The organism is Veillonella sp. VA137 (assembly GCF_003992015.1).
In the GTDB taxonomy this organism is placed as follows: Bacteria; Bacillota; Negativicutes; order Veillonellales; family Veillonellaceae; genus F0422.
Genome location: NZ_RQVK01000008.1, coordinates 1 through 57,671, shown reverse-complemented (window position 1 = coordinate 57,671; position 57,671 = coordinate 1). Strand labels below are relative to the sequence as shown.

At 39.8% G+C, this 57,671-nt stretch carries 53 protein-coding genes, 4 tRNA genes and 1 other RNA gene (1 of these 58 running past the window's edge); 3 read left to right on the top strand and 55 right to left on the bottom strand.

Annotation, left to right across the window (positions count from 1 at the left end; translation table 11 throughout):
• The 3 genes from EO116_RS05325 to EO116_RS05315 form a co-directional block, all read right to left on the bottom strand.
• A protein-coding gene (locus EO116_RS05325; RefSeq protein ID WP_127160955.1) for a hypothetical protein crosses the window boundary here: on the bottom strand, positions 1 to 463 show its 5' portion. 77 nt of this gene lie to the left of the window's left edge; the window shows 463 of its 540 coding nt (coding positions 1-463); the start codon lies at positions 461 to 463; its stop codon lies beyond the left edge, outside the window.
• A gap of 84 nt (positions 464 to 547) precedes the next feature.
• The gene (locus EO116_RS05320; RefSeq protein ID WP_127160954.1) at positions 548 to 1,129 is read right to left on the bottom strand and encodes a xanthine phosphoribosyltransferase; all 582 of its coding nucleotides are present in this window, start codon (positions 1,127 to 1,129) and stop codon (positions 548 to 550) included.
• Between the two features lie 11 nt (positions 1,130 to 1,140).
• Positions 1,141 to 2,031, bottom strand: coding sequence for a LysR family transcriptional regulator (locus EO116_RS05315; protein ID WP_127160953.1), 891 nt, complete (start codon positions 2,029 to 2,031; stop codon positions 1,141 to 1,143).
• Between the two features lie 236 nt (positions 2,032 to 2,267).
• On the opposite strand from EO116_RS05315, the gene EO116_RS05310 reads away from it, so the two are divergent.
• Positions 2,268 to 3,500 carry an FprA family A-type flavoprotein gene (locus EO116_RS05310; RefSeq protein WP_127160952.1) on the top strand — a complete coding sequence of 411 codons (1,233 nt, stop codon included), beginning with the start codon at positions 2,268 to 2,270 and terminating at the stop codon, positions 3,498 to 3,500.
• Positions 3,501 to 3,797: 297 nt separating this feature from the next.
• On the opposite strand, the gene EO116_RS05305 is transcribed toward EO116_RS05310, so the two are convergent.
• The 45 genes from EO116_RS05305 to EO116_RS05085 all read right to left on the bottom strand — a co-directional run bounded on the left by EO116_RS05305 (position 3,798) and on the right by EO116_RS05085 (position 41,623).
• Complete coding sequence (locus tag EO116_RS05305) at positions 3,798 to 4,298, bottom strand: hypothetical protein (protein ID WP_127160951.1); 501 nt, start codon at positions 4,296 to 4,298, stop codon at positions 3,798 to 3,800.
• Positions 4,299 to 4,318: 20 nt separating this feature from the next.
• The gene (gene floA, locus EO116_RS05300) at positions 4,319 to 5,326 is read right to left on the bottom strand and encodes a flotillin-like protein FloA (RefSeq protein ID WP_127160950.1); all 1,008 of its coding nucleotides are present in this window, start codon (positions 5,324 to 5,326) and stop codon (positions 4,319 to 4,321) included.
• A gap of 8 nt (positions 5,327 to 5,334) precedes the next feature.
• Positions 5,335 to 5,667, bottom strand: a complete 333-nt coding sequence (locus EO116_RS05295; RefSeq protein WP_164726077.1) for an NfeD family protein — start codon at positions 5,665 to 5,667, stop codon at positions 5,335 to 5,337.
• Positions 5,668 to 6,011: 344 nt separating this feature from the next.
• The gene (locus tag EO116_RS05290) at positions 6,012 to 6,572 is read right to left on the bottom strand and encodes a Fe-S-containing hydro-lyase (RefSeq protein WP_009353067.1); all 561 of its coding nucleotides are present in this window, start codon (positions 6,570 to 6,572) and stop codon (positions 6,012 to 6,014) included.
• A 14-nt stretch (positions 6,573 to 6,586) separates the two neighbouring features.
• A complete protein-coding gene (locus tag EO116_RS05285; protein WP_127160948.1) occupies positions 6,587 to 7,429 on the bottom strand; it encodes a fumarate hydratase in 843 nt (280 codons plus the stop codon).
• A 464-nt stretch (positions 7,430 to 7,893) separates the two neighbouring features.
• A complete protein-coding gene (locus tag EO116_RS05280; RefSeq protein ID WP_127160947.1) occupies positions 7,894 to 8,271 on the bottom strand; it encodes a hydrogenase expression/formation C-terminal domain-containing protein in 378 nt (125 codons plus the stop codon).
• 45 nt (positions 8,272 to 8,316) lie between these two features.
• On the bottom strand, positions 8,317 to 8,826 hold the full coding sequence (locus tag EO116_RS05275; RefSeq protein WP_127160946.1) for a HyaD/HybD family hydrogenase maturation endopeptidase: 510 nt from the start codon (positions 8,824 to 8,826) through the stop codon (positions 8,317 to 8,319).
• Positions 8,807 to 9,523, bottom strand: a complete 717-nt coding sequence (gene cybH / locus EO116_RS05270; RefSeq protein WP_127160945.1) for a Ni/Fe-hydrogenase, b-type cytochrome subunit — start codon at positions 9,521 to 9,523, stop codon at positions 8,807 to 8,809. The genes EO116_RS05275 and cybH overlap by 20 nt, the downstream gene beginning before the upstream one ends.
• A gap of 15 nt (positions 9,524 to 9,538) precedes the next feature.
• A complete protein-coding gene (locus EO116_RS05265; RefSeq protein WP_127160944.1) occupies positions 9,539 to 11,440 on the bottom strand; it encodes a nickel-dependent hydrogenase large subunit in 1,902 nt (633 codons plus the stop codon).
• Positions 11,440 to 12,582, bottom strand: coding sequence for a hydrogenase small subunit (locus EO116_RS05260; protein ID WP_009353079.1), 1,143 nt, complete (start codon positions 12,580 to 12,582; stop codon positions 11,440 to 11,442). Before EO116_RS05260 ends, EO116_RS05265 begins: the two co-directional genes overlap by 1 nt.
• Before the next feature lie 132 nt (positions 12,583 to 12,714).
• Positions 12,715 to 13,032, bottom strand: a complete 318-nt coding sequence (locus EO116_RS05255) for a co-chaperone YbbN (RefSeq protein WP_127160943.1) — start codon at positions 13,030 to 13,032, stop codon at positions 12,715 to 12,717.
• A 43-nt stretch (positions 13,033 to 13,075) separates the two neighbouring features.
• An RNA gene (rnpB, locus tag EO116_RS05250) (RNase P RNA component class A) lies at positions 13,076 to 13,428 on the bottom strand.
• A gap of 66 nt (positions 13,429 to 13,494) precedes the next feature.
• Positions 13,495 to 14,604: a Nif3-like dinuclear metal center hexameric protein gene (locus tag EO116_RS05245; protein WP_127160942.1), complete on the bottom strand. Its 1,110-nt coding sequence runs from the start codon at positions 14,602 to 14,604 to the stop codon at positions 13,495 to 13,497.
• Positions 14,605 to 14,693: 89 nt separating this feature from the next.
• Positions 14,694 to 15,377, bottom strand: coding sequence for a class I SAM-dependent methyltransferase (locus EO116_RS05240; RefSeq protein WP_127160941.1), 684 nt, complete (start codon positions 15,375 to 15,377; stop codon positions 14,694 to 14,696).
• A 133-nt stretch (positions 15,378 to 15,510) separates the two neighbouring features.
• A tRNA-Ile gene (locus tag EO116_RS05235) sits at positions 15,511 to 15,585 on the bottom strand.
• Between the two features lie 5 nt (positions 15,586 to 15,590).
• Positions 15,591 to 15,676 (bottom strand) — tRNA-Leu (locus EO116_RS05230).
• Between the two features lie 14 nt (positions 15,677 to 15,690).
• A tRNA-Phe gene (locus EO116_RS05225) sits at positions 15,691 to 15,766 on the bottom strand.
• A gap of 6 nt (positions 15,767 to 15,772) precedes the next feature.
• Positions 15,773 to 15,848, bottom strand: a tRNA-Asp gene (locus EO116_RS05220).
• Between the two features lie 94 nt (positions 15,849 to 15,942).
• Positions 15,943 to 16,731, bottom strand: a complete 789-nt coding sequence (locus tag EO116_RS05215; protein ID WP_127160940.1) for a carbon-nitrogen family hydrolase — start codon at positions 16,729 to 16,731, stop codon at positions 15,943 to 15,945.
• A gap of 8 nt (positions 16,732 to 16,739) precedes the next feature.
• Positions 16,740 to 17,366, bottom strand: coding sequence for a serine O-acetyltransferase EpsC (gene epsC / locus EO116_RS05210; RefSeq protein WP_127160939.1), 627 nt, complete (start codon positions 17,364 to 17,366; stop codon positions 16,740 to 16,742).
• Between the two features lie 62 nt (positions 17,367 to 17,428).
• Positions 17,429 to 18,343: a PLP-dependent cysteine synthase family protein gene (locus EO116_RS05205; RefSeq protein WP_127160938.1), complete on the bottom strand. Its 915-nt coding sequence runs from the start codon at positions 18,341 to 18,343 to the stop codon at positions 17,429 to 17,431.
• Positions 18,344 to 18,447: 104 nt separating this feature from the next.
• Positions 18,448 to 19,434, bottom strand: coding sequence for a molybdopterin-binding protein (locus EO116_RS05200; protein ID WP_127160983.1), 987 nt, complete (start codon positions 19,432 to 19,434; stop codon positions 18,448 to 18,450).
• Positions 19,435 to 19,438: 4 nt separating this feature from the next.
• Positions 19,439 to 19,819 carry a CrcB family protein gene (locus EO116_RS05195; protein ID WP_127160937.1) on the bottom strand — a complete coding sequence of 127 codons (381 nt, stop codon included), beginning with the start codon at positions 19,817 to 19,819 and terminating at the stop codon, positions 19,439 to 19,441.
• 426 nt (positions 19,820 to 20,245) lie between these two features.
• Positions 20,246 to 21,661: an aspartate ammonia-lyase gene (locus EO116_RS05190; protein ID WP_127160936.1), complete on the bottom strand. Its 1,416-nt coding sequence runs from the start codon at positions 21,659 to 21,661 to the stop codon at positions 20,246 to 20,248.
• Positions 21,662 to 22,103: 442 nt separating this feature from the next.
• Positions 22,104 to 22,334 carry a 30S ribosomal protein S18 gene (rpsR, locus tag EO116_RS05185; RefSeq protein WP_009353119.1) on the bottom strand — a complete coding sequence of 77 codons (231 nt, stop codon included), beginning with the start codon at positions 22,332 to 22,334 and terminating at the stop codon, positions 22,104 to 22,106.
• Between the two features lie 38 nt (positions 22,335 to 22,372).
• A complete protein-coding gene (locus tag EO116_RS05180; RefSeq protein ID WP_127160935.1) occupies positions 22,373 to 22,783 on the bottom strand; it encodes a single-stranded DNA-binding protein in 411 nt (136 codons plus the stop codon).
• A 21-nt stretch (positions 22,784 to 22,804) separates the two neighbouring features.
• Positions 22,805 to 23,089, bottom strand: a complete 285-nt coding sequence (gene rpsF / locus EO116_RS05175) for a 30S ribosomal protein S6 (RefSeq protein ID WP_126938917.1) — start codon at positions 23,087 to 23,089, stop codon at positions 22,805 to 22,807.
• A gap of 183 nt (positions 23,090 to 23,272) precedes the next feature.
• A complete protein-coding gene (locus EO116_RS05170) occupies positions 23,273 to 25,105 on the bottom strand; it encodes a carbon starvation protein A (protein WP_127160934.1) in 1,833 nt (610 codons plus the stop codon).
• Positions 25,106 to 25,370: 265 nt separating this feature from the next.
• Positions 25,371 to 26,381, bottom strand: coding sequence for a tRNA dihydrouridine synthase DusB (gene dusB, locus EO116_RS05165; protein ID WP_127160933.1), 1,011 nt, complete (start codon positions 26,379 to 26,381; stop codon positions 25,371 to 25,373).
• Entirely contained in the window at positions 26,365 to 27,132 is a 768-nt protein-coding gene (locus EO116_RS05160) for a type III pantothenate kinase (protein WP_127160932.1), read from the bottom strand. Before EO116_RS05160 ends, dusB begins: the two co-directional genes overlap by 17 nt.
• Before the next feature lies 1 nt (position 27,133).
• Complete coding sequence (locus tag EO116_RS05155) at positions 27,134 to 28,117, bottom strand: biotin--[acetyl-CoA-carboxylase] ligase (RefSeq protein WP_127160931.1); 984 nt, start codon at positions 28,115 to 28,117, stop codon at positions 27,134 to 27,136.
• Between the two features lie 216 nt (positions 28,118 to 28,333).
• Positions 28,334 to 30,259: an ATP-dependent zinc metalloprotease FtsH gene (gene ftsH, locus EO116_RS05150; RefSeq protein ID WP_164726076.1), complete on the bottom strand. Its 1,926-nt coding sequence runs from the start codon at positions 30,257 to 30,259 to the stop codon at positions 28,334 to 28,336.
• A 57-nt stretch (positions 30,260 to 30,316) separates the two neighbouring features.
• On the bottom strand, positions 30,317 to 30,853 hold the full coding sequence (gene hpt, locus EO116_RS05145) for a hypoxanthine phosphoribosyltransferase (RefSeq protein WP_127160929.1): 537 nt from the start codon (positions 30,851 to 30,853) through the stop codon (positions 30,317 to 30,319).
• A 22-nt stretch (positions 30,854 to 30,875) separates the two neighbouring features.
• The gene (gene tilS, locus EO116_RS05140) at positions 30,876 to 32,174 is read right to left on the bottom strand and encodes a tRNA lysidine(34) synthetase TilS (RefSeq protein ID WP_127160928.1); all 1,299 of its coding nucleotides are present in this window, start codon (positions 32,172 to 32,174) and stop codon (positions 30,876 to 30,878) included.
• Positions 32,161 to 33,042 (bottom strand): phosphatase, encoded by an 882-nt coding sequence (locus EO116_RS05135; RefSeq protein ID WP_127160982.1) that lies wholly within the window; start codon positions 33,040 to 33,042, stop codon positions 32,161 to 32,163. Before EO116_RS05135 ends, tilS begins: the two co-directional genes overlap by 14 nt.
• A gap of 124 nt (positions 33,043 to 33,166) precedes the next feature.
• Positions 33,167 to 33,466: a septum formation initiator family protein gene (locus EO116_RS05130; protein WP_240629138.1), complete on the bottom strand. Its 300-nt coding sequence runs from the start codon at positions 33,464 to 33,466 to the stop codon at positions 33,167 to 33,169.
• Between the two features lie 304 nt (positions 33,467 to 33,770).
• Positions 33,771 to 35,177 carry a pyruvate carboxylase subunit B gene (locus EO116_RS05125; protein WP_127068273.1) on the bottom strand — a complete coding sequence of 469 codons (1,407 nt, stop codon included), beginning with the start codon at positions 35,175 to 35,177 and terminating at the stop codon, positions 33,771 to 33,773.
• 255 nt (positions 35,178 to 35,432) lie between these two features.
• Positions 35,433 to 35,753, bottom strand: a complete 321-nt coding sequence (locus EO116_RS05120; RefSeq protein ID WP_127160926.1) for a hypothetical protein — start codon at positions 35,751 to 35,753, stop codon at positions 35,433 to 35,435.
• Between the two features lie 119 nt (positions 35,754 to 35,872).
• The gene (locus EO116_RS05115) at positions 35,873 to 36,775 is read right to left on the bottom strand and encodes a hypothetical protein (protein ID WP_127147553.1); all 903 of its coding nucleotides are present in this window, start codon (positions 36,773 to 36,775) and stop codon (positions 35,873 to 35,875) included.
• A gap of 8 nt (positions 36,776 to 36,783) precedes the next feature.
• Positions 36,784 to 37,728, bottom strand: a complete 945-nt coding sequence (locus EO116_RS05110; RefSeq protein WP_127160925.1) for a phosphodiester glycosidase family protein — start codon at positions 37,726 to 37,728, stop codon at positions 36,784 to 36,786.
• Positions 37,729 to 37,817: 89 nt separating this feature from the next.
• A complete protein-coding gene (folK, locus tag EO116_RS05105; RefSeq protein WP_127160924.1) occupies positions 37,818 to 38,297 on the bottom strand; it encodes a 2-amino-4-hydroxy-6-hydroxymethyldihydropteridine diphosphokinase in 480 nt (159 codons plus the stop codon).
• Positions 38,297 to 38,659: a dihydroneopterin aldolase gene (gene folB, locus EO116_RS05100; protein ID WP_127160923.1), complete on the bottom strand. Its 363-nt coding sequence runs from the start codon at positions 38,657 to 38,659 to the stop codon at positions 38,297 to 38,299. The genes folK and folB overlap by 1 nt, the downstream gene beginning before the upstream one ends.
• Complete coding sequence (folP, locus tag EO116_RS05095) at positions 38,659 to 39,498, bottom strand: dihydropteroate synthase (RefSeq protein WP_127160922.1); 840 nt, start codon at positions 39,496 to 39,498, stop codon at positions 38,659 to 38,661. The genes folB and folP overlap by 1 nt, the downstream gene beginning before the upstream one ends.
• The gene (gene folE / locus EO116_RS05090) at positions 39,491 to 40,057 is read right to left on the bottom strand and encodes a GTP cyclohydrolase I (protein WP_127160921.1); all 567 of its coding nucleotides are present in this window, start codon (positions 40,055 to 40,057) and stop codon (positions 39,491 to 39,493) included. Before folE ends, folP begins: the two co-directional genes overlap by 8 nt.
• 9 nt (positions 40,058 to 40,066) lie before the next feature.
• Positions 40,067 to 41,623, bottom strand: a complete 1,557-nt coding sequence (locus tag EO116_RS05085) for an ABC-F family ATP-binding cassette domain-containing protein (RefSeq protein ID WP_126937030.1) — start codon at positions 41,621 to 41,623, stop codon at positions 40,067 to 40,069.
• Positions 41,624 to 41,936: 313 nt separating this feature from the next.
• On the opposite strand from EO116_RS05085, the gene EO116_RS05080 reads away from it, so the two are divergent.
• Together EO116_RS05080 and EO116_RS05075 are read left to right on the top strand one after the other, a co-directional pair.
• Entirely contained in the window at positions 41,937 to 42,779 is an 843-nt protein-coding gene (locus EO116_RS05080; protein WP_127160920.1) for a pyridoxamine kinase, read from the top strand.
• A 9-nt stretch (positions 42,780 to 42,788) separates the two neighbouring features.
• Positions 42,789 to 43,385 carry an ECF transporter S component gene (locus tag EO116_RS05075; protein ID WP_127160919.1) on the top strand — a complete coding sequence of 199 codons (597 nt, stop codon included), beginning with the start codon at positions 42,789 to 42,791 and terminating at the stop codon, positions 43,383 to 43,385.
• Positions 43,386 to 44,010: 625 nt separating this feature from the next.
• Here EO116_RS05075 and EO116_RS05070 read toward each other — a convergent pair.
• From EO116_RS05070 to EO116_RS05045, 7 genes are all read right to left on the bottom strand, one after another.
• Positions 44,011 to 44,394, bottom strand: a complete 384-nt coding sequence (locus tag EO116_RS05070; RefSeq protein WP_127160918.1) for a thioesterase family protein — start codon at positions 44,392 to 44,394, stop codon at positions 44,011 to 44,013.
• Between the two features lie 116 nt (positions 44,395 to 44,510).
• Positions 44,511 to 44,903 carry a type II toxin-antitoxin system death-on-curing family toxin gene (locus EO116_RS05065; protein WP_127160917.1) on the bottom strand — a complete coding sequence of 131 codons (393 nt, stop codon included), beginning with the start codon at positions 44,901 to 44,903 and terminating at the stop codon, positions 44,511 to 44,513.
• Positions 44,903 to 45,049 carry a hypothetical protein gene (locus EO116_RS08470; protein ID WP_164725900.1) on the bottom strand — a complete coding sequence of 49 codons (147 nt, stop codon included), beginning with the start codon at positions 45,047 to 45,049 and terminating at the stop codon, positions 44,903 to 44,905. Before EO116_RS08470 ends, EO116_RS05065 begins: the two co-directional genes overlap by 1 nt.
• 168 nt (positions 45,050 to 45,217) lie before the next feature.
• On the bottom strand, positions 45,218 to 45,610 hold the full coding sequence (locus EO116_RS05060) for a hypothetical protein (RefSeq protein WP_127160916.1): 393 nt from the start codon (positions 45,608 to 45,610) through the stop codon (positions 45,218 to 45,220).
• A gap of 453 nt (positions 45,611 to 46,063) precedes the next feature.
• On the bottom strand, positions 46,064 to 49,717 hold the full coding sequence (locus EO116_RS05055) for a YadA-like family protein (RefSeq protein ID WP_127160915.1): 3,654 nt from the start codon (positions 49,715 to 49,717) through the stop codon (positions 46,064 to 46,066).
• A complete protein-coding gene (locus EO116_RS05050) occupies positions 49,701 to 51,917 on the bottom strand; it encodes an ESPR-type extended signal peptide-containing protein (RefSeq protein WP_127160914.1) in 2,217 nt (738 codons plus the stop codon). Before EO116_RS05050 ends, EO116_RS05055 begins: the two co-directional genes overlap by 17 nt.
• Before the next feature lie 749 nt (positions 51,918 to 52,666).
• Positions 52,667 to 57,671, bottom strand: a 5,005-nt coding sequence (locus tag EO116_RS05045) for a YadA-like family protein (RefSeq protein ID WP_206168326.1), incomplete at its 5' end; no start/stop codon positions are given.

Below are 57,671 nucleotides of genomic sequence, written 5' to 3'. Positions count from 1 at the left end.
CACCAGATGCTTCTACCTTTACGCTTTCCACAGCTGCAATAATACGAGTTAAATCTTTTTGTGTATGTGGATACAATACTTCAAAAATAGTGTATGCCACTAATGCTGGATCAAAGTTATCTCCACTCATTAAACTTACATCTAAAAGAATTGCTTCGTAACCATCTTCTTCCATTAAATAGTGTTTGAAACATTTGAATTCACTATTTAATTGATTCAACACATCTAATGTTGCTTTACGTTGTTCTGGCGTAAAACGACCACCCGCAATTTCTAAACGCACAAAACCAAATGGTGTGTCATCCAATACAACAAATAATGGGAACACAATATCATTATATTCCACAGTTGCATCAAATACTACTGTATTGTATTGGTCATTTTCAATCTCACGAAGCGTAAAAAGATTTGTTAATTCATTTTCTGTAATAAACTGTTGAAATAATTCTGCTTTTTTATTCACTGTCTTAACTCCATATTCTCTACATTTAAATTAAAACTCATTACCATAATAATACCACAAAATTGTGGTCCATTTCAATCATTATCACTTTGCATCTTCCACATAGATACAACGATCATTTTCAAATCGCGCAATACGCACCAAGGAATGTACATCGTAACCTGCTTTTTCTAGGCGTTCACGACCAGGTTGGAAAGATTTTTCAATGACAATAGCAATACCTTCCACTGTATCCCCTGCGCCTTCCACAAGTTTTGCTAATCCCATAGCAGCTTCACCACTGGCTAAAAAATCATCAATAATCAGCACCTTTTCACCAGAAGGCAAGAATTTTTTAGAGATAGTTACATCATAGTTTTCTTCTTTTGTGTAGGAATACACTACAGAGTGATACACATCTTCTGTCATCAAGATAGATTTTTTCTTACGAGCAAACACCAAAGGAACATCCAACTCAATCGCTACTTGTAACGCAATAGCAATACCAGATGCTTCGATAGTAACAATACGTTCAATACCACGTCCTTCAAATTGTTTAGCAATTTCTTTACCAATTTGAACAAACAATTTAGGATCAATTTGATGATTTAAAAATCCATCTACTTTTAACACTCGATTGTTCAATACAATACCTTCTGCATCAATACGTTGTTTTAATAATTCCACGATGATCCTCCTTATTGTTTTCTGTCTTTCAATATATTTATAAATTGCGAAACGCCTTCTGTTAGTGCATCCATTCTTGACCGCACCAGTACAATACGTCGTTCAGGAATCTGTAAATTCGTTTTTAGCTCCACTAAAGAGCCTTGTTTCAATTTCTCTCTCGCTACCAATTCTGGCACCAAAGAAATACCTAAGTTAATCTCCACCAAATCCATGAGCACATCTAAACTGCCTAATTCAAAAGCGGGACTGGTGCAACGATTGTAAGTGACCGCATCAAAAAATGTTCGACTACTAGCCCCTGTAGTAAGCAATAGCAATGGCTCAGCCATAATTTCATCAATGGTCCACACCTTAGAATCATCTTGATATTTAGTGCCTCCTACAAATATATCTTGCATTGATTCTAATTCCATCACTTCAAGATGATTATTATCATACAAACCATCATAGGCATGTACCACCGCAATTTGCGCTTCTCCCGCTTCAATCATCCCTACACATTCTCGAGATGGTCGATTGGTGACACGCAAGCTAATGTCTAGATTTTTTTCTTGCCAACTTTTGAAAGTAGGCAACAAAAAATGTTTACTCAATGTATCTGTAGCCGCTAAGTGTAAACTTTTATACTCCCTCGATACACGTTCTTGCAATTTTACAATTCCATTATCTAAAATAGAAAAGGCTTCTACCGACGTTTCAAAGAGTTCTCGACCAGCTTTCGTAAAGGCCACTGATTTCGTTGTTCGTTCGAACAAAGGAACACCTAAATCTTTTTCTAATTGCTTTATGCTCTGACTAATGGCCGATTGAGAAACTCCATTAGCTTTCGCTGCTTTGGAGAAAGATAGATGTAATCCAACGCCTACAAAGGCGCGCAGTAATTCTGCAGATACAGACATAATAACCTCAATCTACTACGAATATAACATACGTTTAATTTATTTTTTACTATTATATATGCTTATAAGTTTACCTATATTTATTACTATTGTCAAATTATAAATAGATTTTTATCTATGTATTTCTTATAAACCTATACAAAATAGTTGCGTTCTAGCTTATAAACTAGTAATATATATTTGATAAGAAAATCTGGGGCATAACAATCCCCCGTATGTATGAAAGGAATTTAACTATGCATTGCGCACAAAAATTGACTGATCATATTTATTGGATTGGTAGCAACGATTGGAGTACAGAACGTTTTGAAAACCTGTTTCCAATTCCAAATGGGGTAAGCTACAATTCCTATTTTATTGATGATGAAAAAACATGTATCGTAGACTCTGTAGATGATAGCATTCGTCAAGAATTCTTTGACAATGTAGAACATTTATTAAACGGTCGTGAATTAGATTACTTAATCGTTAACCACATGGAACCAGACCATTGTGCAACATTAGTCGAATTACTAGACCGTTACCCAAATGTAAAAATGGTAGGTAACAAAACTACATTCCGTTTCTTTGAACAATTCTATGGACGTCCAGCTCCTGAGAACTATTACGAAGTAAAAGAAGGGGACACTATCGATCTTGGTCACCATAAACTTCACAGTTATACTATGCCAATGGTGCACTGGCCAGAAGTAACTTGTACCTTTGAATCAACAACTGGTACATTGTTCTCTGCAGATGCATTTGGTACCTTCGGTACTATCAACGGCAACATCTTCGCTGATCAATTAGATTTTGATCGAGTATACGAAGATGAAGCCCGTCGTTACTACACAAATATCGTAGGTAAATACGGTGCACAAGTACAAAATGCATTGAAAAAAGCATCTGCTTTAGATGTAAAAATCATCGCACCGCTTCATGGACCAATCTGGAGAACTCCTGATACAATCTCTTATATTCTTAACAAATATATGCACTGGAGCACATACAATGCTGAGAAAAAAGGCGTTGTCATTGCTTTCGGTTCCATGTATGGCAACACAGCTGAAATGGCACAGCAATTGGCAAAATTATTGTCTTTACGCGGTGTAACAGATATCCGTATTTATGATGTATCTAAAACAAATCCATCCTATATCATCTCTGATGCATGGAAATATAGTCATTTAGTATGTATGGCACCAACCTACAACTTAGGTTTATACTTGACTATGGAAAACTTATTACATGAATTACATGCATTAAACTTCCATAACCATAAAGTATCTATCGTAGGTAACCACTCTTGGGCATCTGGCGCAATGAAACGTATGGTTGAATACTTCACAAATGAGTTCAAAAATATGGAAATCGTTGGCACTCCACTAGATATTAAAGGTGCATTACACGATGAACAATTACCATTATTTGAAGAATTAGCTGATGCTATCGTTGCTTCCTTGGCAGAAACAGATATTAAAGCTTTATAATCAATGCAAGCGACTCTACACAGTAGAGTCGCTTTTAATATTACATATAAACAATTAATGATACTATTGATGAATCTAACTTTGGTATAGCCCAATATTTAGTATAGAGTGTAACTGTAAATTCCTTGTAACATATACAAAATGAGCTATCATGAAGGGACATTCCCAACTTGATAGCTCATTTTTACAGGTACTATATGTATTACTATATCTAATAGCAAATAAATCTATACAGAGGATGTATAAGTACAATCACATCATTATATCTGTGTATTACCTATCGATTCTAGTAACACACTATCGACGATAAGGCCCTAACATACGCGCCCCTTTTGGTGTTTCTAAAATCATAGACCACACCATTCCATGTCTAGCTGCTAACCGTAAGGATTTGTCCCTTGAAGCCCTAGAATAACTAGATCCGTCTTTACGCACTTCTTCCACAGATATTCTTGCAGAATCCTTTGGTATAGTCTCTATTCGTTCATGGACTGTAGCACGCATTTCCTCTGCATCATATCTCAGTGAATCTACTGACTTCTCATAACTATCTACATCCACCGGATTACTTGTATTCACAACCCTTTTAGCAGTGGTTTCCACCGCTGCATCAGACTCCATATTCACAGATTCTTCTGGGTCCCGTGACAATGTAATCCCATAGTATTCTTCCATTTCCTCCCAAGTCATATCTTTACTCGGAACTGGTTTTTGTGGCAACTCCTCTTTAGAGTTTCCTTTTTTAAATATAAAGGACCCTAAAATAATCAGTATGAGTATGAGTATCCCTATTTCCATAATTGGATACCTCCTCCACCTTATTCATGTGTACCTTTACCATCGATGGTAGATGCATAATCACCTTCAGAAATGCTTTCACGCATTTTAGTGTCCGCCATAATATTGTTCATCGAATAGTAATCCATAACACCCAAATTACCCTCACGTAACGCTTGGGATAATGCTTTTGGTACTTCTGCTTGAGCTTCTACTACCTTTGCTTGCATTTCTTGGGTATGGGCACGCATTTCTTGTTCTTGCGCCACCGCCATAGCTCGACGTTTTTCTGCTTGAGCTTGGGCAATTTTTTTGTCCGCTTCCGCTTGATCTGTCATTAATTGGGCACCAATATTACGTCCTACATCCACGTCGGCAATATCGATGGATAGGATTTCAAAAGCTGTTCCTGCATCTAAGCCTTTATTCAATACAGTACGAGAAATATGGTCTGGATTTTCCAACACGTCCGTATGCTCTTCAGAAGAACCTACGGTAGTAACAATACCTTCCCCAACACGAGCAATAATTGTTGCTTCTCCAGCACCACCAACTAAACGATCAATATTAGCACGCACTGTCACTCGAGCACGAACTTTTAGTTCGATACCATTTTTAGCCACTGCAGAAATAATCGGTGTTTCAATCACTTTTGGATTGACTGACATTTGCACCGCTTCTAATACATCTCGACCTGCTAAATCAATGGCTGCCGATCGTTCAAATGTTAACTCCATCGTAGCACGTTCTGCTGCAATCAATGCATCTACTACACGGTCTACATCACCACCTGCTAAATAATGGGCCTCTAATTGATCTACCGTCACATCTAAGCCAGCTTTATTGGCTTTCACCAAAGGAAGTACGATTTGGGACGGAGATACACGACGTAAGCGCATACCAATCAAAGTCATAATGCTGACCTTCACGCCCGCTGCTAGAGCAGATACCCAAAGTCCTAATGGGACGAAATGTAAGAATAAAGAAATGCCGATGATGAGAATAATCGGAAAAATGATAAATCCCACCGTTCCAATAATTGTTTCCATATGTCCTCCTATCTATTTGTAGTTCTCACTACGATACGACCACCAGTAACAGAAATAATTTCTACTTCTGTACCTGGTTCATAAAATTCGCCATCAGTAACTGCATCGAGGAATGTTCCTTCCACAACAATGGTTCCTGCTGGTCGCAATACCGTTTTTGTATATCCAATCTTGCCCAACCAGCGCTTAGGGTCTGGATGTGTAGCATATCCTTTTTCCTTCGTAGATTGCAAGCGCAATGTCAATCGTTCCCCTAAAGCCGTCTTAGGAAATACAGAGATAATCCACCACAACAATAGCACGCCCACTACTGAAAGCGAGGTGACAGTAACTATTGCCATAGGTCCTCCTCCCATCCAATCATAGATACCCCATAGGCATAGCAGCAAGCCTGTTAGACCAAAGATGCCAAATCCTGGTATTATCATTTCGATAAGGAGTAAAATAATACCACTTATTAAAGGTCCTGTCATAACGTCTCCTTTCTCTTTACTATCTCTTTATCTATATTATATCACAATCTTTTTATATAAAAGATGAAAAAGCTAGTATAGAATAAATTCTATACTAGCTTTTACCTTTTAATCTATAAAATGCGTATGCATCACAACCCAATGTGTAGTTGTATTAAATCCTCAATGTAATAAACTAAGAGGCCTTCTAAAGAAAGCCTCTTAGTGATTAATTAAACGTCTTCGCGATATGGAGCTTGACCGATTTCGTAGAAATCGTTTCCTTCGCTATCGATAACAACGATTGCAGGGAAATCTTCTACAGTTAATTCTGCCAAAGCTTCTGGACCTAAGTCAGCATAAGCGATAACATCATATTTTTTAATGGATTTAGCAATTAACGCTGCTGCACCACCAACGGCTGCAAAGTAAGTTACACCGTTTTTCTTCATGGATTCGATAACTTCTGGTTTACGGGAACCTTTACCGATCATGCCTTTGATACCTTGATCAAGCATTGTTGGTGTGTAAGCATCCATACGACCAGATGTTGTAGGACCTGCGGAACCGATTGGGTCTCCTGGTTTAGCTGGGCTTGGTCCTAAATAGTAAACGATTTTGTCATGCCAATCGATTGGTAATTCTTCGCCACGTGCTAATGCTTCAGTCATTACTTTATGAGCAGCATCACGAGCACTGTAGATTTTACCAGAGATAAGAACCATATCACCAGCTTTTAATTTACGGGATTGTTCTTCTGTTAAAGGTGTTTGAATACGAATTTGTTCTGCCATGGTTATTCCCCCTCTTAAACTTCACCGTGAGCATGACGGCTAGCGTGGCAGCAGATAGTTACTGCTACAGGAAGACCAGCGATATGTGTTGCTGCCCACTCGATATTAACGGAAACTGCTGTTGTAGTACCACCTAATTGAGGTCCGATACCAGTTTTGTTAACCATTGCATTGATTTCTTCTTCCAATTTTGCATATTCAGGATGTGCATTACGTTCTTCTACAGAGCGAAGAAGAGCTTTTTTAGAAAGGAATGCTGCGTAGTCCATTGTACCACCGATACCAATACCTAGTACCATTGGAGGGCATGGGTTAGGGCCAGCTTTTTTAACGATTTCAAGAACTGCTTTTTTAACGCCTTCAACGCCATCAGCAGGAACCAACATTTTTACGCCAGATTTGTTTTCAGAACCAAAGCCTTTTAACTCTACATTAATGTCAACTTTGTCGCCTGGAACAATTTTAGTGTAAATAACTGCTGGAGTATTATTTTTAGTGTTTACACGGTTGAACAAAGGTTCAGCTACTACGGATTTACGAAGATATCCATCAACATATCCTTTTGCAACACCAGCTTGTACCGCTTCTTCAAGATTTCCACCTTCAAAATGAACATCTTGACCAACTTCTAAGAATACGATAGTAAGACCAGTATCTTGGCAGATTGGACGATCTTCAGCATCAGCGATTTCCGCATTTTTAATGATTTGATCTAGTACCCCTTTACCTACTGGAGATTTCTCACACTCATAGCCTTTTTTCAATGCATTATACATATCTTTTGGAAGATGATATGCTGCATTCATACATAATTCTGCTACCTTTTCTGTTACTTTCTCAACGTGAATGTTACGCAAAGTAATCCCTCCTCAACTTAAAACAGAGACCTTTCTCTTGTGTATTATTGTAACACCATGCCCTATCTTTTTCAATTCTTTAAGAATAGGTGCTATAACTGTTTATTATGATAAAATCTATTATCATTTATTGATAAATGCATATAGTTCTCTATTTCTAAGGTACTTCTAAATCTTATAGTCCAGCCCTTCTGCGGACAAATATCCACCCTTTATAAACCATTTAAAATACACATATATTTAATCTTATCAATACGTTATTTCCTACTAAATTCTACTATGTTTAAGCATAAAATATTATATTTACAAATGAAAAACTCTCTCACTAAAATATAATGAAAGAGTTTTATCTATACTTTTTTATATGTTTTCTTTTAAAAATAATGTTAGCTATGATTTATTGATATAGAAGATACCCGTAAACAGCTTATAGATGTAACATTTTTTATAGACAAGCTTACCAATTACAGGTCAGCTGCTTCAATCCAGTCTTGTAAGTCCGCTTCTCCTCCGATGATATCTTCATCATAGGCGCCTGCTAAGGTCGGATAGCGACACACTTCAATGGTATAGAGGATAGCTTCATCTCGCCCATTGCGAAAAGTACCAATCCAAACACCACGGATAGTAGACTCATACCACTCTACAGGTTGATCTGTATCTTTCAGATGGATTGTCACATCACCACGTCCCAATGTTTCCAATACTTCCACTTGCTCTTCCATAGTGAGGCCTGTATTTTCCACATAAATCGTATAGGTTTCTCCTGTTTGACGCAAGTGCTGCATAGCATTTTTTAATTCTTGAAACACCGCTTTTACACGGCCAAATTCATTTTGCATAGAATCTCCTTATCAAATTATTACAGTTTTATAGTATGTAGCAGTCTATTCTTTCGTTCCACTCACAGGACTAGCTGTTACATGCCAATTAGATAAAACCTTCAGCACCCGTTCTTTCACATCTGCTACCGCAGCTTGTGTGGAATTGCTTAAGGTAAGCCCTAATTCTAAACTTTCAGGTTCTACACCGATGACAACGGCATCTTCTAAAGGATCTTCTTGTAACGCACGGATACGTAAAATATCTTGCATCCCCACTTCATGCACAGAAATAGCTTCTGTAAAATAACTGTTCATTTCCTCATGAGGAAACTCGTATACTGTGCCCGGTGCCTCACCACCATTGATAGCATCTACTAACAGCAACTTTTTCATACCTCGCATATAGGTAAGTAATTCCATGCCCATGGTGCCTCCATCTAGAATGGTAATAGGAGGATTAAATACATAATCCTCCCGTAATTGGTTCACCACATGGACACCGAATCCCTCATCAGTAAGCAAAATATTGCCTACCCCTAATAGTACGATGGGATTATTTTTTATTTGGTCCATATAAGTCCTCTATATCTTCTGGATCCGTAGGGTAGAATTTCATCCCTGAAACCATACTGGATACTTCCCCAGATTCTTCCATAACATCTTCGCGGAATGCCATATACACATGTATAATTGTAAATAACAAAAATCCCCAAGCAATGTAGTGATGAATCATATGCACTTCATACTCTGTAAACAATAAATTTACAGGGTTAAAAATTTGTGCAATCCACGTATTAGGATACACTTGTGCAAACATAGCAAGACCTGTACAAATTTCTAGGAACAACATCACATATACTCCTAAATAACTAGTACGAGCCATAGAATTACGCAAGAAACGATGCTCTCGTTGCTGTGGTAACATTAGATAGTGCTTAATTGTGTCCCACAGACCAATCCAATACGACTTTTTATGAAATCTAGGAAACAATCTATCGCCACGATATCGAATTCCACCATAAATACGGAATATGAGTGCAGCAATTAGGATAAATGCTGCGATAAAGTGAATTTTACGAATCATTTCCATAGAGAACCAACCGCCCACTGCGATTGTCGGTTCCACACTACCTGGTGTAGCTTGGAAACCTGGATTCCCAATGTATAAGCCTGTCCAGAATAGAGCCGTTACACAGAGAACCATAGTCCAATGGAAAATGCGGAGCCATAAACTAAATACACGATAAGGCTTTTTATTTAATGGTAACATAGATGCGCCTCCTCCCTATTTACATAGGGCATCTGTATTCACAGACACTATTTTTTCACCTTTTTTATTGTACAAGTGTGTAGCACATGCCAAACAAGGGTCAAAGGAATGTATACCTTTTAAAATTTCTAATGGCTTATCCGCCACTTTGACTTTAGTGTCTATCATATTAGATTCGTATGCACCATGTTCGCCAGCAATCGTTTTAGGGCATGCATTCCATGTCGTTGGCACGATACATTGATAATTGTCTACACGACCATCTTTGATGACACACCAATGTCCTAAACCACCACGTGGTGCATCTAATAAACCTACACCTTTTGCCTCTTTTGGCCAAGAATTAGGATCGAATTTACGAGTATCCGCCACAACAGTATCACCAGTTTTGATATTTTCAATCAAGCGATTATAGAAATGTTGGCTCAAGTTAGCTGCCACTTGTGCATCTAAACCACGAGCTGCTGTACGGCCCACTGTGGAACACATCCACACATGTGCTGGTACCCCTAGCACTTTAGATACGGCATCAATTTGGTCCACCATCATTTTCTCAGCCCAAGTTGGGTCTTTGATGATGCCTTGTTTTACTTTTACATAGACAACGATATATTTTGCCAATGGGCCCACTTCGCAGGCTTTTCCTTTGAATGTAGGGGATTTAATCCAAGAATATTTTTTCTCTTCATCCAAGAATTCCCATTTTTTATTTGTTCCCGTCTTAGGCCCTGTGAAAGCTGGTGTCGTTACCCCTTCTATTGGATGCAAGGATGTTTCACCATTTGGATATTCAAACCAAGAGTGATTGATTTCTTCAGACAAGAAGTCTGGATTCATCAAGTCTTCACCTTCTAAAGCTGTAAATGTTGCTTTTTCCCAACCAAGTTCAAAGTTTTCTACTACTCCATTAGCACGAACAAGAGATTTTTTAAAGAAGTCTCCATCTTTTATACCTGTATATGCATCATCTGGATAGCCACCGTAAGCAAGGACACGTTTTTTTGCTAAGCCCCCACCATCAACCATACCAGCTTTTACATATAAATGACCAATCGCTAATAAGTCAGGCAAGTAGAAATAATTCACTAAATCTTTTGCCAAGGAAATAGATTCATCCACACTTGCCAAACGAGCCGCATTGACAGGTGCATTCATATCGTCCATAGAAATAGAACAAGGCATGCCACCTACGATGTAATGAGGATGTGGATTTTTACCACCAAAGATAACATGTGGCGTTACAATATCACGTTGACGATCCAAGATTGTCAAATAGTGAGAAATGGCCATCAAATGCACTTCTGGAGGCAATAATTGATAGTCTGGATGATCCCACCATTGGGCGGAGAAAATACCTAATTGACCACTTTCTACAATTTTTTTCACTTTTGTTTGGATCGCTGCATAATACGTAGCATTTCCTTTAGGGAACTCCTTAGGGTATGCAGATGTAGCAGATTCCAAATCTTTTGGTTGTAATCCACTCACATTGTATGTATCCAATACTTGTTGTTGCAATTCTGCAGTTTTCTTAGGATCTGCTTTCAACGCCTCTACTGGGCTTACCCAGTCAAGAGCATGCAAGTGATAAAAATGCACAATATGATCGTGTGTATCTAAACAACTATGCATAATATTTCGAATATAGTTTGCATTCTTAGGAATTTGAATTCCCAATGCATCTTCCACAGCACGAAGGGATGCTAAGGCATGCGTAGAAGTACATACGCCACATATGCGTTGTACAAAAGCCCATACATCACGAGGATCGCGATTTTTAGCTACTAATTCAATACCACGCCAAGCTGTACCACTAGATAGGGCATCTTGTACTTGACCTGTTGCTTCATCAACACTAACTTCTACACGTAAGTGACCTTCAATACGGGTCACTGGATCGACTACAACTCGTTTCATTATTGGTCACTACCTTTCTGTTCCACTTCTTTTTGTTTTGCTTCTTGTTCTGCTAAATATTTTTTCTCTTCTTGGATAGAATCATATTTATGTTTCGCTAGCGTAATACCACCATGAGCCACTACAGCACCAAATGCGCCGAATCCTGCCACTGTTCCTAATGTATCCACATCAGTGATAGTGTTTGGGGTATGAATATGAGGCAATCGTTGATAAAAGTTATCATTGTCCCAGAATCCCTTTTCAGAGCAACCAATACAACCATGTCCAGATTGAATTGGATAGGACAACCCATTCCACCAACGCAAATTGCCACAAGAGTTATATGTTTCTGGTCCACGGCAACCTACTTTATATAGACACCAACCAGCTTTCGATGCATCATCATCAAAATGTTCCACAAACAATCCAGAATCAAAGAAAGGACGACGATAGCATGTATCATGGATACGATTGCCATAGAATTGTTTTGGTCTTCCTTCTACATCAAGAGGTGGAATTTCGCCAAATAAAGCATAATGCATAATCACACCAGTCATAACCTCTGGAATCGGAGGGCATCCAGGTACTTTAATGATTTTTTTACCTTTTACAATAGAAGAAACAGATACTGTATTTGTTGGGTTCGGTTTTGCCGCTTGAATGCCGCCCCAAGCTGCACAAGAGCCGTATTCGATGATGAAAGCAGCCCCTTCAGCGCATTCTTTCAATACATCTACAAATGGACGTCCACCAACTTGGCAGTAAGATCCATTTTCATCCAATGGAACGCCACCTTCAACAGCCAATACATACTTACCTTTTTTACTTTCTAACAAGTGATGTAAATGATGTTCAAATGGTTCCCCTGCTGCAGCAGCTAAAGTATCATCATACTCTAAGGCAATCATATTTAAAATCACATCAGATGCGAAAGGCGATGTGGAGCGAATAAAAGATTCGTCACACCCTGTACATTCATGACCATGCAACCAAATCACCGTAGGTAATTCTTTTGTTTCTGCCGCTGCTACGACTTTGTTCGTCAATGCTGGCGGCAACCCTAAAATAGCAGTTAAAGCTACACAGGATTTCATAAAAGTACGTCGGCTTAATTTACGCTCTTGGAATAGATTCCAAAGACTATTCAATGATTCTTTCACAAAAAAGCCCCTTTCTTGCAATAACTTTATAGCGTCTATATAAATTAATATACATCCATAGTATACCATGAAAGGTATTCCTACTATAGAATATTAATCACTAATTTGTAAAAATATTTTTATATCCTCTATTTATAGTTTCAATAACTTACGTACAGAGGCTGCTTTTTTATAGCCACCGATACGATCTTTTTGTTTTCCTTTTTTATAGCAAATAATTGTTGGTACCCCTTGTACATCTTCTTTTAAGACAATCTCTTTCGATTCGTCAATATCGATGGCAATCATGCGTGCCACACCTTGTAATTCATCGTGCAACACATCTAATTCTTCTTTCATCAGCTTGCATGGATCACACCATTCTGCCGTAAAACAAGCTAGTACGATTTCGTCATCACCTTTGACAATGGATTTAAACTCTTCATAGGTTTTAATGGATTCTAATTTCATAACGATACCTCCTACAATAACAAAACCGCTCCGAAGAGCGGTTTTGAGCAAGCAATCAATAAGCCGAGTTCTGTCCTGCTTTCGCAGTGGCGATTATCTTTCTAGGCGCATAGTTGCCTATACGCTCAAGCGGCACAACCCGAAAGGTAGGCGGGCAACCCTTAACCCTTTCCTATTCGGCCTTGCTCCGGATGGGGTTTACCGAGCATACATGTTACCATGTACCTGGTGCGCTCTTACCGCGACCGTTCCACCCTTACCACCCGAAGGTGGCGGTTTACTTTTCTGTGGCACTATTCCCTATGGTCACCCACGCCGGCCGTTAGCCGGCATCCTGCCCTATGGAGCTCGGACTTTCCTCAAGTCAAGAGACTTGCAATCGCCTTTCATACTTACTGTTTAAGTCTAGCATAGACCACTCGTGTGGTCAATAGCTCTTCCTTTTATTATAACCGAAAGTGCTCAGACTTTAAAGAAAAAATCTCTTTGTACATTACTTTCTATGACTTCTACTTCATCTGCTGTAAAACTCTTTTCTATCATTTGTTTTAATAGTGTTTGACTCATGTATTCTGTACCATAATGACCTGCATCCACTACTGTGATTCCTAATTCTTTTGCTAGTTGCATATCATGGTATTTCACATCCCCAGTGATATACACATCCGCTTTTTTCTTGGCTGCTATTTTAATGAACTCTGCTCCACTACCTGTGCATAGACCAATGCGCTGAATGGATGATGGCTTAGCCCCACCCCAACGCAATTGACTGTGAGGGAATACAGATTGCAATACTTCTTTGAAGTCCTCTATCGATAGTGGTTGTGGTAAATTACCAATGCGACCAATATAGTGTGCATCACAGGCATTCTCTAAGGCTACTATATCGTAGGCAATTTCTTCATAAGGATGAACCTGTTCCATAGCACCTAATACTGCACCTAGCAATTTCTTAGGGACTACCGTCTCAATCCGTTCTTCTTGCACCGTTTCGATAGAGCCCACATGACCGATGAAAGGATTCGTCCCTTCTAAGGGCAAGAACCTTCCTTCTCCAGCGACAGAAAAACTACAATGACTGTACATACCGATATGACCTGCCCCCACATCACCCATGGCTTGGCGAAGTTGTTCACTATGCGTAACGGGCACATAGACAGCCACCTTATAGGCTACATCTCGTCCTGTTTCTTCTAGCCCTTGTATACCTTGTAACCCTAGTCGTCTAGCTACCTCGTCATTAAGACCACCCTCAGCAACATCTAAATTCGTATGCGCACTATACACATTAATACTATGACATAATAGATCTTTAATCATCTTTCCTTGCATCGTATCCGTGTTGATAGATTTGATACCTTTGAAAATCATCGGATGATGTGTCACAATTACATCTACGTGTTCCTCTATCGCTTCTGCTACTACTTCTGACGTCACATCTAATGCCGTTAACACACGTTGCACGGTTGAACTCATAGATCCCACTTGTAATCCGCAATTATCCCAAGACTCTTGCAACTGCAATGGCGCTTGGCGCTCAATGGCTTGAGCAATCTCTTTCATAGTAACCATATATACCTCCTATCCACCATTTCAAGGTATGATATAACATTCTATACGCATCAATGGTTAGACATTTTTTGTGAAAGTTTCACCTGTACCTATTGTAAAATACCTTGTAAGGCTTGCAATTCTTGTTCCATCACCTGAACCGCATCACTAGACTTCGCTGTATCACGCATATGTTGTAGAATAGATTGCAACGTTTTCATTCTACGTTGTATGTGCTGTGTCCAAACTTCAGATTGTTCTTGTTGTAACAAAGCACCATATTCCCATAACATCGATTCTCTAGGTAGCTCATTATACACGGAAGTAGTGCCTCGTTGTACTAACCACATGTCATAATATTGATTGCCCTCTAATAAACATTTCTCTTGAACAATGCCATACCCTTGATCTACTAAAAATTGTTTCAACTCTCGTCGATGGCTTTGTGGTTGCAGCACATAGGTTTCCAATAGTTCTGGTCCTACCGTGATGATGTGTTGCATCAACTCTCCACCCATGCCACAAATCACTGCACAATCTACTTCTCCCTGTTTTGTAGCTGCCAATCCATCTCCTAATCGGCATTCAATAGATTCTTCTAACTTTCGTTCTTTCACCAATCCTTTGGCAGACTCTAACGGTCCTTGATTGACATCAATGGCAATGACCTCTTTAGCCACGCCTGCTTCTATACAAGCCACCGCCAAATACCCGTGATCTGTACCCACATCTGCCACCGTTTGACACTGTGGAATCATATGCAATACTTGTTCTAATCGTTTTGAAAGTGCCATAGTCTATCTCACATTCTAATTACATCTTCAACGGAATTTCTTACTTAGAAATACTATAAAGCTCATGCTTTCATTATACAATGAACCCTTATAGATAACAAAAAACCATCTCACAAAGTGAGATGGTCTCTTATGGTGGGCCCACCTGGATTTGAACCAGGGACCGACCGGTTATGAGCCGGTTGCTCTACCCCTGAGCTATAGGCCCTCGTTTGGTGCGGATGATGGGACTTGAACCCATACGAGCGTACGCTCACCACCCCCTCAAGATGGCGTGTCTGCCATTCCACCACATCCGCATGAGGATTGTATATGGTGCCTCAGGGCAGAATCGAACTGCCGACACACGGATTTTCAGTCCGTTGCTCTACCGACTGAGCTACCGAGGCAAATAGTGGCGACCCCGATCGGATTTGAACCGACGATCTTCGCCGTGACAGGGCGACATGTTAACCGCTACACCACGGGGCCGTGTACTAAGTACTCATATAATATACCATAGGTATTACATCTTGGCAATACCTATGGACAATTTTATATATTCCTAAAATGCATAGATATTTTTTTAATAGCAATTAGGTTTCCGATCCCGGAACACATTGATTTTAGACCGAATATCTTTTACCGTATCTACATCGATAGTAATGGTTTGTATTTGCGGCGTTTCATCACATTCTAGTAGCACTTCTCCCCACGGGTCTACTACCATCGAGTGACCTGCCATGGGTAACTTACCAATAGTGCCACAACCATTAACACTACAGAAATACATTTGATTTTCTATTGCTCTCGCTTGATTCAATATGCACCAATGATGCAAACGTAGCATTGGCCACTGAGCGGGTAAAAAGAATAGTTCTATCCCTTGTAAGGCAGATTTACGAATTAGCTCAGGAAAACGAATATCATAACAAGTGGCACTAGAGCAAAGTACTCCATCAAATTCAAATTGGTGGATAGCAGTACCACCTGTAAAATATTGATCTTCTTTAGCTGGACTAAAGCCATGCATCTTATCATACGTAGATAACAATTCCCCTTTGCGGTTGAACACATAGGTTCTATTGTAGCTGGAATCTCCTTCTTTGACAGCCACTGATCCACCAAAGATATTCACATGTTCTGATTGCGCTAATTCCTGTAACAAAGATTGTGACCGTTGACCACCTTCATCTGCCAATGCATGTAACTTTGAACCCGTTATAAATCCTGTATTCCATGTTTCTGGCAATACGACTACATCCACTCCTTGCTTAGCTACATCTCGCACTTTTTCTGCTAGAATATCAAAATTTTTATCCACTTGCTCAATTTCTGTGGCTAATTGAACAATGCCTAATCGCAACTCTCTCATAGTTCCTCCTAGATATGCCACGCCATATGGTCTGTAAACTCGTTAGGCTCTAATGGCAATGCATGCCGTCGTGGTACATAGGACCCTTTGTCAAAACGATCTACTTTAGGACGACGATAGATAATATGGTCAGGTTCCGTTTCAAAAATAATTACATTTCTAGGAACATCTCGCTTAATGACCAGATTACAACCTATTTTTGAACCTTTTCCCACCGTAATATCACCTAGCACCTTTGTACCAGCACCAATGAGCACATCATCTTCCACCGTAGGATGACGTTTTATCTTACGAGAATCCATCCCTCCAAGAGTCACTCCATGAAAGAGCGTCACATTATCTCCTACAATAGCCGTTTCACCAATGACAACTCCCATACCATGGTCAATAAATAAGCCTTTCCCAATTTGCGCTCCTGGATGAATCTCTATACCCGTTACCCGACGTGCATGTAACGCCACACGCCGAGCTAACGTAAACCAGCCTTTTCGGTACAGGCGATGCGCAAAAAAATGCCAAAATAAAGCTGTTATATGAGGATATGTCCAAACCACCATAAACCAAGAGGTAGCCGCTGGATCTGATTGTAATACGCGCTGTATGTTGTATCGAATGGAATTCCATACCTCTCTCATAAATACCTCCCTATACAGAGATAGCATGGCCTAGACCATGCTATCTTTCGTATCACAATCGATTAAGAATGAATCCAATCTACGCTTTCAAATTGAATCATAGATAGATATTTTTCTACTCCATCTGGAGCTACTACGACAACGTCCACATCTGGGAATTTACGACCGTATTGACGAGCTACCAAGATAGCCGCCGCGGAGGAAATGCCGATACCAATACCAGTTTCTCGCATGAAGTTACCTACTTCTTCGATAGCATCTTCATCAGTGACTGTTTGTACTTCATCCATCAAGGAAGAGTCGAAGTTTTCTGGAATGAATCCAGCCCCAAGACCTTGGATTTTATGAACACCGCCAGTACCTCGAGAAATCACTGGAGACCCTTCTGGTTCTACTGCAACCGCTTTAATGTACGGATGTTGCTCTTTCAAAGCTTTAGTAACACCTGTGAAAGTACCACCTGTGCCAATACCTGCTACGAAAATACCTACATTCGGTACATCACGTAAAATTTCTTTTGCCGTTGTTTCATAGTGAGCCGTTGGATTTGCTGGGTTCACAAATTGACCTAGTGTTACCGCACTTGGATAGTTATCAAGAATTTCTTGCGCTTTTCCAAGAGCACCTTTCATGCCTAATTCTTTTGGCGTTAAAATTAATTGTGCACCGTACGCTTTGATTAATTCGCGGCGTTCTTTACTCATACTTTCAGGCATAATAATAATTGTTTTGATGGACAACATAGCACCTAACATTGCTAAAGCAATACCCGTGTTACCACTAGTGGCTTCCACGATGATTGTATCATTTTTAATTAAGCCTTTTTCTTTTGCATCTTGTAACATACCTAGGACAGCACGATCTTTTACACTGCCGCCAGCATTATACTTTTCTAATTTTACATATACATTAGTATCTGGGATTCGATATATTGGTGTGTTTCCAATTAAGTCGATTGCATTTTTTACAACAGCCATAATAATTCTCCTCTACTTAGACTTCATATATAAAATACTTAAATTTATTCCTATTGTATAGGTGGGATTTGATTTTGTCAACCAAATTTTTCTCAAAATTCTAATTATTTTGATTGAAAGCCACCATGCCCCATACGAATACAATCTTCTTTTGTGATTCGCACATCTGCTAATAAGCGCGGCGTAATCACATCAAAGGCACTCGGATTGTTATATAAAACACCCCCCGGTACGCCTAGCACAGGGGTATTATCTTCCAAATAAGCAATGCACACCATAGAACCTGGCAATACTGGTAATCCATAGGTCACTACTTCTTTAGCCCGACGTGCAATAGCACCTGGTGTTAAATCATCAGGATCTACGCTCATACCACCAGTACAGAATATAATCTCTGCTCCTTGGGACTTTACTTTGTCTATGGCCTCTACAATTTGATCTGTATTATCTGGCACAATTTCATGAGCTACCAGTTCCACACCATAGTCCGCTACACGGTCTTGAATAACCGCTGTGAAAGCATCTTGAATGCGCCCTGCAAAGACTTCACTACCTGTAGTAACAATGCCCATTTTCTTGCGCACAAATGGATGGACTTGTAAGATAGGACCCTTACCTTCACGCAATCGCTTTGCTTCTTCCAACTGCCATGCTTCTAATAATAATGGAATACATCGCATGCCTGCTACCGGTTGTCCAGCTTTTACCGGTGTTCCGTGTAATCTTGTAACAATGGTCAATTCACCAATACTATTGATTTCATGTAGTCCTTCCACATCCACAGTCAATACACCATCATGATTCGCCAAGGCTTCAATCTTGCCTTGTTGTACCGGTGTAGGACTGATAGATGGATGCTCACAGAAACGATATAATTCTTCTGCTACTTGCTCCTCATGAACCAAATTATAATCGGATTCTTCCATCACATAAATATGCTCTTTTCCTAATTGTAATAATAAATCCACATCTTCATCAGCGATGATGTGTCCTCGTTTAAATGGTGTATCTTTTACTTCTCCAATGACGATGCGCACAATATCGTGGCAAAGTGCTTGCCCCACTGCATCTTTTACATGTATTTCTTTCATCGTATTAACCCCACATTCGTTTACCAATGGTGAAAGCCAGCCCGCATAGGCCATACCCAACTAATACTTGTCCACCCATGTAGGATAGCATATGCCACAGCCCTTTTTCTTGTAGCATATATCCTTCAAAGATAAAAGTCGAAAAAGTTGTAAGCCCACCTAAAAAACCTGTAATACATAACAGCTTAACCCAAGGTGACACATTGGGTTGCCCTTCAATATATGCCATACCTAAGCCAATTAGCATGGAACCTATCATATTTATTAGTACTGTCCCCCAAGGATACAGCGCACCTTTCGTGACCATGTACTGCCCAATGCCATACCGCGTCATGGCACCAATGGCCCCACCAATCGCCACTGCTATATATACATTCACATTCATATTCAAACTCCTTTATGTCTTTATTATACACCACCCTAGGCGGATTATGTACTAAAGTAGAAGAATTTCTTTCTCGATTTATATATAAGATATTATAGTTATAAACTATATTATAAACAAATGATGTATTTTTCATTATATGTTATAGCAACCTTATATATTTTGCATCTCTCACAGTTAGCAAGGTATATACTGAAGAATCCAATTTATACTATGCCAACCTTATATACATTGCATCTCTCACAAAGTATAATCCGCCCCGCATACAAAACTCAAACATACTCCATACTAATATCCCTTTTACTCATTACAGAAAGCTTATCTATACGAGCATGCGCAAGAGCAACCACATAAACGCTCCAGTTCAACTACTCTCATACATAAAAAAAGAACTGCCTATGTCTAAGCAGTTCTTCTTGTGTATATTTAGTTTCCAGGATGTTTTACTAAATCTTGACCAGCAATACCAGGACGTGTCATTTCTTTTGGAGAAAGGATATAATCCATTTCTTCTTTCGTTAACAATCCTTGTTCTAGAATAATTTCTTTTACGCTACGATCAGTTTCTAAGGCTTCTTTCGCTAACGCAGAGGCATTTTCATAACCAATATGTGGTAACAAAGCTGTGACGATACCAACAGAACGTTCTAACCAATATTCGCATTGTTCTTTATCCACTTCAAGGTCAACTAACAATTTATCTACAAATGTGTTTACTGCATTTTTTAAATAACACATAGAATTGAACAAGTTATATGCAATGACTGGCTCCATAACATTCAATTCAAATTGTCCATTTTCTACGCCAAGGGAAATGGTCAAATCATTACCGATGACTTGATAACAAGTTTGGTTCAATACTTCCGCGATAACTGGATTTACTTTACCTGGCATGATGGAAGAGCCTGGTTGGCGTGGAGGTAATTTTAATTCACCAATACCGCAACGAGGGCCAGATGCCATTAAACGGAAATCGTTAGCCATTTTAATCAATACTAGGGCGGTGACTTTCAACCCAGAAGAAATATCTGCAAACACATCTGTATTATTGGTCGCATCAATTAAGTTATCCGCTGTAATGAACGGTTCACCTACAACACGAGATAATTCATCTACGACAGCTTTAATATACGTAGGTTCTGCATTTAAGCCAGTACCAACAGCAGTAGCACCCATATTAACTGTATGTGCTTCTAACATAGCAGATTTAATACGACGAATGCCACGACGCACGCCAGATGCATAGGCACCCATTTCTTGACCTAATGTAATTGGCACAGCATCTTGTAAATGAGTACGCCCCATTTTTAAAATTTCTTTGTACTCTTCTGCTTTTTTATCTAGCTCATCCGCTAAACGGCGAAGTGCCATTAATAAAGGTTTACTTTTCATGATGGCACATACTTTAATGGCCGTAGGGAATGTATCATTTGTAGATTGTGCCATATTCACATGATTATTTGGAGATACAATGTCGTATTGACCTTTTTCATACCCTAAAATTTCCAACGCACGGTTCGCCAATACTTCATTCATGTTCATATTGAAAGAAGTCCCTGCTCCCCCTTGGATAGGATCCACTGGGAATTGATCATTGAAATTTCCACGTACCACTTCATCGGCAGCACGACTGATGGCTTGACCAATTTTTTCATCTAAACGACCAGTACTCATATTTGCCAAGGCACAGGCTTTTTTTACCATTGCCATAGCTTTTACGAAATCTAAGTCAATTTGTTTTCCTGTAATAAAAAAGTTTTCAATACCACGTAATGTTTGTACACCATAGTACAACTCATCAGCTAATTCCAATTCACCTAGAAAATCATGTTCTTTTCTCATAGTATACCTCTTTTCATACAACATTAGATGCATAGGCATCTAATGTATAAGCTTTGTTTATATGATATATCTGTATTATATCATGTATCATGTATACATAATAGAGATATACTTTCTAGTTACGAATAATGCTCCCTTGTACGCCTTAATAAATAACTTAAAGTCATAGAAGTCATTAATTTTACTCATTTTTGATAATTTCTATAGACTATATAGGACTATCACATATTCAGCATGTGCCTGTATTAAAAGTAACTACACAACTATGATACCTGACTTCCATCTCCTAACACGAAAAAGTGGTTGCAACCGCACGCAAAAAAGCGTGAAAAGTGGTTGCAACCGGGTAGCAACGATTTCAATTTATACCCTTTTAACACCCTTTTAGAAAACAAGAAACCCAGTAACTAGGCTAGTTACTGGGTTTTCATTTTGTATTGAATTATTCTGCTGTGAATGGCAACAACGCGATTGCACGAGCACGTTTAATAGCAAGTGTTAATTTACGTTGATGTTTAGCACAAACACCAGAAATACGACGTGGAAGAATTTTGCCACGTTCAGTCGTGAAACGACGAAGTTTGGCAATATCTTTGTAGTCGATTTGATCAGCATGGTCAACACAGAAGTTACATACTTTTCTTCTTGGTTTTCTGCCTCTATCTCTTCTCATTGAGAAACCTCCTTTGATATAGTTGTGGAGTTCTTAGCTTAAAACGGAATTTCTTCACCTGCGCCTGCTCCGGAACCTGCACCAAAATCATCAAAATTGGTTGCACCACCGTCAAAAGCATCAAATGTTTGCGTATCCAAGGCTTGGCCCACGAAATTAGCAACTACTTCCGTTACATATCGTTTTGTACCATCTTGTGCTTCGTAAGAACGAGTCGCAATACGACCTTCTACAAAACAACGGCTGCCTTTGCGCAAATTTCCCGCAGCTTCTCCTAATTTTCCCCAAGCTACACAGTTTACAAATGCTGTTTGTTCCTTCGTCTCACCGTTTTGATCCACATAGGTATTGGATGCAGCCACTGTAAAAGTAGCAACAGCACGACCAGTTTTTGTGTAACGCACCTCAGGGTCACGAGCTAAATTTCCTAAAAGTTGTACAGAATTCATATTCCTAACCTCCTCAGGCTATTATTGTTCGTGTTTTACAATCAGGTGTCTAAGAACGTTATCGTCGATTTTAAGTACGCGGTCGATTTCTTTGATTTCGCCAGGAGCTGCTTCAAAGTTAATCAATACGTATACGCCATCAGTATGTTTGTTTACTGCATACGCTAAACGGCGTTTACCCCAAACGTCAACTTTCTCAACTGTACCGCCAACACGAGCAATTAAAGCTTCAATTTTGTCAAAAGTCGCTTTGTTTGTCTCTTCATCAGCCGGTTTCACAATCACCATGACTTCGTATTTGTTCATACAAAATCACCTCCTCTTTCGGACTAACGCCCCTATCTCACATAGGGGTAGGAAGATGCTTACCATCAATAAGCCTTATTATTGTACACCATTCTACCTAGAATTGCAAGGAAAACATGAAAATAGACACAGCTCCAATGGAGCCATGTCTATCTCATTATAACAGGAATCGTATGAGCTAGATTACGCTTCTGCTTGTTTTGTTAATTTAGCATAACTTTCCGCTTCTACTTCTTCTTGTGTTCTCATATCTTGTGGTAATGTAGATAAGCGAATCCAGCTACGGATAGCTTCTACTAATACAACCAAAATCATAATGAACATAGCTACGGAGAAAGCTACTAAGATCCATTTACCAGCTGGAACATAGTTAAAGAATACGTTTTCATAGTCAGCCGCAACAGCCACTATCGCCATGAGTATGGTCGGCACTCCGGTTACCCAAGCGTATCGTTTTTTACCTAAACGCATGATAATCGTCGTACTTACAGCCAATGTCATAGTACCTAATAATTGGTTAGATACACCGAATAATGGCCAAATTGTTCCGATGTTACCTTGTAATACTAGATAGCCCCACATGATACAAATCAATGCAGCACAACCATATACGCCAGGAGCCCAATGTTGGTCATTGAATTTAGGCCAGTACAAGCCAAGCAATTCTTGCAACAAATAACGACCTACACGAGTACCTGCATCAATCAATGTCATGATGAACAAGGCTTCAAACATGATACAGAAGTGATACCAATATCCCAACAAATGATCCATATTAGGAAGACGGGAGAAGATATGTGCCATACCTACTGCCAAGGATACAGCGCCACCAGGACGATGCATCAAGTCCTCCCCTACTAGAGCAGATAACACTGGCAATTCATGAACTTGAAGTCCTAATGCTCTGAAAGATTCTGCGGTAGAGTTAATCGCAAAATAATCATCTGGATGTAATGCGGTAGCAGCAATCATAGCCATCATGGAAATGAAAGATTCTGTTAACATACCACCATAACCGATCGGTAATACTTCCCTTTCGTTGGTTAACATTTTAGGAGTAGTACCCGTAGCGATAACTGTATGGAAACCAGATAAAGCACCACAAGCAATGGTAATGAAGATATATGGGAATACAGAGCCTTTTAATACAGGGCCACCACCCCAAATATAATCTGTTACTGCTGGCATTTGAATTTCTGGCATTACAATGATAATACCTAACGCCAATGCGCCAATAGTACCGATTTTAAGGTATGTGGATAGATAATCACGAGGCGCTAATAACAACCAAACTGGTAAAGCTGCTGCAAAGAAACCATACACAGCTAACATAATTTCGATGGTTTTCAAATCATAAATGAACCAAGATGCATATTCACTAGCCGCAATATTAGGTCCATAAATAATGGCCGCAAAAATGAGTGCCACCCCAATAATTGTAGCTTCTTGAATTTTTCCAGGGCGCAACCATTGTAGATAAATACCGATAAAAATAGCAATAGGAATCGTTGCAAATACTGAGAAAAATGCCCAAGCTGAATTATGAAGTGCATTGGCTACCACTACCGCCATACCTGCTAATGTAATAACAAGTAAGAATAATGTGGCTAACATAGCTCCTAAACCAGCAATTTTGCTAATCTCTTCACGTGTAATATCCGCAATCGATTTGCCATCGTAGCGAATAGATGCAAAGAGAATAACCATATCATGGACTGCACCGGCAAATACGGAACCGATTAAAATCCATAGAGTACCTGGTAAGTACCCGAATTGCGCTGCAATAACTGGACCAACCAAAGGACCTGCCCCTGCAATCGCTGCAAAGTGATGACCGAATGTAACCCATTTGTTCGTAGGCACATAATCGTGTCCATCATTGTGAACCATAGCCGGCGTCATTCGATACTTGTCTAAAGTTAACACCTTCGCCGCTATGAATGCCCCATAAAAACGATATCCTAACATTAAGATACACGCTGAGGCAATAACTAAATAAATACCATTCATGACCATACATACACCCCCTAAATGTTAGATGAGTCACGTAAAACATACCTATGTATCACATGATACCACCCTATGATCTATGCAAAAAAGTAAATTGGCATTTCTAATTTAATTATAGTACACTTTTCATCAATGTCAATTTACTATTTCTCATAACAAGTGACAGACTTACTTTGTACAACCTTGAATTTCCAAGGGTTTTCAAGGATATGAACGTTCTTTATTCTCAATATTACAACATTTCATGACCACACTTAATAGACAGAACCTATTATATTGTTCTTCTAGTATAATCATCTAAGAATTGTTTGTACTCTTCTACTACAGAAATAAATGATTCTCGCCCCATAGCTACATTCAAAGCATTTCTCCACCGTGCCGCTTCTGGCAAACCTTTAATATAAAAACTTGCATGGGTTCTAATTTCTCGTGTAGCTAAATCCACACCTTTATAATGACATAGCAAATCGTAATGACGCAAGAGCATAGCAATCCGTTCTATCCCCGTTGGATTCGGGCAGTAGGTTCCTGTTTCTAAATACTCTTTAATTTGCCGGAATAACCAAGGATTCCCTTGCGCTGCACGTCCTATAAGCATAGCGTCACAACCCGTGTATTCTAGTAATGCTTTGGCACTCTCAGGAGTGTTCACATCACCATTACCTATCACTGGAATCTGTAAAGCTGATTTCACCTCTTTAATGTAATCCCAATTGGCTTTGCCGCTGTACATTTGCTCTCTTGTTCTGCCATGAACAGCTACAGCAGCAACTCCAACAGATTCCATGCGTTGTGCCATATCTACTACATTGATGGATGTATCATCCCATCCTAAACGTAATTTGACAGTCACTGGTATTTGTACTGCTTTCACGGCTGCTTCCGCCACCTTCATCGCTAAGTCTGGAGTCTTCATAAGTGCCGAGCCATCACCCGAAGATACTACTTTCTTCACAGGGCAGCCCATATTAATATCTACGATAGGCGCTCCTGCTGCCTCTACTACTTTTGCTCCAATCGCTATAGCTTCTGGATCAGACCCAAAAATTTGCATAGAAACAGGCTGTTCTACCTCTTCCATATAAAGCAATTCTTTTGTATGTTCATTATTGTATTTAATCCCCATGGCACTGACCATCTCCGTACATACGAAAGAGGCCCCCATTTCTTTTGCTAATAAGCGATAGGACACATCGCTAAATCCTGCCATGGGCGCTAACCCAATGCGGCCTGGAATTGTGACATGTCCTATGTGCCAGGATGTATTATTGATTTCTTTCATAAATAAGTCGTAATCCTTCTAATGTCATCATTGGATCAATGTGGTCGATCACATCGGTTTCTGCACTAATGAGAGGCGCTAAACCTCCAGTAGCCACCACTTTTGTATCCTCTGGCATTTCTCGCTTCATACGAGCCACAATGCCTTCCACTTGTCCAACATATCCAAATAATACACCTGCCTGCATGGCACCAACTGTATTGCGACCAATGACAGGGCCAGGGTTTTTAATTTCAATTCTTGGTAACTTAGCCGTGCGACCAAACAAAGCTTCTGCAGAGATGCCAATACCAGGAGAAATAGCGCCACCTAAGTATATACCACCGTCTAATACAGCAGAATAGGTCGTCGCAGTACCAAAATCAATGATAATTAAGTTGCCACCATACTTTTCATAAGCAGCCACCGCATCTACAATTAAATCGGCTCCCAGTTCACGAGGGTTTTCGTATTTAATAGAAATCCCTGTTTTAATACCAGGCCCTACAAATAATGGTTTCTTATGAAAATAGCGCAAGCACACGCGCTCTAACGTAGGGTTCAAAGGAGGTACTACAGAGGAAATGATGACTGCCTCTACATCCTCTTTATTCACCTTTGGATCATGAAGAAATAAATTGCTCAACAACATGCCATATTCATCCGTGGTTCGCCCACGATCTGTAGAGATGCGCCAATGAGCCATAATTTCCTTGTCCTTATACACGCCTAATACGATGTTCGTATTCCCTACGTCTACCACTAATAACATCTTAATATCCTCCTCCAGTGGAGCGTATAGACACATCCCCTGCTATGATACGTTCCTCACGCCCATCCTCTAATTGAACGATCAGATTTCCATCTCTATCTAAATCTTTTGCATACCCAATATAATCTTTATCTGGCGCTTTTACCAGCACTTCTTTATATAAAGTTACACTATACTCTTTCCATTCTTCCAAGGTAGAGTCAAAGCCTTCTTGACACACCTTTTCATACTGATCTTCTAAGGCTTTTAAAATCACAGCAAAGGCTTCCTTACGATCCACCTCTACCCCTGCTATAGCAAAGGACATAATCTTATCCTTCAAGTCCTCACTGACTTCCTCAATGGTCGTATGTGTATTGATACCAATCCCTAAGACAATATAGTTAATTTCTTCCATGGTGCCATTCATTTCTGTAAGAATGCCCACCATTTTACGAGACCCTATCAATATGTCATTGGGCCATTTGATGCCTGCCTCTGAAAGTCCCAAGGTACGGAATGCTTTCACTAAGGCTACTCCTGCCATCAAGGTACATTTTGATGCTTCCATAGGTAAGAACTTGGGTCTTAAAATTAAGCTAAACCAAAGGCCTTTACCATAGGGAGAATACCAACCTCTAGATAAGCGACCTCGACCGGAAGATTGTTCTTCTGCACATACTACAGTACCTTCTGGAACTCCGTCCATAGCCAATGCTTTAGCAATACTATTTGTAGATTCTAATCGTTCTTCGTACACGTAATAACGGCCAAAGGATTTTGTTTGCAGTACCCCTTCCATCTCTTCAGGACTAACCAGATTTGGCTCTTCTAGCAATCGATATCCCTTTTTGGTGAAGGATTCAATCACATACCCACGCTTGCGTAGCACCTCTATATGCTTCCAAATCGCTGTGCGCGATACATGGCACGCCTCTGACATAGCTTGTCCTGATACAAATTGATCTCTGTTCTCTTTTAAAAAGTCTAGTATTTCATCTCTCACGGCTTGTCGCCTCCTTACCTGTAGCGAGGTTTACAATACGATTGTACAGAGGTCCTACATAAAAAGCAAGTCTTTTCTACCTATTTCATTCCCCCTAGCTATGCGAATTTGGTACACCTAAACAAGATTCACTATACGTACAATGTTAAAACCGTCCCAATATGCACAAAAGGTACCTTCCCCGAGGAGAAGATACCTTGACAATAGCATCTCAGATTATTCTTTTGATGTATCAATTTTTTCTGGCATCACGATACCAGCTGCTTCTAGAGGAGTTTTCTTACTATTTTCTTCCTCTTCTGCTTTTGCTTGTGCTTCTTCTGGACTTAGTAAAGTACCATAGCGATACAAGTTTTCCACTTGCTTAGCATCAATTGTTTCTTCTTCTAATAAAGCTTTCGCCATATTATGTAAGAAATCAATATTTTCTGTTAACAAGTTCATGACATCTCCGTATGCTTCTGCTACGATACGATGCATTTCGTTGTCGATTTTTTCAGCTACTGCTTCACCATAGTTACGTTCAGAACCTAAGCTTTTACCTAAGAAAACTTGCTCTTGGTGTTCTCCAAATACCAATGGTCCTAGCTCATCACTCATACCCAAACGAGTAATCATTTCACGAGCAATATTCGTCACCATTTGTAAGTCCCCAGAAGCACCACTACTGATTTCTTTCAGTACTATAGCCTCTGCACAACGGCCACCCAAAGCCACGCGGATTTGCGCCAACAATTGGGAACGAGTCATATAGTTTTTCTCTTCTTGTGGAAGCATCATAGTGTAACCACCTGCGCTACCACGAGGAATGATTGTTACCTTATGAACTGGATCTGCATTCGGCCATAAATGAGCCACAATAGCATGTCCAGATTCATGGTAGGCTGTCAATTCACGTTCTTTTTCACTCACCACATGACTTCTACGCTCAGGACCATAGCTTACTTTTTCACTAGCCTCTTCTAAGTCGTGCATGGAAATCGATTTGCGATCTTGACGAGCCGCCAATAAGGCTGCTTCATTTAATAAATTGCTCAAATCGGCACCAGTAAAACCAGGTACTTTTTTCGCAATCGTTTTTAAATCCACATCTGGATCCAACGGTTTATTACGAGCATGGACTTGTAAAATCGCTTCACGACCTCGAAGATCTGGACGACCCACTGTCACTTGACGGTCAAAACGACCTGGACGCAATAAAGCTGGGTCTAAAATGTCTGGGCGGTTCGTAGCGGCAATAGTAATAATACCTTCGTTAGCACCGAAACCATCCATTTCTACCAATAATTGGTTCAATGTTTGCTCTCGTTCATCATGACCGCCACCTAGACCGGCACCACGTTGACGACCTACCGCATCAATTTCATCGATGAAAATAATGCATGGTGCATTTTTCTTAGCCTGACTGAACAAGTCACGCACACGAGAGGCACCAACACCAACGAACATCTCTACAAAGTCAGAACCACTGATCGTAAAGAATGGAACCCCTGCTTCCCCTGCTACAGCACGAGCTAACAAGGTTTTACCTGTACCTGGAGGGCCAAATAATAAGACCCCTTTCGGAATTTTAGCACCAATCGCATTGAATTTGCCAGGATTACGCAAGAATTCAACGACTTCTTCTAATTCTTGTTTCGCTTCATCTGCACCAGCCACATCTTTGAAAGTCACATTAACTTTGCCTTCTCCTTGCATTTTAGCACGAGATTTTCCAAAGTTCATGACACGACCAGATCCACCTTGTGTAGACTGCATCATAAAGAACCAGAATCCAATAATCAATACAATTGGTAAGGCAGATGTTAATAAACTAACCCACCAAGCTGGTTGCTCAGGCGGTTGCGCCGTTACATCTACACCACCTTCGGACAATTTTGCAAAAATACCTGCATCACTAGGTGCATAGGTAGCAAATTCTGTACCGGATTTTAATTTACCTGTAATCGAATGATCCCCTGTAATTGTGACACTCTCTACATTTTTTCGTTGTACCTCTTGTAGGAACGATGTATATGTAATTTCTGATTTATTTTTAGTACCTTCAGAAAAAGAGTTAATTGCTGCCACTGCAGCCACAATTATCAACAAATAGAGGAGTACATTTTTTAAGCCTCGCTTCAAATTTTTCTCCTTTCTCATCTATAATCTAAATTGATACTTATTTATCATATCAAATTTTGTCGAATATATCAACGATTATTGATAGACTTCTTCTTTCAAAATGCCGATATAAGGCAATTGACGATATTTTTCATCGTAATCTAGACCATAACCAATAACAAACTCATCAGGGATAACAAATCCTTCATAATCTACATGAACATCTACTTTACGACGATCTGGTTTATTCAACAAGGAACAAAGACGAACGCTTGCTGCCTTACGTGATTGCAAGTTTTCTAGTAAATATGACAAAGTGGTACCTGTATCCACAATATCTTCTACTACAATGACATGCTTTCCTTCTACTGAACGGTCTAAATCTTTTAAAATACGAACAACCCCACTGCTCACAGTACTACTACCGTAACTGGAACAGGAAATAAAGTCCATTTTTACATCGCCTTCAATATGGCGTGCTAAATCTGTAAAGAATACAATGGCCCCTTTTAATACACCTACTAGGACAATTTCTTTACCTTTATAATCTTCTGTAATTTGACGGCCTAATTCTGCCACTCGTTTTTGAATTTGTTCTTCTGAAAGTAATAATTCTTTCACTTCTGGTATCATAATAACTCCTTATTAGTTAGGTCTATTTCTTTTCTATGTCACTACATAGAACAATCTTAATTGTATCATATGACGTCAAAACTTGCACCTGACGAAAACGAAATTCTTTTCCTTTTGGTCCTTTCACCAACGAAAGTAAGCTATCAATCACCGTTTGGCTCAACTGTTCTGGTCGCACATAGGAACCTAATACTCGTTTCCATAACCGGCTCACTAAGGCATCATGCTCAGCCATCAAGCCTCGTTTATCCAACACTATGCCTTCTTCAGTATGCCTGACATAGTCCGTTTCTAACCGTGTCACCGCTTGCTCAAAATAGGAGGCATCACATTGCGCCAATGCACCTAATCGGCACAAAGCATGTACCGTTTGTGGATACCGTTCTACACAAGTAGGTATTAACACTTGGCGAATCCAATTTCTATCATAGGTCGTATCAAGATTCGACGCATCTTCTCCATAAAAACAATGCAGCCACTTCGCATAGTCTTCTAATACCTGCTTCGGCAATGTTAAACAAGGTCGCCAAACATCTTCCGTTACAGTCTTCATGCCTTGTAATCCCTCTAGTCCAGAGCCACGCAATAGATGCGCTAAAATGGTTTCTCCTTGATCGTCTAAATGATGGGCGGTCACAATATATTCATATCCTTTGTCCTCTGCGAGTTCTCGCAAATGTTTGTACCGTAGTTGACGCCCCATCATTTCAAAAGATACCCCTGCTTCTTCGGCCTTTTCCATGACATGTTCTTTCACCGTAAAACAGGGCATACCAAATTGCAACGCATACCATTCTACCAAGGTAACTTCTTCCGATGCTTCTGGTCGTAACCCATGGTCCATGGTAAAGACCCCAACATTTGTGAACCCTTCTAAATACAAATAATGCAACAATGCGATGGAATCCACCCCACCAGAACAGGCGAGCAATACAGGTGTATCCTTTGTAATCACATCATCCATGGATTCCGTCACAGCTTGCCGCAACCGTAACAGAGTAGTCCACATATCTCCGTACAAAGCTTTCTCTTCGCTGCGATTCATCGGTCTAGTACAGTGAAACATGCGCTGACGATATGTATGATACTGATTGATACAATCTTCTCCATAGAACCGCTTCAGCACAGTACGACTGTTGTCCACTTGTTCTGCCAATTCTTCCATCGTCAGCAACGGTACCACCATCTCCATATGCTTCCGTATTTCATTCGCTTTTTCTACTTCTATCACCGTTTGAAAGTCCCCTTGACTTTCATAGGCATCTAGCAAGCTATCCACCAAGGGTGCCCAGGAATAATAACTATCTCTATCTTCCACCATATTGTGATTGCCACCCTTCTAAGCCATCCGCTTCACTGACCACAATCGACCCAATTTGGTACGTATCCATAAGGGACGTGATAATCTCTGCGCCCGGAACGATAATATCCACACGACCAGGTTGCAAGCCTTTCACTTGTAACCGTTCCTCACGACTCATATAGCGAAGTTGCAGTATCATCGCCTCGATGGTGCCACGGTCTAAACGATGGCCTTGGATACGTCTTGGATCGTAGTCCTCCATTTGCAAATCCATAGCCGCCAACGTCGTAGCAGTTCCACCAATACCGATGAACTCACCAAAGGTGCCTTCAATAGGTAATTCATCCCACATACGCACCGTTTCTTCCCATACACGTTGTGGTCCCTCTGCGGACATTTCTTGCATACGCACAGCACCGGCAGGATAGGATTTTGCAAAGTACACATGATTTGCATCACCCAAGGCAATTTCCGTACTCCCTCCCCCTACATCAATAGTAGCATAGTGAAAGTCTGGATGTTCATAGACCGTAGCCCCCTTAAATCCATAGGTAGCTTCTTCTTCACCACTTAGCACACGGTACTCCATAGGACACACTTGCTTGGCTTGTGCTAAGAAGTCCTGTCCATTTCCTGATTCTCGAGTGGCACTTGTAGCAAGACCAATGCGGATAGTGGCACCATATGCATCTAACACCGCACAGATTTCTTTAAGTGCTTGTAAACCACGTTCCATACCTTCCTTAGTTAATAGTCCATCACTATTACGTTTTCCTAATTGTGTAGTCCATAATTGCTTTGGTTCATTCTGCCATGTTGAACCGTCATACGTCCCCAATAATACTCGAAACGAATTGGATCCTAAATCTACAATCCCTAACTTCATACCTACTTCTACTCTATACGTTTCCATCACATGTTTCACCTTCTACAACATCCTTACTTATCTTCACTGGTGTAATACCTAGCGAAGTTGCACAAAAAAAGTGATACTCTTGTATCACTTTCCCTTATCGAACATAGGGAACTTCCCCAGGCTTCACTAGACCAAGTTCTTCCCGTGCTACACCCTCGATATGTTTATCGTCTTCTAACAATTTCTTTTGCTCTGATAAACTTTCATTTTCTTTTTTTAATTCCTGTAATTGTTGCTCCAACTGTTGCTTCTCTTGATGCAAACTATAAATCGTATATACTTGTTGCACTAATACAAGTGCAAACAAGATAACTATAGCGTAGCGCACCTTTTTCCACATACCATTTGCCTTCGCCTTGACAGGACGTCTCGGTCTTTTAGTACCGTTCTCCATGGTCTCCACTCCCAATATATATCTACTCGTTTTATCTATACCTTTTCTCTAGTCTTATGTATAGTTGTATTATAGCATATCTCCACAGTTCCGTGTAAACCTCATTCGCAATAACTAAGTCTCCATACTACATATTGGCGCTACTCATACAAAAATAATCTCTAGGTTATAGGACAAAATAAGTTGGTAGACTAATCCCAGTCTTTTGTCAAAGAATACTAACTACCCGCATACTCGCGATGTAAATACAATAAAAAGCGACCCCATAAAGAGGTCGCTTTTTATATGTGAATGTAAGGATTAACTATTCACCTTTGTAGTTCAACACTTTTTGAGTTACAGGTGTTGCATGTTTTTCAAAGTATTGCAATGCTACTTCTGGGAACATAGCGTATGTTAATACGTCTTCTTCTGTTACGCCAGTGAAGCCTTTAGCTTCAAGATCAGCACGCATTTTTTCCATTTCTGGAGCTACGTCATCAGCTGGACGATGAGTGATAGGAGTTTCGTCGCCAATGATTAATTCTTTGATTTCTGGTTTTACAGCTGCTGGAAGTTGACCGTATTTACCACGAACTAAGTCTTTTACTTCAGCTGGTGTAGTGTTGTAACGAGGCAATCCTTGGGATTGGAATAACACGTTCATCATAGCCATTGTACCAACGATTTGGGATGTTGGAGTTACCAATGGAGGGAAGCCAAGATCTTCACGAACGCGAGGCATTTCATCCATTACGTCGAAGAATTTATCAGCCATACCCATTTCTTTCAATTGGTTTTGAGTATTGGACAACATACCGCCAGGAATTTGGTAATGACGAACTTCTGGCAATACTTCATGAGCTGGAGTCAAGCCGAATTCATCAGCGATTTCTTTACGAACGCCACGGAAGTATGTAGCTAATTCACGCATTTTAGCAAGATCTAAACCAGTATCATATGGAGTGTTTTTGAAGATTTCAACGATAGATTCAGTAGCAGGTTGGCTAGTTGCATGGCCGAATGGGCTCAATGCAGTGTCGATGATATCAACGCCAGCTTCTACAGCTTTTAAGTAAGTAGCAGATGCTAAACCGCAAGTGAAATGGCTATGTAAATCGATATCGAATTTTTCACCAAATTCTTTGCGTAAATCTTTTACTAAGGATTCTGCATCATATGGAGCTAACAAGCCGGACATATCTTTGATGCAAAGGGAATCAATACCCATTTCTTTCAATTCTTTAGCTACTTTTACGAAGCTTTCATTAGTGTGTACAGGGCTGATTGTGTAAACCATAGTACCTTGTACATGAACGCCTGCTTTGTTACCAGCTTCGATAGCAGCACGCATGTTGCGAGGATCGTTCAATGCGTCGAAAATACGGATACGGTCCATACCGTTTTCTTTTGCTTTGCGAACGAATGCTTCTACTACATCATCAGCATAATGTTTGTAACCCAATAAGTTTTGGCCACGAAGTAACATTTGCAATGGTGTGTTTTTTAAGTTTGCTTTTAATGTACGAAGACGTTCCCATGGGTTTTCGTCCAAGAAACGGATACAGCTATCGAATGTAGCACCACCCCAGCATTCCAAAGCATCATAACCAATTTCATCCAATTGTTGTAATGCTGGAAGCATGTGTTTCATGCGCATACGTGTAGCCAAGATAGATTGATGACCATCACGAAGAACTGTTTCTACTAATCTTACTCTTTTTGCACTCATAATCCTTCTCCTTCACATTGACCCTTCCCTATCAAGACTCTACCACCTGATAGAAGGGGAATTATTAAATACATGAGTAACAGTTATCTCATGTATAATGTACATAACTATATTAGACTACTAAACGTGATATTTGTCAACCAAAGTACATGCTTTTTAGTCATATGAATTTTATCGATGTACTACCATGTTTTTCCACTATTTTAGAGGGATTTCAGTATATATATTACGATATTCATTGTCAACTGTTTAGATTTATTTTACCTTTTTAGGCGCCGTTTCTAATACAATATTGTTACCATTACGCTTAACCTGAATAGAAAAATCCTTTATGTCATCTTTGAAATAATCCATTTTTATCGCTAATAATAACTTGCCGATTTCCGTTTTTATCCGCTCTGTCAAAAACTCTTGGTAAAAATCATCTTCCGTTTTTTGCTCTTTCGGCTTTCCTACTACTTTGTTAGTTGATTTAGCATCATCTTTCAATAGGGCAGTCTCAAATGTTTCTTCTTCAACAAAGCCTTTCATCATATCTGCATCACTTAATCCTTTTTGGATTTTAAATTTTGCCATTTTACAGTTCCTCCTCTCCACATCTTCCACAATTTCGTTTCTATTATGACTAATTGTTATAGCTTTTTACAAAATACAGTGAATTTTATTACTGCAAGCTATAAAATATAGTTACATTTTTACTTCTTTTTCTCTGTAGAAGCACTGTCTTTAGCAGATTCCTTGTCTTTCAGAATAGAATCTACCGTAATTTCTGTTAATTCCGTTGGGTTATCATAGGTATAAATTTTATTAAATCCTACTCCTAATTTACCCTCATAGGCCTCTAGGGCACGATTTTTGTCATCCACTTTTACAATATAAATTAGCTGACCTTGCGTCACACCAATGAGGCGGAATTTACCAGGAGGATTGATGGCACGCCAACCACCTTCTGTACCATTGAACATGAATACATCACCAGTGCGCGCATTATCGTAAAAGAATCTATCTTCATTATAGAACATACCGATGCGACCAATATCGGAGGCTTGCATGTACACACGACGAGTATCATAGTTCGCATCCGTACGATACACACGGTAAGCTCCATCACCTACGCGGACTTTCATATACACTACGTTCGTTGCCGCAGAATATGCCACATCAGTAATCCGTGACCCTCGTGGGACCGTATTGATAGTCGTATCAATTTCATGATCTGGTGCCTCAGGGTCAATTCGTGCTAATACAATATCATCATGTTTTCCACCGAATAAACCAACAATGGCTAAGTTGCGATCTGACATCCATTCAAAATAGGATACTTCTCGCTCTTTTAAATCCAACGTAACTGGCGCTTCTTTGCCCGCCGTGTATATATCAACACGATTCTGTTCCACCACTGCCATATATTTATGATCGTGGGAATAATAGCGCGTTCCCTCTTTCACGTCAGGAAAATTTTTATCTACTTCTTCCCCATTGGTGACCTGAAAGTTCGTGGTAGGCGCTAAGTATACTTGGTCTAAATAATAATAGACACCGCCTTGTAAAACTAAGCCCAACAAAAAGGCTGTCGTTACTTTTCCAAAGGTTTTCATAGACTCTCCTATTTCACGATAAATACAGTAGGAATCATGCGTTCACCCAACAAATCGGCAGGTTTGTTCACAGTTTTACCATTATAAAATAAAGTCGTACTAGAACCGCCATCTAAGTTAGCCGCAATGACAGCCCCTTCTTGGTATAAAATATCTTGTACATCACGCAAGGTAGCCCCTGCAGAGTAGGCTTGACGACCATCGATAACTAAGAATAAAACAGTACCATCTTTCTTTTGTGCGATAGCCGTTCTAGGACCAATGCCCCACCCACCATCACCATCGGTGATCATTTTTTTGCCGTTCACGATAAGAGGAGGGCCAAAGGTCAAACCTTCTTTGGCGCCCATTTCTTTCAATTCCCGCTTGTTGTAGGTACCGGCAATTAAGTTACCCGCTTTTGTAAAACCGATGAAATCTACATCTTCATCAGGTCCTACGTCTTTGCCAATGACATAGTCCCCATCATGAACGATAAAACCATAGGGAGAACGTCCTGTTCCTGTCCCATTCGGATCATGGAAGCCACCCCCATTGATGGCTGCTACCGCTCCATTGAGGCGTGCGATATTACTAGTGGTCTCCCCTTTTTCATTCAACTGGGGCGCCGTTGCCACTTGAATGCGACGAGGATCTGGAATTTCTAATAAATATCCCGTATACCGATTGGACTCGATTTTACGCAAATTCAAGGATGTATCTTCTTTCACATCAAATTTGAACAATTCTTGGCTTTCACCAGTGCCCACAGTGCCTACAATTTTCTGAATTTCCTCAGGCGTGTAGAGCCACGTAATATACTGTGGGTGGCGAGACCGTAAAATAGCCCCTACTACGGTGCGTTTAATGTTATCAAAGGGACCAAACAGCACCACGATGGGCGATGTAATAGCCGTAAATATAAACATGAGAAGGATAAATTTTACCCATCCTTTTCTAAAAAAAGAACCCATATACTGCTCCTTATATCTTCCTATCTGAATGATACAACTCTGTCAAACATGCTAAAAAAGCCTGTAAGATAGGCTATTTGTTATATTTCTTACGCTTCTAATAGTCGTAATTCCTCTATACGGCTAGAAATAGACACCCCTTCATAAGTAAACGTTGGATATACCTCTTGCAAGGGTTCTAGCACAAATCGACGCTCCCAAAAATACGGATGAGGTACTACTAAGGTAGTTTCCTTCACTCGTACTGGATGTCCCTGTTCATCTTCTATCCACACAATATCTAAATCCAACGTGCGAGGTCCCCAGTGAATTTCTCGCTGTCTCCCTGCTAACCGTTCGATGTGCAATATGGTGTCTAGCATGGCAAGCGGTTCTAGGGTAGCTGGTACTTTCAGTATACCGTTCAAAAATGGACCTTGTTCTACGGGGCCCCATGGGGGTGTTTCCATCCAGCTGGAATGACTAACACTGCGAACACCGTCTGTATTTGTCAATTCTGATACAGCAAATGCTAAATACCCTTCCCTATCACCTAGGTTCGAGCCGATGCCAATATAATAGGTATACATTATAGTTGACCTCGTGTAATCACAACTTCTACGTAATCTAGCACACCTGGAATGGGTGCTTCTGGCTTGCGTACCGTCACTGAAAGTCCTACAATTCCGTCATAGGTGTTCCATAAGTCATCTGCAATACATGTACCCACTCGTTCAATCAGACGTTGTGGTGGCCCTTCCACAATGGCTTTTGTCCGTTCGTATACATCTGCATAATTTATAGAATCTTCAATGCTATCAGATTGCCCTGGTTTCGTTAAATCTACACCAATAGAAATATCTACAAAGAATCGTTGACCTAATTCGTTTTCGCTTGGTAAATTACCATGGTATCCATAAAATGCCATGTTTCGCAAGTTAATTCTGTCCATTACTCACCTCGTAATAGCACATCTGCTACTGTAATAGCCCGTTTATGCATTTCGACATTGTGCACACGAACCATATCTACGCCTTGAATCATGCCCGTAATACAAGTAGCCACCGTACCTTCATCCCGTTGGTCTGCTGGTAGATCATTTAAAATAGTGCCGATGAAACCCTTACGACTAGGCGCCAATAACACAGGATATTCATAGACTGTAATTTCCCCTAATCGCTGAATGACTTCCACATTTTGTGCATAATCTTTACCAAACCCAATCCCAATCCCAGGGTCAAGCCAAATGTTCTGCGGTTTTACCCCTTCTTTCAAAGCTAGGTCCACAGAGGAGAAAAAGAATGCTTTCATATCGTCGATGATATCATCATAATCCGTGGTATTTTGGTTGTGCATGATAATGACAGGCACATCGTATTTCGCAGCGACTGCCGCCATATCTTTGTCATATTTTAAGCCCCAAATATCGTTTAAAATATGAGCCCCATGGGATAAGGCAAAATCTGCCGTTTCTGCACGGTATGTATCCACCGATACAGGTACTGTAGACACATCTAAGACAGGCAATAGAATGTCTTTCATGCGTTCAATTTCTTCCGCAACAGAAATTTGTGTGTGCCCTGGACGTGTAGATTCTACCCCTACATCAATAATATCTGCACCTTGTGTAATCATTTCTTTTGCATGAGCTACTGCCGCTTCAGAAGTATTATAACGTCCTCCATCGGAAAAAGAATCTGGCGTTCCATTCAGAATCCCCATGATTAATGTTCTATCTTTCAGTTCTAGTTGCTTCCCATCTTGCCAGTTATACTTTCGATACTTAAACACGGTCGTTACCTCCTAACAACACCAACGCTTCCTCACGCAACGTTCCTAACGGTTCTAATACTCCCGTAGCAACGATGGTTCGTGCTACTGTTTCTTGAGCTACTTCACCTTTCATAAGCATACACAAATGAGTCGCCTCTACCATGACCATAGCCCCCAACACATGACCATCTTCCACTAAGGATGTGGCAATGTCATGAGTGAATCGCTCTTGTAATTGTGGGCGCTTCGCAAAGACATCTACCAGTGCTTTCAAACGACCTAAGCCAAATACTTTGCCATCCCGTGGCTGATACACAATATGTACTTTGCCATAGAAAGGCATTAAATGATGTTCACATATGGAATAAAAAGGAATATGATTCACCGATACAAGTCCCGTATGTTCCGTTGGATACACATCGCCTAATGCCTCTTTGCCCGACCTGTTACGTCCAGAAAACAAGCTTTCAAATAACGTGGCCACACGCTTCGGCGTATCAGTCATAGCCTGTGCTTTTAGGTCGATACCAAGGCCCTCTAATAATTGGCGCACACCGTCTAGAGTTTGTTCTTTCATAGTCATCTCCTAAATAATTTTCGTAGTCCAATCTTCGATGGTCCAAATATCGGTCACCCAAGATTCATAAAATTCTGGTTCATGGCAGACGAGGACAATCGTCCCTTTAAAAGCCTGCAATGCCCGTGCCAATTCTGCCTTCGCATCCACATCTAAATGGTTCGTCGGTTCGTCTAAGACAAGAACATTATAGGACTCTTGCATCAATTTACAAAGACGAACTTTTGCATTTTCCCCACCCGACAAGACGCGCATTTGGCTCGTAATATGCTCATTGGTAAGCCCACATCGAGCAAGAGCTGCACGCACCTCTGAATTCGTCAAGGACGGGTAAGCATCCCAAATGTAATCCAACGCAGTTTTCGAATTATCTCGACTGTCTTCTTGAGCAAAGTAACCAATTTGTAAAAACTCTCCTTTTTCTATCTGTCCAGATAGGGCAGGAATCATACCTAATAAAGTTTTTAATAAAGTCGTTTTCCCTAAACCATTCACACCTTGGATGGCGATTTTCTTACCTCGTTCGATCACCACTTCTACAGGACGTGTCAATGGCTCATCATAGCCCAAAACAAGGTCTTTCGCATCCACGATGAAACGACTCGGGGTACGTCCTTCTTTAAACCCAAAGGATGGTTTTATCTTTTCTTGTGGTTTCTCCAAAATTTCCATTTTTTCTAAGCGCTTCGCTCTAGAGTTTGCCATACCACGGGTGGCCACACGCGCTTTGTTGCGCTGAATGAAATCTTTCATATCTGCCACTTCTTGCTGTTGACGCTCGTACGCACGCAAGGCTTGTTGCTTTTTCACTTCATAAGCCGCTAAGAATTGGTAATAATCACCAGTGTATCTTGTGAGCTGTGCTTGCTCAATGTGGTAAATCACGTTCACTACAGAATTTAAAAACTCCACATCATGAGAGATTAAAATAAAGGCGTTTTCATAATTTTGCAAATAGTTTTGCAGCCATTTAATATGGTCCACATCCAAATAGTTTGTCGGTTCGTCCAACAACAAAATAGTAGGTTGCTCTAATAATAACTTTGTAAGCAATACTTTCGTCCGTTGTCCACCGCTTAAATCCATGACGTCACGGTCAAGACCGATGTCCATCAAGCCTAAGCCTTGCGCAGTCCGTTCAATGGTCGCATCGATTTCATAGAAGCCACGTTGCTCTAACATCTCTTGCCATTCGCCGGTAAGTTCCATGAGCTCATTCATTCTGTCATCAGAACAATCGCCCATTTCTAAATAAGCATCTTGCAATTGTTGCTCAATACCATAGAGAGAATCGAAGGCCCCTCGTAACACGTCACGAATGGTCATTCCTTTCTCTAGGACACTGTGCTGATCTAAATAGCCTACCGTCACTTGGTTGGACCATTCCACCTTGCCTTCATCGGGCATTAAATGGCCCGTAATGATATTTAAAAAGGTGGACTTTCCTTCTCCATTGGCTCCGATTAAGCCCACGTGTTCCCCTTTCAGCAAACGGAAAGATGCATCATCTAATATTTGTCTTGCCCCAAATCCATGGGTTACATTGGTTACAGTTAAAACACTCATATTCAATCTCCAAACTATTGTTATGTATCTCTTTATTATACGTTAACATGACAATAATTTCTAGTTTTTACATATCTGTCCTGATACTTTTATAATTTCTGTGTATTTACGTATGACACCGTGAAAGTGTATACTAATAACATTCTTAGAATATCCTTCTTCACATATAGTGCGCCTGTACAGGTTTTGTTTACTAGTTAATAAGCCCCAAGATGTCATCCATAACTATAACAATGGGAAAACATATATTACAATCATCATGGTGGCTCTGTTATGTGAAGGTATCTATTACAAACAAAAAGGAGAGTGTCCTATGAATCACGTACCTACTATACTATCCATACAAGATATGAGTTCTGTCGGCCGTTGTTCACTCACCGTATTCATACCTTTAGTGAGTGCCCTACGGTGCCAACCTATCCCATTACCAACAGCTATACTTTGTAATCATTTAGAATATCCTAACTTTGAATTGGTGGACATTACGGATCACCTTGAAAGTTTTTACAACTGTTGGAACAAAAATGACATCACTTTCGATGCCATTCAAAGTGGTTTCCTCGCATCGCCAGAACAAATTCGTCTCGTAGAAGATGCCATCGAACGATTCGGCAAAGATAAACTCGTTGTGGTAGACCCTGCTATGGCAGATGACGGCAAGCTGTATTCCATCTACAACGATGAAATGGTGAAAGAAATGCGTAAACTCATCACCAAAGCATTCATCATCAAACCGAACTACACGGAGGCTTGTTTCCTCTTAGACATCCCCTATGACCCTACACCACAATCAGAAGAAGTGATCTATGATATGTGCCGCCGTTTGCATGCACAAGGACCTGAATATGTAGTTCTATCTAGCTTGCCATCGGAGGACTCTGCCCTCATCGCCGTATATCGTGGTAGCACCGATACTATCACATGGGTATCCAATCCATTAGTACAAGTGAAAGCACACGGAACAGGTGATACTTTCACAGCTATCTTGACGGCCCTCGTACTACGTGGCTATACTCCAGAAGAGGCATCTCGCATTGCAGGCCAATTTACCACAGAGGCAGTCAAATTCACCCACAAAACAATCGGTTCTCTTCGTGACGGCTTAGCTCTTGAATTACTATTAGATCGTTTAATTTCTATTCCAGACCCACAATAAGGAGGTTTCATGAACACTTACAAAACAAACAATGATGTGACCCAAGCTACTAACACAGCAACGTCTCAGCATACAAAACCGGCCACATCTACTAGCTCAAGATCCACAACAAAAGATATCATCTATATCGGATTATTATCCGCCCTATGCATCGTGTTTACGACTATTAAAGTACCTTTACCAACAGGCGCCATGGTACATCTTGGTTCCGCTGCCCTATTCTCCATGGCATCCGTATTCGGCGGATTCTATGCAGGGCTCGCTGGCGCCATCGGGTCTGGCATTTTTGACCTCATCATGGGCCATTCCCAATACACCTTATTCTCCATCGTAATCAAAGGACTAGCGGGAGTGATTGTAGGTGTATTAACAGTAGGTTGGAGACCTTCCATTCCTGCTCGTTCCATATCTACCCCTCGCATCTTATTAGCTATGCTAGTAGGTGCTATTTGGACAGCGGCAGGGTACTTTGTAGCCTGGTGGGTCGTACTCGACAGCTACATCGCTGCCGTCACAAGGCTCCCTGCATCCTTCCTAACTAGCGGCATCGGCATCTTAGTTGCTTTGCTACTAATCCCTATCTTGCGCCGCATCCCTCGCAAATAATTTGGCATACCGTTGAAAGTATGGTATACTAGACATAACAAAAGAGAGCCAATAACGTATCGAAGGCGTTAGGCTCATCTCAAGGTACTAAAATTGAAATAGCCTAACGTATTGAGGTGTGCGAGACCTCATTCGTTAGGCGTTTTCATTGACTATTTACATAAATCAATGATTTGAACTACTAATGTCAAAATACAAATAATCAAATAGATTTTTTCGAACTTTGTCATAGTATCACCTCCTCCCGTTATAGGAAGAGACGAGCCCAACACACGTTACTGACTCTCTTGTTTATAAGTATAGCATATTTTGTGCAAATTGTTTAATTTTAAAGATAAATATTTACATCGAACGCCGTTAGACGTAGAAGGTCTGTGGCGTTCTTTTTTCTAATACAGGAAAGCACTAAAAGAGCAAGATATGTTCCGTAGCAAACCTTATAAAGTTCCTTAATCTGAGAGGAACGTCGTTATGTGTAGTAGCCTTGTATCGACTCATATTAGGTAAATAAGCTAACAAAATGCCCGTGGTATACGTCTGAAGAAACATTATGAAATACCGTTTCTGAAGACGTGTGCCACGGGCTTTTTTCATCTATTATTCACATCGTCACAGGCTACATAACTTAACTAGCGACGACCTTAGACATGAACTTCTCATTATTAATAATAAACCGTTCATGTGTACCACGACCGATAACTTTTTCACCTTCTTTAGCCACTACCTCAAAGGTTACTTTTCTACCGTCAACAGCTACTACCGTTGCTATTGCAGTTATAGTTGCACCTAATGGGCTAGCTGCTTCATGGCTTGTTTCCATACGAATCCCCACGGATCCTTCGCCATCACCTAAATCACCTTGAATCCCTGTATAGGCTGCTTTTTCCATCAATGCCACCATCGCAGGCGTCGCAAACACAGGTAACGTGCCACTACCCATGTACTCCGCTGTATTGTTAGCTTCCACTACTACCGTAGCCATACCAACTTGTCCAATCTCGATTGCCATAGAAACTCCTTTCCAATCAATAATTAATACAGAATATCATTTGATTCCATTCTAGCACTTTTGGGGAGATTTTTTCTATTATATATAACTGTTCCTCTTAAAGATAAAAATATTTTTTATATTTGCTCTGCATACATACGAAGCCAATTAACAACATCTTCATAAGATTTTTCACCAGAAGCTATATCAATAATTAAAGATTTCTTTTCTTCTAGAGTAGCATTAATTATATATCCATTAACCTTTAAATATATAAACATACAATGCAAAGCCGTTCTCTTATTTCCATCTACAAATGGATGATTCTTTGTTATTCCTCTACATAATTGTGCTGCCTTTTCATACACTGTAGGATATAAATCACATCCACCGAAAGATTGAAATGGTGTAGAAATAGCTGACTCTAATAATCCAATATTTCGTATTCCAGGAGCTAACACAAACTGTCTTTCAAGATCAGAATGAAAGTTCAATATATCTTGTAATAAGAGGTGAATAATTGTATGCATTAGCAGTTCTCTAATTCTTTATATAGTTCATAGTTTTCTACAATCAATTCTTGTGAAAGTTCTTTAAGCCTTTTTTCTAATTCCTTATTATTCTCACTAGTTATAACTTTTATATTTTTTTTATTATTTGTATTATCTGTATTCATCATAACCTCCTAAATCTCATAACCATATTACATGTATTATAGTTAATACTAGATATAATTTGACTCTATTCTAACACTTTTATTGGATATTTTCTATTTTATTTTTCCCATAAACAGTTTACACTAACTTTTTCATAAAGGACTTACATTAACCTTCTTGCAAGAGTTTTACAGTAACCCATGATATTTCTCTCTTAAAGATAGACATGTATGGATTTTACCTACTGCATCTATATCAAAATCAATGATAATATAATATCCCCTTGTATTACTTTCATAATCACGAAATCCTATATCTATATCATCAAAAATAATTCTGCCACAATATGGATACACATAAAATCCATAACTAGTTTTATAAATCCAATTTTTTATTACTGGAGAAAGAATTTTACTCAATCCATCATAAGTTGCCAAAGCAAATAATCGCTGTACAGTCTTACCTTTGTCTCTAAGCTTTTCAAGTAACACATCTGTAATTAAAATTTCCCGACGAGAACAGTCCCTAACAGCATTGGGAAACATTTCCCTTAATGATTCAGTAAATCCCCAATATTTCAAAGCCTTCTCTAAAGGAATTAAGCGAATGGTATCACTATGTTCTACATAATCTCGGCAAACTGGTTCATCATAGCGCTCTCTAATTTTTGCAATTAATTAATTGTGAACTTTCCTATCATCACTATCAGGATCCATCTCTATAAATCTACGAACAATCTCATTATCCTCATCAGTAAACTTTTTAAATATTTCTGAAATTTCCTCTACCATAGTTTTGTCCCCTATCTCTCTGTGAAAGTATCAATGTATACGTCCCGTCTACAATCCATTATAGACATCTAGGTGCGTAATACAATCCCATTGCATTTCATTCCCTTAACAATGTCCTGAACTTTTCTATAATACACATAAGTAAAGTGGGTACCACGTCTTTCGACGTTGGTACCCACTTTTTGGTATGCATAGTTACCGTTTAACTATTGTTATTCAGTTTTAACTATTGTTATTTAGTTTTTATGCCATACCCATGCGTTCCATAAGCATTTTAATTTGTGCTTTCATTTCTGCATTTTCCGCATCTTTTCTAGCATTTTCTGCTTTCAATTCTGCAATTTCATCTTGCATTACATATACAGAGGAGATTGGACCACCTTTGTAGCGTTCTGGAAGGTCATCATGTTCTCCACTGCCGAAGCGATATGTAGCGCCAAGATTTGCCATGCTCTTACCAGATCCCATTGTGAATCCAGCCGTTACCATTAAGTTTTCATTTGCATAGTGTGCAAGACCTAATGCCAATGCTTGGTTACCAGAGTAAGTACCAACACCTGCCATGATTTGAGATTTTCTCATTGGGTCATAGCTCAATGGGTTCAACGCTGCTAATGCTGCAGAGTGCGCGCCTACTTGGTCAACACGTTGAGCTGTTTTTTCTAATACTTCAGCTGTTTTACCAATAGCTTCTTTTACTTGGCCAACAGTTGCTACGTCAGTATCTGCAGTACCTGGTTGTAAACCACTGATTTTACCGTCTTTGATAGTGATAGTGGATACATTACCGTCCTTATCTTTAGAAGTTACGGAGAATCCATCTTTACCCATAGATACTGATGAAGTACCGTTATCTGCAGGTTTACCGTCTTTATCTAATGGAACACCAGCTGTGATACCACCATTTTTGATGTCAACTTTAGATACTTTACCGTCTTTATCTTTAGTTGCAACGGAGAAACCATCTTTATCCATAGATGTAGCAGAACCTGCTTCTTTAGGAATGCCATTTTCATCTACTGGATCACCAGCTGTTACACGACCATCTTTGATACCTACTGTAGCTGGTTTGCCATCTTTACCTGTGCCTACTACAGATACACCGTCTTCATTAATTTTTGTAGCATTTTTACCAGCTTTAGTTGGATTACCGTCATCGTCTACTGGAGATCCGAAGTTACCCTCATTAGCTTTTACGCCACCAGTTTTTGCATCAAGTTCAACGAATTTTTCGCCTTTTGGATTACCTACAGTTACTTTACCATGTTCACCATCTAGCTTAACTTCATTGTCACCTTTGCCAGCTGTTACGCTACCGTCTTTACCGTCGATTTTAACAGCTGTATTGCCATCTGGATTACCAGCCACGATTGTTCCTTCGTGTCCATCAACTTCTACACCTGGATCATCAGAATGATCGCCATGAGGATCATTTGCATCATGTTTGCCAAATGTAATTTTTTCGCTCAATGTAGCATGGAATGTTTTAACTCCATCTTCTATTGTATATGTAACAGTAATGTTTTTGTCACCCTTAACATCGACAGCATCGCCTGCTAATTTTTTGAGTTTCTTTTCCCCTTCAGCAGTAAGACCTTCTAAATCTTTTAATTTAGTAATATCTTCACTAGTTCCAGCATGTGCGTTATTCAATTTATCATTAAGCGCTTTTAATGCATCGCCTACGTTATTGGCAGTTGCTGTTGTTGCACCAGTTGAATCTGTAATATCATACTTAGGAGCTGTTACAGTGCCATCTTCAGCAACAGTAGCACCAAGTGCCTCTGCTAGTCCAGAGCTTACTTTATGCAATTGGTTACCAGTCACAGCGTCTTTAGAGTCAGCTTTAATTTTTCCATCTTTTAAGTTGGATAATGTAATTGGTTTATCGGCACCCTCTGGGTTCATCACGCTTGCGTGAAGGTCATCACCAGTAACTGGTGTAGCAGCACCTTTTTTATTACCAGTTTCGTCAACATCGTCTGCCGAGTAGTATTTACCATCATTAGCTTTCACTAGACGTTTGCCATCAGCATCTGTGTACACTACAGGACCAGCTTCGCCATTACGCAATGCATTTACTTTGTCAGTTAATGTTTTGCCATTCAAGCCGTCTTGACCAGTGATACCTTTATCAGCTGCTGTTGCATCTGCTGCATCTGCCGCTTTTCCAGTCGCTGCTTTACCATCACGACCTTCGGATGTTGTATCGCCAAGACCCGCCAATTTAGCCAAATCATCTTTAACAGCTTTAGATAAGCCTACAGTGATTGTATCACCTTTTGCTGTTGTTTCGATTTCGTTAGCAGTACCTTTTACTTTTAATGTTTGATCTTTTAAGTTCAAGGACAATTTATGTGCATCATTGTCATCATCTGTAGCATCATCTGCAGTACCCTTATCATCGATAGTTTTATCGCCAGCAAAATGTAATACTGTATTAGCACCTAACTCAGTTTTTAAGTTTTCTAATTTTTCATTTACAGCGTCATTAGTTGCAAGGTTATTAGTGATATTTTGTTTGATACCTTCAATTTCATTGTTAGCAGTGTCAAGTTTTGTATCATGATCAGTTAATTTGTCATTAAGAGTACCAACTTTTGTTGTTAATGCATCGACTTTACCTTTATTCTCATCTGCAAGAGCTTTTACATCAGTTAACTTGTCATCAAGTTTACCTAATTTTTCTTCGTTAGTTGCTACTTTTCCTTCTAATGTATCAATCTTACCTTCAGCTGTGCCTACACGAGTGTCTAAAGCTTCTAATTTAGCTTTGGATGCGATACCTTCAATCACAATATCTTTACCAGCTGCTTCTGTTCCTTCGCCATTTTCTTGTTTTAAAGTCACGTTGCCATCAGCATCTACTGTATATGGGTTTCCAGTTTTCACATGTAACTCATCAGTTTTATCGACTTTGTTACCACTCATGTTCGCAATCGCTGCATTAACTGTGTCAGCATCCGCTTTTTTAGCTAATTCTGCTGTTACAGTTGCTGCATCAGCTTTTTTAGCTAATTTTTCAGTTACATCGGCTGCATCTGCTTTTTTGCCTACTTCTGTAGTCAATGCATCTACAGCTGTTTGATCTGCTTTTGCATTGATTTTAGTTGTTAAATCAGTCACATCTTTTTTAGTTGCAATACCAGAAATTGTGAAGTTTTTATCAGCTTTTGGTTCGTTCAAGCCATTTTCTTGGCGTAATGTAACAGTACCAGCTGTTTGATCTACTTCATACGTATCTGCCACTACATGCAATTCGTCAGCTTTGCTTACTTTATCAGCAGTAGCATTTGTAATAGCATTGTTCAACTCTTCTTTAGCTGCATCTAATTTATCACTATTCGCTTTATCTGCAGCTGCTAATTTTTTATTTAAATCTTCAGTAGATACTTTGTTGCCCATACCTGCGATAAATTTATCAGCTGTATCTTTATCAAGTTTATTGCCGATTACTTCTTTCAATGAATTGATGTCATCACGCGTTGCCAATGTTGCTTTTTCTGCTTCAAATGTAGCCGTATCTAATTTTTTACCAAGCTCAGTATTCACACGGTTTTTCTCAGCTGCGAAATCGTCTTTGCTTACTTTTTTAGCTAATTCTGTGTTAATCGCAGTAATTTCAGCTTTTCTTGCAAGACCTTGGATGATAACATCTTCTCCTGCTGCTTCAGTACCAGTACCATTTACTTTTTTCAAAGTTACAGTACCAGCATCAGATACATCGTATGTACCTTTTTTCACATGCAATTCGTCTGCTTTGCTTACTTTATCAGCTGTTAAGTTAGTAATATCAGCAGCATTTGCTTTTTTGCCTAATTCTTCATTTAATTTTGCTGTGCTTACTTTATCAGCCAACGCTGCGTTCATATCAGCTGTGCTAGCTTTTTTTACCAAGCTCAGTGTCTACATAGGATTTGTCAGCTTTACCGTCAACAGCAGTTTTTAATTCATCTAATTTTGCTTTGCTTGCTAAACCAGTGATTTTTACTGCTTCATCAGCTTTCACAGTACCTGCGCCATCTGCTTTGTCCAATGTTACAGATCCATCAGTAGCTACAGCATATGTACCTTTTTTCACATGTAATTCAGCTGTTTTATCTAATTTATTGTTTGTCAAATTAGTTACATCAGCAGCATTTGCTTTTTTCGCTAATTCTGTATTTAATTTGTCATTGCTTACTTTGTCAGCTAAAGCTTCTTTTACTTTACCAGCTGTTACCAATTTGTTTGCATCGCCAGCTGCATTCACGTTGGATGCCAAGTTAGGAGTCACACTTACTTTGCCATCTGCACTTGTGTTAACAGAGATAGCATCACTGTTGCCACTTTCAATAGAGCCTGCTCCACCTTTAGCATCGATTGTTACAGAGTTACCATTCGCTGTTAACGTGATGTTTTTACCTGCTACTAATTTTACTTTATTAGCGTCTGTAGCACCTTCTGTTGTGTTAGGCACTAAGTCTGTAGATGTAGCACCATTTACTACTGTTACTGTGCTTAGAGATGCGTTACGTAATGCTTTCAATTGTTTTACATTCACTGCATCGTTATCATTTGTACCGCTGGCAACGCTAGTGATACGACGAACAATGCTGCCACCATTACCTACGGAGATGATACCATTACCAGTGTTATTCACAGCATCTTTTGTTAAGTAACCAGTTGTGGCATTGCCGTCAGCTTCTGTTGTTGTGGAACCTTCACCCAATGCTACGGAGTGAGCCAATTGTGCTTTCGCTTTTGTACCAATTGCTACGGAGCTAGTTGCTTCTGCATGAGCAGATGTACCGATTGCTACTGCACTATCTGCGGAAGATAATGTTCTACCTTCATCGCTGTTTCCGTTGTTATCGTTACTGGAACCGATAGCTACACCGTTTTTACCAGTTACTTTTACGAAATAACCAAGTGCAGTACCATATTGTGCATTTTCTTCTACTGTGTTTCGAGCACCCACGCTTAGGGCTTGGTTTGCAAATACATCAGATGTATAACCAATGTTAGTAGCACCTGCTTGTTTTACGTTAAGTTTGTAACCAATACCTACTGCTTTATTAGTTTCTACTTTAACTTCATTACCAATTGCTGTAGCGCCCTGTTCTTTTGCTAATACATCAGTACCGACAGCCGTAGCTGCTACACCAGATGCTGTTGCTGTGGAACCCATAGCAAGGGCAGTAGCAGAATTCGCAGATGTATTTGTACCAATCGCAATGGATTTTTCACCAGATGCATTAGGAGCATCTGCGCCTCTCATAGCACTACCGATGGCAATGGATTGTACACCGCTAGCGGATGAACTTGTACCAAAGGAGATTGAGTTTTCAGCTGTTGCTGCTGCAAAAGTACCCATACCGAGAGAGTGTAATCCTTCCGCATGAGTAGATGTACCGATAGCTACTGCGCTTACTCCAGATGCCAATGTTCTACCTGAATCACTGTTACCTCTGTTATCATTACTGGAACCGATGGCTACCGCATTTTTAGCAGTTACTTTTACGAAATAACCTAATGCACTACCATATTGTGCGTCGGCTGAAATACTATTTCGTGCACCGATACTTGTTGCTTGGTTCGCATCTACATCAGATTTATAACCGATGTTTGACGCACCTGCACTACGTACATTGATATCGAAACCTACACCAACTGCTTTGTTAGTCAATACTTGCACATTATTACCAAGTGCAACAGCGCCCTGTTCTTTTGCAATCGCTCCAGAACCTACGGCTACTGCATCTACACCTGTGGATTTGGAATTATTACCAATGGCTAACGATCCACCGCTATTAGCCACTGTGTTAGTACCCACTGCAAGAGAGTTAGTAGCACCTGCTGCTGCTGTTTCACCAATTGCCATTGCACCAGAACCTGTAGCTGTTGCGCTATTTACCAATGCTAAGGAAGCACCGCCGTTTCTTGTACCCTCTGGAATCGCCGCTTGAATCGTTGCTACTTGCGCACTTACTGTCAATGCAGCCAATACGCTAGCTACAGCAATTTTCTTTTTACCTGTCGTGTTTTTTGCTACTTCAGATACTACGATGTAGCATTGCTTGGATTTGCTCCAAATAACTTTGAATAACTTGTTCATTTGTGATGTTTCCTCCTGTTGTACTAATCACCAAAAAAATAACTATACGAAATTACTTTTGTTATGCCAGCTAATATACATTGTTAGCTAGTTGTTTACATACTTAATGTTTTTTCATGTGTTTCATTTATATATAGGTTATAGACCTATTACATAATCACACATATTGTTTAGTATATTATACCCAATACATCGAAAAGTATCAATACTTGTTTTGATTAATTTATACACTTTTTGCAATAAATATAGGAAAGAACTATTTACCCCCCCCTATTTTTATCACAAGTTACACGTTTTGATGACTCTACTAAACGCTCATTCGTGACCTTTATAATCAAGTATCTAACTCCTACTGTATTTTATACATTTAAATTATACCTATTATATATATGTTTTTCAATGCGGTAATTATCAAAAGTTTATGCAACTTAGTTATAATTAAACCTCACTCACTTGAATAGCACGTTTTGTTAATTTTATGCAGTATAGTTTATTCGTATTTTTCGATGTAGATATTATGCAATATCTTCACGAAGATAAGATGAGTAAGTACAAAATTATTTCAAGATGGGTTTAAATATATCGTATCATCCGTTTTATGTTGCACATACAAAAAGACACCCAGTCTTTCGACTAGGTGTCTGTTTGTTTTTTTGTATTCTTCGTTGCTCGTACGTAGACCTAGGTGTTAGAGGCTCGTTTAGAAAATTCTAGTATCTATGAGCCATACTATTTGCCTGTGATTCTAGTTACTTACTAGCTAACATATCAATTCGTTGCATAAGCATTTTAATTTGATCTTTCATTTCAGCGTTTTCTGCTCTTAATGCTGTCACTTCATCTTGCATTACATATACGGAGGAGATTGGACCACCTTTGTAACGTTCCGGAAGATCATCATGTTCTCCACTACCGAAGCGATATGTAGCGCCAAGATTTGCCATGCTCTTACCAGATCCCATTGTGAATCCAGCTGTAACCATAAAGTTTTCATTTGCATAGTGAGCAATACCTAATGCTAATGCTTGATTACCAGAGTAAGAACCAACACCTGCCATGATTTGAGATTTTCTCAATGGATCGTAGCTCAATGGGTTCATTGCTGCCAATGCTGCAGAATGTGCACCTACTTCGTTCACGCGTTGCGTAGTTTTTTCTAACGCTTGACCTAATTGACCCGTAGTTTTAGCAATCTCTTCTTGAACTTGACCAACAGTAGCTACATCGTTAGCACCAGTGCCAGCTTGTAAGCCGGTGATCTTACCATCTTTGATAGTGATAGTGGATTCTTTACCATTAGCATCTACACTCTTAACGGAGATACCATCATTATTGATAGTAGTTTTGCTTGTGCCATTAGCTTGTTTTCCATCTTTATCCACTGGAGCACCAAATTCAGCAGTTTTAGCATTTACAGTTTTAGCTGTTACACTACCAGTTGTACCATCGATACCTACTTTATTTTCGCCTTCACCAGCTGTGATTTGCGCTTTAGTGCCATCAATAGCAACAGCATTTGGACCTTTACCAGCTGTAATAGTGCCGTTATCGCCATCTAAAGATACTGCTTTATCATCTTTTCCTGCAGTTACTTTATTTGCTTGTACACCACCAGTTGTTGCATCAAGTTCAACAAATTTGTCGCCTGTTGGGTTGCCTACAGTTACTTTACCATGTTCACCATCTAGCTTAACTTGTTTATCGTCTTTACCAGCTGTTACGCTACCGTCTTTACCGTCGATTTTAACAGCTGTATTACCATTTGGATCACCAGCTACGATAGTTCCTTCGTGTCCATCAAGTTCCACACCTGGGTCGTTAGAATGATCTCCATCAGGATCGTTAGCATCATGTTTACCAAGAGTAATTTTTTCGCTCAATGTTGTATAGAATGTTTTAACACCATCTACCTCTTTATAGGTAACGGTAATGTTTTTATCACCTTTAACATCGATAGCATCTTTTGCTAGATCTTTGATAGCATTTTTACCTTTATCGCTTAAGCCATCCATATCTTTTAATTGCTTAATATCAGCCGCTGCTGCAGAGCTAGCATTGTTTAAGCGTTCATTCATAGTAGATAAAGCATCTCCTACGGTATGAGCCTGAACGTCTTTATTGTCTTTATCTTTTACTGTAAACGTTGGTTCTGTTACATTACCATTTTCATCTACAGTTGCACCACCACCAAGATATTTAGCAACTTCAGCCTTTGCTGCATGCAATTGGTTACCAGTCACAGCATCTTTGGAGCCAGCAGCAATTTTTCCATCCTTCAAATTGGATAATGTAGTTGGGTTAGTGGAACCATCAGGATTCACTACACTAGCTTTTAGTTTATCGCCTTCTACAGGTTTAGCTGCACCCACTTTATTACCATCTTCGTCCACATCTTTAGCTAAGTAATATTTACCATCATTAGCTTTCACTAAACGTTTACCATCAGCATCAGTGTATACAACAGAACCAGCTTCACCATTACGCAATGCATTCACTTTGTCTGTTAATGTTTTACCATTCAAACCATCTTGACCAGTTAAACCAGTATCTTTCGCTGTACCATTCACACCATCACGTCCATCAGCTGTTGTATCACCAAGCTTAGCAATTTTAGCCAAATCTTCCTTTACCTTATCAGATAAACCAACTGTGATGGTATCACCTTTAGCTGTTGTTGTGATTTCATCAGTAGCACCTTTTACTTTTAATGTTTGATCTTTTAAGTTCAAGGATAATTTAGATGCAGTATTGTCATCATCCGCAGTATCATCTGCTGTGCCTTTGTCATCGATAGTTTTGTCACCAGCAAAATGTAATACTGTGTTAGTACCTAATTCAGTTTTTAGCTCCGCTAATTTACCTGCCATAGAATCATTTGTTACTACGTTATCAGCGATATTTTTTTCAATATCAGCAATTTTGTCGCCTTGTGCCTTGATTTTTTCGCCTTGCTCAGCCACTGTGTTACCGATACCTTCAACTTTAGTTGTTAATTTACCAAGATCGTCTTTTGCTTTATCAGCAGTTGCTTTAACATCATCAACTTTTGTTGTTAACCCAGCTAAGCCATCTTTATTTTCTTTCACGCCAGCTTTTAATGTAGTGATATCACCTTCAGCTGCCGTTACTTTATCAGCTACGTCTTTTAATTTAGCTTTAGACGCTACACCTTTGATCACAACATTCTCATCTGCGACTTCGGTATTTTCACCATTAGCTTTTTTCAAAGTTACATTGCCTTCAGTATCTACTTCATATTCGCCTTTGACAACATGTAATTCAGCCGTTTTATCAAGTTTACCTGCTTTTAACTCATTCACACCTGTATCAGAGGTTGCTTTAGCAGCATCTACAGCCTTTTTAAGAGCTGCTGCATTTTCAGCTTTTTCTGCTTTTAAACGTTCATTTAATTCAGTTTCATCAACTTTATTACCCATGGCCGCTACTATTTTATCAAGTGCTGCTGTATCTACTTTGCCAGCCAATACATCTTTCAAGTCGCTTATGGCTTTTAAATCAGCCTTTTTAGCCATTTCGTCTCTGAAAGTATCATTACTTACTTTCGTAGCTAATTCAGCATTAACTTCACCGATTTTTGTATCTAAATCAGTTTTGCTTGCTTTTTTATCTACTTCTGTTTTTAATTCATCTAATTTTGCTTTGCTTGCCAAACCAGTGATTTTTACTGCTTCATCAGCTTTCACAGTGCCTGTGCCATCTGCTTTGTCCAATGTTACAGATCCATCATCAGCTACAGCATACGTACCTTTTTTCACATGTAGTTCAGCAGTTTTGTCTAATTTATTGCTTGTTAAATTAGTGATATCTGCAGCATTCGCTTTTTTCGCTAATTCTTCATTTAATTTTGCTGTACCTACTTTATCAGCTAATGCTTCTTTTACTTTACCAGCTGTTACCAATTTATTGGCATCGCCAGCTGCATTTACATCAGTCGCCAAGTTAGGAGTTACACTGACTTTGCCATCTGCACCTGTATTGATAGAGATAGCATCATCATTGCCGCTAGTAATGGAATTTACTTCGCTCTTAGATGCGATTGTTACCGCATTTCCATTTGCTGTTAAGGTAATATTTTTACCAGCAACTAATTTTACTTTATGAGCATCTGCAGCACCTTCTGTTGTGTTAGGCACTAAGTCTGTAGATGTAGCACCATTTACTACTGAAATTGTACTTAGAGATGCGTTACGTAATGCTTTCAATTGTTTTACGTTCACAGCATCGTTATCATTTGTACCACTAGCAACGCTAGTGATACGACGAAGGATAGTGCCACCATTACCTACGGAGATGATACCATTACCAGTGTTATTAACAGCATCGTTTGTTAAGTAACCAGTTGTAGCATTGCCATCAGCCTCTGTTGTTGTAGAACCTTCACCTAATGCTACGGAGTGAGCCAATTGTGCTTTCGCTTTTGTACCAATTGCTACTGCGCTAGTTGCTTCTGCATGAGCAGATGTACCGATAGCTACTGCACTTTCAGCAGATGCTAATACTTTACCTGCATCACTGTTACCGTTATTGTCGTTACTAGAACCGATAGCAATAGCATTTTTAGCAGTAACTCGTGTGAAATAACCTACTGCTGTACCATATTGAGCATCCGCTGCCACACTATTTCGAGCACCAATGGCTACTGCTTGGTTTGCATCATTATCAGATTTATAACCAATATTTGTAGCACCTGCTTGACGAACGTTAATATCGAAACCGATACCTACCGCTTTGTTAGTTTCAACTTTAACATTTGTACCGACAGCTGTAGCACCCTGTTCTTTGGCTACTGTAGATAAACCGATAGATACTGCACTAACACCTGTTGCTTTTGCATCAGAACCGATAGCAATAGCATTACCACTATTAGCTACTGTTTTTGTACCAATTGCGATAGATTGTGTGCCAGACGCTGCTGGAGCTTCTGCTGCATCGGCACCAGCACTACCGATAGCAACGGATTGCACACCGCTAGCAGATGCATTTTTACCAACTGCTACTGTACCTGTTGCTGTGGCACTAGCACCATTACCAGCAGCTAATGCACTATCTTGTGAAGCTTCACTGGATTTACCTACTGCTGTAGCATTAGCGCCTGTAGCTTTAGATTCATCACCCACTGCTACCGTGCTATCTGCTGTTGCTTGTGCTTTGTTACCATAGGCAGCTGCTGCTGTTCCAGTGGCGTTGGATTCGTTACCAATACTAATGGCAGTATCCTTCGTAGCATTCACTTTATTACCAATTGCAATGGCAGACAACGCCGTTGTCACCGCTTCATTACCGATGGCCACGCCTTTTTCACCTGTGACAGCACGGCTCAAACGACCAATAGCGATAGAACTTTGCATACCTGCTTCTGCACGAGTTCCTATAGCAATACTATCATTACCATTGGCTTGTATTGTCCCAAATCGAGCACCCGATCCAATTGCCACAGCATTATCTGCGGATGCCTTAACGCCAAATCCGACAGCTACCGCGAAGCGTCTTGTTACTTCAATATCTTTACCAACACCGGTGGAACTATCATTGCTGACTTTAACATTGTTACCGATAGCTAGGGCCGCTCCATTTGTCGCAGTCCCTTCTGGAATGGCCGCTTGCACTGTCGCTACTTGCGCACCCACTGTCAATGCTGCCAATACACTAGCTACAGCGATTTTCTTTTTACCTGTCGTGTTTTTTGCTACTTCAGATACTACGATGTAGCATTGCTTGGATTTGCTCCAAATA

Excerpts from the sequence above, each read along its gene's own strand:
- folB (WP_127160923.1), bottom strand. The coding sequence starts at position 38,659 with ATGGACAGAATTAACTTGCGAAACATGGCATTTTATGGATACCATGGT.
- EO116_RS08470 (WP_164725900.1), bottom strand. The coding sequence starts at position 45,049 with ATGAATACAGATAATACAAATAATAAAAAAAATATAAAAGTTATAACT.
- EO116_RS05240 (WP_127160941.1), bottom strand. The coding sequence starts at position 15,377 with ATGGCACTTTCAAAACGATTAGAACAAGTATTGCATATGATTCCACAG.
- EO116_RS05130 (WP_240629138.1), bottom strand. The coding sequence starts at position 33,466 with ATGGAGAACGGTACTAAAAGACCGAGACGTCCTGTCAAGGCGAAGGCA.
- EO116_RS05245 (WP_127160942.1), bottom strand. The coding sequence starts at position 14,604 with ATGGTTACTATGAAAGAGATTGCTCAAGCCATTGAGCGCCAAGCGCCA.
- EO116_RS05195 (WP_127160937.1), bottom strand. The coding sequence starts at position 19,819 with ATGAATGTGAATGTATATATAGCAGTGGCGATTGGTGGGGCCATTGGT.
- rpsF (WP_126938917.1), bottom strand. The coding sequence starts at position 23,089 with ATGAACAAATACGAAGTCATGGTGATTGTGAAACCGGCTGATGAAGAG.
- EO116_RS05205 (WP_127160938.1), bottom strand. The coding sequence starts at position 18,343 with ATGGCTGTTGTAAAAAATGCAATCGACTTAATTGGAAACACACCAATA.
- EO116_RS05180 (WP_127160935.1), bottom strand. The coding sequence starts at position 22,783 with ATGAATTCTGTACAACTTTTAGGAAATTTAGCTCGTGACCCTGAGGTG.
- dusB (WP_127160933.1), bottom strand. The coding sequence starts at position 26,381 with ATGAAAGAAATCAATAATACATCCTGGCACATAGGACATGTCACAATT.
- EO116_RS05115 (WP_127147553.1), bottom strand. The coding sequence starts at position 36,775 with ATGAAAACCTTTGGAAAAGTAACGACAGCCTTTTTGTTGGGCTTAGTT.
- EO116_RS05170 (WP_127160934.1), bottom strand. The coding sequence starts at position 25,105 with ATGGTCATGAATGGTATTTATTTAGTTATTGCCTCAGCGTGTATCTTA.
- hpt (WP_127160929.1), bottom strand. The coding sequence starts at position 30,853 with ATGATACCAGAAGTGAAAGAATTATTACTTTCAGAAGAACAAATTCAA.
- EO116_RS05290 (WP_009353067.1), bottom strand. The coding sequence starts at position 6,572 with ATGGCAGAACAAATTCGTATTCAAACACCTTTAACAGAAGAACAATCC.
- EO116_RS05295 (WP_164726077.1), bottom strand. The coding sequence starts at position 5,667 with ATGGCAATAGTTACTGTCACCTCGCTTTCAGTAGTGGGCGTGCTATTG.
- folK (WP_127160924.1), bottom strand. The coding sequence starts at position 38,297 with ATGTATACCTATTATATTGGCATCGGCTCGAACCTAGGTGATAGGGAA.
- EO116_RS05310 (WP_127160952.1), top strand. The coding sequence starts at position 2,268 with ATGCATTGCGCACAAAAATTGACTGATCATATTTATTGGATTGGTAGC.
- tilS (WP_127160928.1), bottom strand. The coding sequence starts at position 32,174 with ATGGTGGAAGATAGAGATAGTTATTATTCCTGGGCACCCTTGGTGGAT.
- EO116_RS05085 (WP_126937030.1), bottom strand. The coding sequence starts at position 41,623 with ATGAGTGTTTTAACTGTAACCAATGTAACCCATGGATTTGGGGCAAGA.
- EO116_RS05315 (WP_127160953.1), bottom strand. The coding sequence starts at position 2,031 with ATGTCTGTATCTGCAGAATTACTGCGCGCCTTTGTAGGCGTTGGATTA.
- EO116_RS05120 (WP_127160926.1), bottom strand. The coding sequence starts at position 35,753 with ATGGCAAAATTTAAAATCCAAAAAGGATTAAGTGATGCAGATATGATG.
- EO116_RS05135 (WP_127160982.1), bottom strand. The coding sequence starts at position 33,042 with ATGAAGTTAGGGATTGTAGATTTAGGATCCAATTCGTTTCGAGTATTA.
- EO116_RS05265 (WP_127160944.1), bottom strand. The coding sequence starts at position 11,440 with ATGAAACGAGTTGTAGTCGATCCAGTGACCCGTATTGAAGGTCACTTA.
- EO116_RS05255 (WP_127160943.1), bottom strand. The coding sequence starts at position 13,032 with ATGAAATTAGAATCCATTAAAACCTATGAAGAGTTTAAATCCATTGTC.
- ftsH (WP_164726076.1), bottom strand. The coding sequence starts at position 30,259 with ATGAGAAAGGAGAAAAATTTGAAGCGAGGCTTAAAAAATGTACTCCTC.
- EO116_RS05070 (WP_127160918.1), bottom strand. The coding sequence starts at position 44,394 with ATGGCAATCGAGATTGGACAAGTTGGTATGGCTACGGTAGTAGTGGAA.
- EO116_RS05125 (WP_127068273.1), bottom strand. The coding sequence starts at position 35,177 with ATGAGTGCAAAAAGAGTAAGATTAGTAGAAACAGTTCTTCGTGATGGT.
- EO116_RS05190 (WP_127160936.1), bottom strand. The coding sequence starts at position 21,661 with ATGAGAAAAGAACATGATTTTCTAGGTGAATTGGAATTAGCTGATGAG.
- EO116_RS05280 (WP_127160947.1), bottom strand. The coding sequence starts at position 8,271 with ATGCAAAATGAATTTGGCCGTGTAAAAGCGGTGTTTCAAGAATTAAAA.
- rpsR (WP_009353119.1), bottom strand. The coding sequence starts at position 22,334 with ATGAGAAGAGATAGAGGCAGAAAACCAAGAAGAAAAGTATGTAACTTC.
- cybH (WP_127160945.1), bottom strand. The coding sequence starts at position 9,523 with ATGTTACCATTAAATAAAAAGCCTTATCGTGTATTTAGTTTATGGCTC.
- EO116_RS05080 (WP_127160920.1), top strand. The coding sequence starts at position 41,937 with ATGAATCACGTACCTACTATACTATCCATACAAGATATGAGTTCTGTC.
- EO116_RS05065 (WP_127160917.1), bottom strand. The coding sequence starts at position 44,903 with ATGCATACAATTATTCACCTCTTATTACAAGATATATTGAACTTTCAT.
- EO116_RS05050 (WP_127160914.1), bottom strand. The coding sequence starts at position 51,917 with ATGAACAAGTTATTCAAAGTTATTTGGAGCAAATCCAAGCAATGCTAC.
- epsC (WP_127160939.1), bottom strand. The coding sequence starts at position 17,366 with ATGAGAGAGGTATGGAATTCCATTCGATACAACATACAGCGCGTATTA.
- folE (WP_127160921.1), bottom strand. The coding sequence starts at position 40,057 with ATGAAAGAACAAACTCTAGACGGTGTGCGCCAATTATTAGAGGGCCTT.
- EO116_RS05215 (WP_127160940.1), bottom strand. The coding sequence starts at position 16,731 with ATGAGAGAGTTGCGATTAGGCATTGTTCAATTAGCCACAGAAATTGAG.
- EO116_RS05275 (WP_127160946.1), bottom strand. The coding sequence starts at position 8,826 with ATGGACCAAATAAAAAATAATCCCATCGTACTATTAGGGGTAGGCAAT.
- EO116_RS05160 (WP_127160932.1), bottom strand. The coding sequence starts at position 27,132 with ATGTTATTAGTGGTAGACGTAGGGAATACGAACATCGTATTAGGCGTG.
- EO116_RS05200 (WP_127160983.1), bottom strand. The coding sequence starts at position 19,434 with ATGAAAGAAATACATGTAAAAGATGCAGTGGGGCAAGCACTTTGCCAC.
- EO116_RS05305 (WP_127160951.1), bottom strand. The coding sequence starts at position 4,298 with ATGGAAATAGGGATACTCATACTCATACTGATTATTTTAGGGTCCTTT.
- floA (WP_127160950.1), bottom strand. The coding sequence starts at position 5,326 with ATGGAAACAATTATTGGAACGGTGGGATTTATCATTTTTCCGATTATT.
- EO116_RS05075 (WP_127160919.1), top strand. The coding sequence starts at position 42,789 with ATGAACACTTACAAAACAAACAATGATGTGACCCAAGCTACTAACACA.
- EO116_RS05110 (WP_127160925.1), bottom strand. The coding sequence starts at position 37,728 with ATGGGTTCTTTTTTTAGAAAAGGATGGGTAAAATTTATCCTTCTCATG.